This is a genomic window from Kitasatospora sp. NPDC043949 (assembly GCF_056435365.1).
Genome location: NZ_JBWKEQ010000031.1, coordinates 1 through 56475, shown reverse-complemented (window position 1 = coordinate 56475; position 56475 = coordinate 1). Strand labels below are relative to the sequence as shown.

General features: G+C 72.4%; 52 protein-coding genes and 1 tRNA gene (1 of these 53 only partly in view). 17 read left to right on the top strand and 36 right to left on the bottom strand.

The features are described from left to right. The 13 genes from AC07AL_RS24315 to arc all read right to left on the bottom strand — a co-directional run. Nucleotides 1-90, bottom strand: the 5' portion of a protein-coding gene (locus tag AC07AL_RS24315; protein WP_360230298.1) for a hypothetical protein. 87 nt of this gene lie to the left of the window's left edge; 90 of the gene's 177 nt are visible here — the first part of the coding sequence; the start codon lies at nt 88-90; the stop codon falls past the left edge of the window. A gap of 54 nt (nt 91-144) precedes the next feature. Further along, nucleotides 145-375, bottom strand: coding sequence for a hypothetical protein (locus tag AC07AL_RS24310; protein ID WP_063346907.1), 231 nt, complete (start codon nt 373-375; stop codon nt 145-147). Nucleotides 376-378: 3 nt separating this feature from the next. Then, nucleotides 379-1326 carry a helix-turn-helix transcriptional regulator gene (locus AC07AL_RS24305; protein WP_363618486.1) on the bottom strand — a complete coding sequence of 316 codons (948 nt, stop codon included), beginning with the start codon at nt 1324-1326 and terminating at the stop codon, nt 379-381. 26 nt (nt 1327-1352) lie between these two features. Then, a complete protein-coding gene (locus AC07AL_RS24300) occupies nt 1353-2345 on the bottom strand; it encodes a helix-turn-helix transcriptional regulator (protein WP_350877984.1) in 993 nt (330 codons plus the stop codon). A gap of 165 nt (nt 2346-2510) precedes the next feature. Continuing rightward, complete coding sequence (locus AC07AL_RS24295) at nt 2511-2918, bottom strand: FKBP-type peptidyl-prolyl cis-trans isomerase (protein ID WP_400329704.1); 408 nt, start codon at nt 2916-2918, stop codon at nt 2511-2513. A 278-nt stretch (nt 2919-3196) separates the two neighbouring features. Beyond that, entirely contained in the window at nt 3197-4507 is a 1311-nt protein-coding gene (locus AC07AL_RS24290; protein WP_363583894.1) for an FKBP-type peptidyl-prolyl cis-trans isomerase, read from the bottom strand. Nucleotides 4508-4753: 246 nt separating this feature from the next. After that, nucleotides 4754-5740, bottom strand: a complete 987-nt coding sequence (locus AC07AL_RS24285; protein ID WP_363583896.1) for an FKBP-type peptidyl-prolyl cis-trans isomerase — start codon at nt 5738-5740, stop codon at nt 4754-4756. A gap of 136 nt (nt 5741-5876) precedes the next feature. Then, entirely contained in the window at nt 5877-7238 is a 1362-nt protein-coding gene (gene pafA / locus AC07AL_RS24280; protein ID WP_363583898.1) for a Pup--protein ligase, read from the bottom strand. A gap of 121 nt (nt 7239-7359) precedes the next feature. After that, nucleotides 7360-8115, bottom strand: coding sequence for a proteasome subunit alpha (gene prcA / locus AC07AL_RS24275; protein WP_363583900.1), 756 nt, complete (start codon nt 8113-8115; stop codon nt 7360-7362). Between the two features lie 31 nt (nt 8116-8146). Beyond that, nucleotides 8147-8989 (bottom strand): proteasome subunit beta, encoded by an 843-nt coding sequence (prcB, locus tag AC07AL_RS24270; protein ID WP_363583902.1) that lies wholly within the window; start codon nt 8987-8989, stop codon nt 8147-8149. A gap of 163 nt (nt 8990-9152) precedes the next feature. Further along, a complete protein-coding gene (locus tag AC07AL_RS24265; RefSeq protein ID WP_031069167.1) occupies nt 9153-9371 on the bottom strand; it encodes a ubiquitin-like protein Pup in 219 nt (72 codons plus the stop codon). Nucleotides 9372-9545: 174 nt separating this feature from the next. Then, nucleotides 9546-11057 carry a depupylase/deamidase Dop gene (gene dop / locus AC07AL_RS24260; protein WP_208869055.1) on the bottom strand — a complete coding sequence of 504 codons (1512 nt, stop codon included), beginning with the start codon at nt 11055-11057 and terminating at the stop codon, nt 9546-9548. 230 nt (nt 11058-11287) lie between these two features. Further along, nucleotides 11288-13054 carry a proteasome ATPase gene (gene arc, locus AC07AL_RS24255; protein ID WP_363583904.1) on the bottom strand — a complete coding sequence of 589 codons (1767 nt, stop codon included), beginning with the start codon at nt 13052-13054 and terminating at the stop codon, nt 11288-11290. Between the two features lie 283 nt (nt 13055-13337). Here arc and AC07AL_RS24250 point away from each other — a divergent pair, with 283 nt between their 5' ends. Then, nucleotides 13338-13643 (top strand): ferredoxin, encoded by a 306-nt coding sequence (locus AC07AL_RS24250; protein WP_363583906.1) that lies wholly within the window; start codon nt 13338-13340, stop codon nt 13641-13643. Nucleotides 13644-13656: 13 nt separating this feature from the next. On the opposite strand, the gene AC07AL_RS24245 is transcribed toward AC07AL_RS24250, so the two are convergent. The 3 genes from AC07AL_RS24245 to AC07AL_RS24235 form a co-directional block, all read right to left on the bottom strand. After that, complete coding sequence (locus tag AC07AL_RS24245; RefSeq protein WP_478318145.1) at nt 13657-14262, bottom strand: hypothetical protein; 606 nt, start codon at nt 14260-14262, stop codon at nt 13657-13659. A 125-nt stretch (nt 14263-14387) separates the two neighbouring features. Then, entirely contained in the window at nt 14388-15347 is a 960-nt protein-coding gene (locus AC07AL_RS24240; protein WP_350877994.1) for a tRNA (adenine-N1)-methyltransferase, read from the bottom strand. A gap of 45 nt (nt 15348-15392) precedes the next feature. Continuing rightward, entirely contained in the window at nt 15393-16613 is a 1221-nt protein-coding gene (locus tag AC07AL_RS24235) for a site-2 protease family protein (protein ID WP_363583910.1), read from the bottom strand. A 168-nt stretch (nt 16614-16781) separates the two neighbouring features. Between AC07AL_RS24235 and AC07AL_RS24230 the strand changes: the two genes are divergently transcribed. Further along, nucleotides 16782-17690 (top strand): RecB family exonuclease, encoded by a 909-nt coding sequence (locus AC07AL_RS24230; protein WP_363583912.1) that lies wholly within the window; start codon nt 16782-16784, stop codon nt 17688-17690. Further along, the gene (locus tag AC07AL_RS24225; protein ID WP_063346919.1) at nt 17690-18361 is read left to right on the top strand and encodes a response regulator; all 672 of its coding nucleotides are present in this window, start codon (nt 17690-17692) and stop codon (nt 18359-18361) included. The genes AC07AL_RS24230 and AC07AL_RS24225 overlap by 1 nt, the downstream gene beginning before the upstream one ends. 88 nt (nt 18362-18449) lie before the next feature. Here the strand turns inward: AC07AL_RS24225 and AC07AL_RS24220 are convergent, their stop codons facing one another. The 3 genes from AC07AL_RS24220 to metH form a co-directional block, all read right to left on the bottom strand. Continuing rightward, entirely contained in the window at nt 18450-20069 is a 1620-nt protein-coding gene (locus tag AC07AL_RS24220) for an ABC transporter substrate-binding protein (RefSeq protein ID WP_363583914.1), read from the bottom strand. A 353-nt stretch (nt 20070-20422) separates the two neighbouring features. Beyond that, entirely contained in the window at nt 20423-21124 is a 702-nt protein-coding gene (locus AC07AL_RS24215; protein WP_363583916.1) for an HAD family hydrolase, read from the bottom strand. Nucleotides 21125-21277: 153 nt separating this feature from the next. Then, nucleotides 21278-24784 carry a methionine synthase gene (metH, locus tag AC07AL_RS24210; protein ID WP_363583918.1) on the bottom strand — a complete coding sequence of 1169 codons (3507 nt, stop codon included), beginning with the start codon at nt 24782-24784 and terminating at the stop codon, nt 21278-21280. Nucleotides 24785-24927: 143 nt separating this feature from the next. Here metH and AC07AL_RS24205 point away from each other — a divergent pair, with 143 nt between their 5' ends. Both AC07AL_RS24205 and AC07AL_RS24200 read left to right on the top strand, forming a co-directional pair. Next, nucleotides 24928-26019 (top strand): hypothetical protein, encoded by a 1092-nt coding sequence (locus tag AC07AL_RS24205; protein WP_478318143.1) that lies wholly within the window; start codon nt 24928-24930, stop codon nt 26017-26019. 371 nt (nt 26020-26390) lie between these two features. After that, nucleotides 26391-27341 (top strand): PAC2 family protein, encoded by a 951-nt coding sequence (locus AC07AL_RS24200; protein WP_363583922.1) that lies wholly within the window; start codon nt 26391-26393, stop codon nt 27339-27341. Nucleotides 27342-27432: 91 nt separating this feature from the next. Here AC07AL_RS24200 and mshC read toward each other — a convergent pair whose 3' ends face one another. From mshC to AC07AL_RS24170, 6 genes are all read right to left on the bottom strand, one after another. Beyond that, nucleotides 27433-28662, bottom strand: a complete 1230-nt coding sequence (gene mshC, locus AC07AL_RS24195; RefSeq protein ID WP_363618102.1) for a cysteine--1-D-myo-inosityl 2-amino-2-deoxy-alpha-D-glucopyranoside ligase — start codon at nt 28660-28662, stop codon at nt 27433-27435. 317 nt (nt 28663-28979) lie between these two features. Next, nucleotides 28980-29909 (bottom strand): dioxygenase family protein, encoded by a 930-nt coding sequence (locus AC07AL_RS24190; RefSeq protein ID WP_478318140.1) that lies wholly within the window; start codon nt 29907-29909, stop codon nt 28980-28982. A gap of 65 nt (nt 29910-29974) precedes the next feature. Then, a complete protein-coding gene (locus tag AC07AL_RS24185; RefSeq protein WP_363618098.1) occupies nt 29975-30904 on the bottom strand; it encodes an AraC family transcriptional regulator in 930 nt (309 codons plus the stop codon). Nucleotides 30905-30972: 68 nt separating this feature from the next. Then, nucleotides 30973-31758: an SCO1664 family protein gene (locus AC07AL_RS24180; RefSeq protein WP_363583970.1), complete on the bottom strand. Its 786-nt coding sequence runs from the start codon at nt 31756-31758 to the stop codon at nt 30973-30975. A gap of 56 nt (nt 31759-31814) precedes the next feature. Next, nucleotides 31815-32390 (bottom strand): DUF3090 domain-containing protein, encoded by a 576-nt coding sequence (locus AC07AL_RS24175; RefSeq protein WP_350878006.1) that lies wholly within the window; start codon nt 32388-32390, stop codon nt 31815-31817. A 337-nt stretch (nt 32391-32727) separates the two neighbouring features. After that, a complete protein-coding gene (locus tag AC07AL_RS24170; RefSeq protein ID WP_478318138.1) occupies nt 32728-33420 on the bottom strand; it encodes a histidine phosphatase family protein in 693 nt (230 codons plus the stop codon). 196 nt (nt 33421-33616) lie between these two features. Here AC07AL_RS24170 and AC07AL_RS24165 point away from each other — a divergent pair, with 196 nt between their 5' ends. After that, nucleotides 33617-34600, top strand: coding sequence for a magnesium and cobalt transport protein CorA (locus tag AC07AL_RS24165; RefSeq protein ID WP_363583930.1), 984 nt, complete (start codon nt 33617-33619; stop codon nt 34598-34600). Between the two features lie 23 nt (nt 34601-34623). Here the strand turns inward: AC07AL_RS24165 and AC07AL_RS24160 are convergent, their stop codons facing one another. Beyond that, entirely contained in the window at nt 34624-35670 is a 1047-nt protein-coding gene (locus tag AC07AL_RS24160; protein WP_363583931.1) for an LLM class F420-dependent oxidoreductase, read from the bottom strand. Between the two features lie 251 nt (nt 35671-35921). Between AC07AL_RS24160 and AC07AL_RS24155 the strand changes: the two genes are divergently transcribed. Further along, nucleotides 35922-36902, top strand: coding sequence for an aldo/keto reductase (locus AC07AL_RS24155; protein WP_350878016.1), 981 nt, complete (start codon nt 35922-35924; stop codon nt 36900-36902). 49 nt (nt 36903-36951) lie between these two features. After that, nucleotides 36952-39156, top strand: coding sequence for a helix-hairpin-helix domain-containing protein (locus AC07AL_RS24150; protein ID WP_478318136.1), 2205 nt, complete (start codon nt 36952-36954; stop codon nt 39154-39156). Nucleotides 39157-39242: 86 nt separating this feature from the next. On the opposite strand, the gene AC07AL_RS24145 is transcribed toward AC07AL_RS24150, so the two are convergent. Next, entirely contained in the window at nt 39243-39848 is a 606-nt protein-coding gene (locus AC07AL_RS24145) for a hypothetical protein (protein ID WP_063346931.1), read from the bottom strand. 366 nt (nt 39849-40214) lie between these two features. Between AC07AL_RS24145 and AC07AL_RS24140 the strand changes: the two genes are divergently transcribed. Next, nucleotides 40215-40424 carry a DUF5703 family protein gene (locus AC07AL_RS24140; RefSeq protein ID WP_280681853.1) on the top strand — a complete coding sequence of 70 codons (210 nt, stop codon included), beginning with the start codon at nt 40215-40217 and terminating at the stop codon, nt 40422-40424. A 333-nt stretch (nt 40425-40757) separates the two neighbouring features. On the opposite strand, the gene AC07AL_RS24135 is transcribed toward AC07AL_RS24140, so the two are convergent. The 3 genes from AC07AL_RS24135 to AC07AL_RS24125 form a co-directional block, all read right to left on the bottom strand. After that, nucleotides 40758-41633, bottom strand: coding sequence for a chaplin (locus AC07AL_RS24135; RefSeq protein ID WP_478318134.1), 876 nt, complete (start codon nt 41631-41633; stop codon nt 40758-40760). Between the two features lie 313 nt (nt 41634-41946). Next, nucleotides 41947-42189 carry a chaplin gene (locus AC07AL_RS24130; protein WP_400329642.1) on the bottom strand — a complete coding sequence of 81 codons (243 nt, stop codon included), beginning with the start codon at nt 42187-42189 and terminating at the stop codon, nt 41947-41949. Nucleotides 42190-42438: 249 nt separating this feature from the next. Next, nucleotides 42439-43770 carry a M20/M25/M40 family metallo-hydrolase gene (locus AC07AL_RS24125; protein WP_063346934.1) on the bottom strand — a complete coding sequence of 444 codons (1332 nt, stop codon included), beginning with the start codon at nt 43768-43770 and terminating at the stop codon, nt 42439-42441. A gap of 291 nt (nt 43771-44061) precedes the next feature. Between AC07AL_RS24125 and AC07AL_RS24120 the strand changes: the two genes are divergently transcribed. Beyond that, nucleotides 44062-44149 (top strand) — tRNA-Leu (locus tag AC07AL_RS24120). 208 nt (nt 44150-44357) lie between these two features. On the opposite strand, the gene AC07AL_RS24115 is transcribed toward AC07AL_RS24120, so the two are convergent. Together AC07AL_RS24115 and AC07AL_RS24110 are read right to left on the bottom strand one after the other, a co-directional pair. Beyond that, nucleotides 44358-46034: a DUF6297 family protein gene (locus AC07AL_RS24115; RefSeq protein WP_478318133.1), complete on the bottom strand. Its 1677-nt coding sequence runs from the start codon at nt 46032-46034 to the stop codon at nt 44358-44360. A 5-nt stretch (nt 46035-46039) separates the two neighbouring features. Then, entirely contained in the window at nt 46040-46738 is a 699-nt protein-coding gene (locus AC07AL_RS24110) for an ABC transporter ATP-binding protein (protein ID WP_478318131.1), read from the bottom strand. A 505-nt stretch (nt 46739-47243) separates the two neighbouring features. On the opposite strand from AC07AL_RS24110, the gene AC07AL_RS24105 reads away from it, so the two are divergent. From AC07AL_RS24105 to AC07AL_RS24075, 7 genes are all read left to right on the top strand, one after another. After that, nucleotides 47244-47417 carry a cypemycin family RiPP gene (locus AC07AL_RS24105; RefSeq protein WP_350878031.1) on the top strand — a complete coding sequence of 58 codons (174 nt, stop codon included), beginning with the start codon at nt 47244-47246 and terminating at the stop codon, nt 47415-47417. 106 nt (nt 47418-47523) lie between these two features. Continuing rightward, entirely contained in the window at nt 47524-48372 is an 849-nt protein-coding gene (locus AC07AL_RS24100; RefSeq protein ID WP_363627436.1) for a hypothetical protein, read from the top strand. After that, nucleotides 48369-49280 carry an alpha/beta fold hydrolase gene (locus tag AC07AL_RS24095; RefSeq protein ID WP_478318130.1) on the top strand — a complete coding sequence of 304 codons (912 nt, stop codon included), beginning with the start codon at nt 48369-48371 and terminating at the stop codon, nt 49278-49280. The genes AC07AL_RS24100 and AC07AL_RS24095 overlap by 4 nt, the downstream gene beginning before the upstream one ends. Next, entirely contained in the window at nt 49277-49807 is a 531-nt protein-coding gene (locus tag AC07AL_RS24090; RefSeq protein WP_478318129.1) for a hypothetical protein, read from the top strand. The genes AC07AL_RS24095 and AC07AL_RS24090 overlap by 4 nt, the downstream gene beginning before the upstream one ends. A gap of 17 nt (nt 49808-49824) precedes the next feature. Beyond that, nucleotides 49825-50469 (top strand): flavoprotein, encoded by a 645-nt coding sequence (locus AC07AL_RS24085; RefSeq protein WP_478318128.1) that lies wholly within the window; start codon nt 49825-49827, stop codon nt 50467-50469. 77 nt (nt 50470-50546) lie between these two features. Next, the gene (locus tag AC07AL_RS24080; RefSeq protein WP_478318127.1) at nt 50547-52028 is read left to right on the top strand and encodes a phytoene desaturase family protein; all 1482 of its coding nucleotides are present in this window, start codon (nt 50547-50549) and stop codon (nt 52026-52028) included. 90 nt (nt 52029-52118) lie between these two features. Then, nucleotides 52119-52790 carry a carboxylesterase family protein gene (locus AC07AL_RS24075; protein ID WP_363627434.1) on the top strand — a complete coding sequence of 224 codons (672 nt, stop codon included), beginning with the start codon at nt 52119-52121 and terminating at the stop codon, nt 52788-52790. 25 nt (nt 52791-52815) lie between these two features. On the opposite strand, the gene AC07AL_RS24070 is transcribed toward AC07AL_RS24075, so the two are convergent. The 4 genes from AC07AL_RS24070 to AC07AL_RS24055 form a co-directional block, all read right to left on the bottom strand. Beyond that, nucleotides 52816-53538: a DUF2278 family protein gene (locus tag AC07AL_RS24070; protein WP_478318125.1), complete on the bottom strand. Its 723-nt coding sequence runs from the start codon at nt 53536-53538 to the stop codon at nt 52816-52818. A 247-nt stretch (nt 53539-53785) separates the two neighbouring features. After that, nucleotides 53786-55171 carry a chloride channel protein gene (locus tag AC07AL_RS24065; protein WP_363583957.1) on the bottom strand — a complete coding sequence of 462 codons (1386 nt, stop codon included), beginning with the start codon at nt 55169-55171 and terminating at the stop codon, nt 53786-53788. Between the two features lie 204 nt (nt 55172-55375). Then, the gene (locus AC07AL_RS24060; RefSeq protein WP_363583972.1) at nt 55376-56074 is read right to left on the bottom strand and encodes a TetR family transcriptional regulator; all 699 of its coding nucleotides are present in this window, start codon (nt 56072-56074) and stop codon (nt 55376-55378) included. A gap of 133 nt (nt 56075-56207) precedes the next feature. Next, the coding region (locus AC07AL_RS24055) for an acyl-CoA dehydrogenase family protein (protein ID WP_400986291.1) at nt 56208-56475 on the bottom strand (268 nt) is incomplete at its 5' end.

Sequence of the window (56475 nt, the reverse complement as noted above, 5' to 3'; positions counted from 1 at the left end):
CACGTCCAGCCAGAGCCGGATCGCGAGCACCCCGAGGACCAGCAGGCCCGCGGTGGCGAGCAGGACGGCGGCGACGAGCATCCAGGACATGCGCCCCACTCTATCGGGCCCGGCCCCCCGGCCTGGTCCGGAGGAGAGCGCCCGCTACCCCTCGGCCGGGACGAGCCGCATGGTGCGCACCCCGGCCCCGACGAGCGCCGCGACGATCTTCTCCCCGGCCGGCTTGCGCACCGCCGCCCCGCAGAGCGGGCAGCCGAAGCTGTAGTGCGCCTGGGCCGGGGTGCGACCGAGGGTCAGCCGGAACTCCTCCGCCGGGAGCTCGACCTTCTCCCGGCACTCGGAGCAGTACACCTTGAATCTGGTCCCGGGCTCCACCGATCAGACCCGCCCCTCCCCGTCGGCGACGGTCTGCTCCCCGTAAGCGGCCAGCGCCTCCAGGGCGGCCGCGCGGGCCTGCCCGGCCAGCCCGGGCGGCGAGACGATCCGGCCGTCCCGGCCCAGCCGCAGCGCCAGCGGGCGCAGCTGGGAGGGATCGGCGCTGCGCAGGGTGATCCGCAGCCCGCCGTCGGGCAGTTCCTCGGCCCGGTCGTGGGTGTAGTACTCGGCCACCCAGCGTCCGCCGGAGGTGACCTCGACGACCACCTCGGGGTCGTCCGCGGACGGGTTGACCAGCCCGCCGCTCAGGTCGCGCGGCTCGCGCCGCGGCGGGTCGGCGGGGACGTCCAGCACCCGGATCTCGGCGACCCGGTCCAGCCGGAACATCCGGTGGTCCTCGGAGGTGCGGCACCAGGCCTCGAGGTAGGTGTGGCCCTCGGTGAGCAGCCGGATCGGGTCGACCTCGCGCTCGGTCATCCCGCCGCGCCCGTGCGAGTAGTAGCGCAGCCACAGGCGGCGCCCCTCGCTGAGCGCGCGGTCGATGTCGGCGAACACGTGGCCCTCCGCCTCGAAGGTCACGCCGACCCGGGCGCTGCCGGCGGCGCTCTCGCCCGCCGCGTTCTCGATCTTGACGACGGCCCGGGTGAGCGCCTCCCGGTCGCCGGCCCGCAGGCCGGGCAGCCCGGCCACCGCACGGGCGGCGACCAGCAGCGCGGTGGCCTCGTCGGCGGCGAGGCGCAGCGGCTGGGCCACGTCGTCGACGTTGTGCCACCAGATCCGCTCGCCGTCGGTGTCGATGTCGAGCAGGTCGCCGCCGCGGAAGCTGGTGCCGCACATCGGCAGCACGTTGAGGTCCCCGATCAGCTCGCGCTCGGAGATCCCGAACGCGCGGGCCACCTCGGCCACCTCGGCGCCGGGGCGCTCGCGCAGGTAGGTGACCAGCGACAGCATCCGCCGCGTCTGGTCGATCGCGTTGCTCACGCCTGAACCCCTCCGCTTCCGTTCACCACGTCCAGCCCGGCCACGGCCCGCAGCCGGTCGATCACGTCGGCCCGCAGCTCCTCGGGCCCGAGCACCAGCACGTCCGGCCCGAACTCGGCGAGGTCGGCGCCCAGCCCGTTGCCGTACGGGATCTCCAGCTCGTCCCAGCCGTCGTCCACCCGCGCGCTGCTCAGCGCCTTGGTGCGCAGCGGGAAGCCCGCTCCCCGGCGGACCCGGACGGTGGCGGTGGCGGTGGCGCCCTCGCCCGCGAACTTGGCGACGGTCGCGCGGACGTCGACGTGCTCGGGCACGGTGCCGAGGAAGGCGCCGGTCCTGGCCCGGACCTTGCCGGTGATCCGGCTGAGCCGGAACACCCGGGCGTCGCCGCGGTCGCGGTCCCACCCGGCCAGGTACCAGTGCCCGCGCCAGCACTCCAGCGCCCACGGCTCGACGGTGCGCAGCTCGCCGGCGGCGGCGCCGGCCTTGCGGTACTCGAAGCCGACCGGACGGCGGTCCCGGGCGGCGGTGAGCAGCGGCTCGAACGCGGCCTCCCGGGCGGGGATGCGCGGCTCCAGGGCGGTCCGGCCCTCGGGCTCGGCGAACGGCACCCCGGCGGCGCGCAGCTTCTGCAGCGCGCCGCTGGCCGCGCCGGACATCTTGGCCTGCTGCCAGACCCGGGCGGCCAGGGTCAGCGCGGCCGCCTCCTCGGCGTCCAGCGCGATCTCGGGCAGCCGGTTGCGGTCGGCGCGGGCCAGGTAGCCGAGCTCGCCGTCCAGGGCGCTCTCGTCGACGTCGATCACCAGGCCGAGTTCGCGCAGGTCGTCCTTGTCCCGCTCGAACATCCGGTTGAAGGCGTCCTCGCTGCTGTTCTGCCAGGCCTCGCGGTACGCCTCGATGGATTCCCGCAGCTCCTTCTTGGAGAGCGGACGTCTGGTGTTCATCAGGCACAGGGCGAGATTCATCAGCCGCTCTGCCTTGGCGATCGCCATCGCTGACCCTTCCGGTGTGCCGCGCCGTGCGCGGGGTGCGCCAACCGGGCGATCACCACCCGGCGGGACCGACCGTACCGGTAGCGGTACGCACGGCAAAAGCGGCCTCCCGAAACGCCCGTGGGCCGGGCCCCCGGAGGGGTCCGGCCCACGGCCGCGGCAGGCTCAGACGCCCAGCAGGTCGACCACGAAGATCAGGGTCGAGCCCGCCGGGATCAGCGGGGTCGGCGACTGGTTGCCGTACGCCAGGTGCGACGGGATGGTCAGCTCGCGGCGACCGCCGACCTTCATGCCGACGACGCCCTGGTCCCAGCCCTTGATGACGCGGCCGCCGCCCAGCGGGAAGCGGAACTCGTTCGGGGTCCGGTTCCAGCTCGCATCGAACTCCTCGCCGGTCTCGAAGGTCACGCCGACGTAGCGGACCTTGACGTTGTGGCCCGGCTTGGCCTCCTCGCCGTCACCGACGACGATGTCGCGGATCTGCAGGTCCGCCGGGGCGTCGCCGATCGGGAAGTCGATCTCGGGCTTCTCGTTGAGGTTGACGCTCACAGTCCCTCTTCTCACGTTTCGCATTGCAGTCACGACCAAGCGGCGGGGGGCCCCCCCCCCCCCCCCCTCCCCCCCCCCCCCCCCCGCGCCCCCCCCCCCGGGTTGGGTCGTGACGCCCGCCGAACCCACAATGCCCCCCCCCCCCCCCTTCCCCCCAAACCGCGCCCACCCCCCCCGGCCCGCCCCCCCCCCCCCCCCCTCCCCTCTCCTCCCCCCCCCCCCCCCCCCCCACCGCCCGGGGTGGTCCGGCCACGCGGCCGGACCTGAAGGTCACACGCACACCATTGTCACCCGAAAGTGGATCAGCCCTGACCGGCGTCCAGGATGTCCACCACGAAGACCAGCGGCGCGCCAGGCGGGATGTCGCCCTGGCCCTTGTCGCCGTAGGCCAGCGCGGCCGGGATCACCAGCTCCACCCGGCTGCCGACGGTCTGGCCCACCAGCCCCTGGTCCCAGCCCTGGATGACCTGGCCACCGCCGACCGGGAAGGAGAACGCCTGGCCCTTGCTGAGCGAGGAGTCGAACATCTTGCCGTCCTTGAACAGCGCGCCGGTGTACTGGACGACGACCTTCTCGCCCTTCTCCACCGCCGGCCCGGTGCCCTTGATCAGGACGTGCGACTTCAGCTCGGTCGGGTCCTTCGCGCCGGCCACCGGGGTGATCTCGGCCGGCTTCTTGCCGTTGTCCTTGACCTGCGGGAAGTCCGCGGGCGGCGGCGTGACGGTGCCGCTCACCACGGCGTCGGGCGCGTTGGCGTTGCGGATGTCGATCACGAAGATCAGGTCGTCCTTCGCCCCGATCGACATGTCGGCCTTGCCCTGGGAGCCGAACGCGGCGGCCGGCGGGGCCACCACGAGGACCCGGCTGCCGGCCTTCTTCCCGACCACGGCCTGGTCCAGCGCCGGGATCAGCGCGTCGGTGCCGGCCTGGAAGATCTGCGGCTTGCCGTTGTTGTCGTACGAGCTCGGGATGTCCTTGCCGGTGGTCCAGTCCTTGGCGGTGTAGTCCACCGAGGTCCAGGAGTTCTTGTCCACCTTGGGGCCGGTGCCCTCGGTCAGCACCTTCACCACGAAGGAGCCGTCGGAGGCCTCGCCCGGCACCTGGATCTCGGCCTTCTTGCCGAAGTCACCGGTGACGGTGGGCAGCACCTTGGCGCTGTCCTTGATCGGCGGCACCGGGTCGGCGGTCGGCGTGGGCGGCGCGCTCTTGGCGGCGTCCGGCTTGGCGGCGGTGTCCGACTTGCCGTCCTTGTTCACCAGGTACAGCGTCACGGCACTGCCGGCCAGCAGCACGGCCAGCACCGTGCCGAGGATCACGCCCAGCCGGCCCACCCCGGGCGGGTTCTCGTCGTACCCGGCCTCCGAGGTGTCGCCCCGACGCACGGTGGAGGCGAAGATCTGCGGGGTGTCGTCCGTCTTGGTCCCGCCCGAGGCGCGCGGCTGCTCGCCGGGCTGCGCCCAGCCGGCCTGCTGCTTCAGGATCGACGGCGGGACGACGATCGACTCGCCGTCCCCCGGGAGCGGGCCGCCGGGACGCGAGGCGGCCGGGTCACCCGCAGAGCTGTCGTTCGCCGCGGTGCCGGCCCCGCCCGGGCTCGGCGTCTTCTCAGTCATGACTCCCCATCCATCTCGCCACGAGGTCTTCCAGGTCTGCGACCGGCGTGCTGACTGCCGGTCTGCCGTCGCACCGTCCGCCCCGGACCTCGACGCCGGGCGGCGCCTGCCACAGTGCGAGGGCAGTATGACAGCTCAGGATGAGGGCGGACGCTTCGTTGTACGAGCGTCCGCCCAAGCGTACGGAATCCCAGGGGGGACTTCCTAGAGCGTGTCCGCCCTAAACCGCTTCCCTGAGCCGCTTCCCTAAACCGCTTCCAGAACGTCGATCACGAAGACCAGCGTCGAGTTGGGCGGCACCGAGCCCTGCGCCTGGTCCTTGTAGCCGAGCCCGGGCGGCACCACGAGCAGGATCCGGCTGCCGACGGTCTGGCCGACCAGCGCCTTGTCCCAGCCCTCGATCACGCTGCCGGTGCCGATCTGCACCGCCTGCGCGCCCCCGTGCGTCCAGGAGGAGTCGAACTGCTGGCCGTTGTTCCAGAGCACCCCGGTGTACTGCACCACCAGGGTCTGCCCGCTCTTGACCTGCTTGCCCTCGCCCTTGATCAGCACCGCCTGCTCCAGGTCGGTGGGCGCGGCCTGCCCGGTCGGCACGGTGATCGTCACCGGGGCCTTGCCGTTGTCCTTGACCTGCGGCATCGTCGCCGGCGGCGGGGTCATGGCGCCGGTCAGCGTGGAGTCCTGCGGCAGGCTCTCCATGATGTCCAGGACGAACACCACCGTGTCGCCCTTGTTAACGCCGAGCTGGGTGCTGCCCTGCTCGCCGAAGGCCGCCGCCGGCGGGGCGACCACCAGCAGCCGGCTGCCGACCTTCTTGCCGATCACGCTCTGGTCCAGCGCCGGCACGAGCTGTCCGCTGCCGGCCTGGTAGAGCTGCGGCTTCCCGCTCGGGTCGTACGAGCTGGGCAGGTCCTTGCCGGTGGTCCAGTCCTTCGCCGTGTAGTTGACCGTCACCCAGTCGCCCTTGTTGACCGTCGACCGCTCGCCCTCGCTGACGGTGTTCACCACGAACTGGCCGCCGGGCTGGCCCTCCGGGAGGGTGATGGTGGCCTTGCTGCCGAAACCGCCCTCCGAGAGCGTGGGCATCGGCGACGCCTCGCCGACCGGTGCGGGCACCGTCGGAGGCGCGCTCGCCGCGGACGGAGTCGCCGGGCCGGCCGCCTTGGGCGAACTGCTGCAGGCGACCGCCAGCAGCAGGGGCAGGGTGAGTAGCAAACCGGCGGTGCGGCGCACGGTGGTCCTAACTGTCGATCGAGGTCGGCTCTCCTGACTTCGACGGACAGCGTATGCCCGGACGGCGTCCGGCCCCGGTAGACACCACCGGGGCCGGACACCGCCTTGATCACAAACCTGGGATCCCCTGCGGGGCTCACATCCCGGCGATCAGCTTCTCCACCCGCTCGTCCACCGAGCGGAACGGGTCCTTGCAGAGCACCGTGCGCTGCGCCTGGTCGTTCAGCTTCAGGTGCACCCAGTCCACCGTGAAGTCCCGGCGCTGCTCCTGCGCCCGGCGGATGAAGTCCCCGCGCAGCCGGGCCCGGGTGGTCTGCGGCGGGATGGACTTGGCCTCGAAGGTCTTGAGGTCGGTGGTCACCCGCTTCGCCTGGCCCTTGCCCTGGAGCAGGTAGAACAGGCCGCGCCGGCGGTGGATGTCGTGGTACGCCAGGTCGATCTGGGCCACCCGCGGGTTGGACATGCTCATCTGGTGCTTCTCGCGGTAGCGCTCGATGAGCTTGTACTTCATGATCCAGTCGATCTCGGTGGCCACCTCGTCCAGGTTCTCGGTGCGGACGGCCTCCAGGGTCCGGCCCCACAGTTCGAGCACCTGGCCGATGGTGCCGGTGTTGATGCCCTTGCGGTCGGCGAACTCCAGCGCCTTGGTGTAGTACTCCTCCTGGATGTCCAGCGCGCTGGCCTCGCGCCCGTTGGCGAGCCGCACCTGGTGGGTGCCGGTGAGGTCGTGGCTGACCTCGCGGATCGCCCGGATCGGGTTCTCCAGGGTGAGGTCGCGCATCACCACGCCGGCCTCGATCAGCCGCAGCACCAGGTCGGTGGCGCCGACCTTGAGCAGCGTCGTGGTCTCCGACATGTTGGAGTCGCCGACGATCACGTGCAGCCGGCGGTAGCGCTCGGCGTCCGCGTGCGGCTCGTCGCGGGTGTTGATGATCGGGCGGGAGCGGGTGGTGGCGGAGCTGACGCCCTCCCAGATGTGCTCGGCGCGCTGGCTGACGCAGTAGACCGCGCCGCGCGGGGTCTGCAGCACCTTGCCGGCGCCGCAGATCAGCTGGCGGGTCACCAGGAAGGGGATCAGCACGTCGGCCAGCCGGGAGAACTCGCCGTGCCGGGCCACCAGGTAGTTCTCGTGGCAGCCGTAGGAGTTGCCGGCCGAGTCGGTGTTGTTCTTGAACAGGTAGACGTCCCCCGCGATGCCCTCCTCGTGCAGCCGCCGCTCGGCGTCGACCAGGAGCCCTTCGAGGATCCGCTCGCCCGCCTTGTCGTGCGTCACCAGCTCGACCACGTCGTCGCACTCGGGGGTGGCGTACTCGGGGTGGGAGCCGACGTCGAGGTACAGCCGGGCGCCGTTGCGCAGGAAGACGTTGCTGCTGCGGCCCCAGGAGACGACCCGGCGGAACAAGTACCGCGCCACCTCGTCCGGCGACAGCCTGCGCTGCCCGCGGAACGTGCAGGTCACGCCGTACTCGTTCTCCAGCCCGAAAATCCGGCGGTCCATGAGCACTCCATTCTGTGTCGGAGCTGTCCGAAACCGCCTCCACGACGACTGGGCCGCCGCAGGGGCACCGGAGTCCCGTACGGCCTCCGTCCGGCCGCCGTACGGGACTCCGCAGGCACTGCTACTCCGGCGCGGTGTCCGCCGGGTCGTCCTCGTCGTCCGACTCGGCGGACTGGTCGCCGTCGAGCAGCCGGGCGAGCTGGTTGCCCAGGATGCGCTTGAACTTGCGCTGCTGGAACCGCTGGCGGTCGAGGACGGCCACCTCCAGCTGCTCCGGGGTGAGGGCGCGCGGGCTGCCGCCGTTGGGGTCGCGGGCGAGCGAGTCCACGGCGGCCCGGACCACCTCGGTGAGGCTCATCCCGGCCCGGTGGCGCTGGCCCAGGTAGTTGCCGATCGAGTCGGCGTTGCCGCCGACCACGACGTAGTTCTTCTCGTCGACGATCGAGCCGTCCGGGGTGAGGCGGTAGATCTGGTCCTCGTCCGCGGTGCGGCCGACCTCGGCCACGATCAGCTCGACCTCGTAGGGCTTCTCGCCGACCGAGGAGAAGATGGTACCGAGCGTCTGGGCGTAGACGTTGGCCAGGCCCCGGGCGGTGACGTCGGCCCGGTCGTAGGAGTAGCCGCGCAGGTCGGCGTAGCGGACGCCGCCGATGCGCAGGTTCTCGAACTCGTTGTAGCGGCCGACCGCCGCGAAGGCGATCTTGTCGTAGATCTCGGAGACCTTGTGAAGCGCTCTGGAGGTGTTCTCCGCGACGAAGACGATGCCGTCGGCGTAGGTGAGCACGACCACGCTGCGGCCGCGCGCGATGCCCTTGCGGGCGTACTCCGCGCGGTCCGCCATGGCCTGCTGGGGCGAGACGTAGAACGGTGTCGACACCGGCGGTCGTCCCTTTCCTGAGAGGTGATGGCTAGAGCAGCGGGGCCTGCGGGCCGTTGGGGTGCGAGCGGCGCTCGTCGGTGATCGCGACCGCGATCTCGGTGACCTCCGCGTCGGTGAGCCGGCGGAAGCCGTCCTCGGTGATCAGCGAGACGATCGGGAAGATCTTGCGGGCGAGGTCGGGGCCGCCGGTGGCGGAGTCGTCGTCGGCCGCGTCGTACAGCGCCTGGACGACGAGCATGGCGGCCTGGTCGGCCGTCAGGCCGTCGCGGTAGAGCTTCTTCATCGAGCCGCGGGCGAAGACCGAGCCCGAGCCGGTGGCGGCGAAGCCGCGCTCCTCGGAACGCCCGCCGGTGACGTCGTAGTTGAAGATCCGGCCGCGGCCGAGGTCCAGGTCGTAGCCGGCGAACAGCGGGACGACCGCCAGGCCCTGCATCGCCATGCCCAGGTTGCCCCGGATCATCGCGGTGAGCCGGTTGGCCTTGCCCTCCAGCGAGAGCACCGCGCCCTCGATCTTCTCGTAGTGCTCCAGCTCCAGTTGGAACAGCCGGACCATCTCGATGGCGAGGCCGGCGGTGCCGGCGATGCCGACCGCGCTGTACTCGTCGGCCGGGAACACCTTCTCCATGTCGCGCTGGGCGATCACGTTGCCCATCGTCGCCCGGCGGTCACCGGCGATCACCACGCCGCCGTCGAACACCGCGGCCACGATGGTGGTCCCGTGCGGGGCGTCGACCACGGCCCCCGCGGGGAGCCCGCGGTGGCCGGGGATCAGCTCCGGCCGGTGCTCGGCGAGGAAGTCCACGAAGGAGGAGGACCCCGGGGTCAGGAAGGCAGCCGGTAGACGCCCGGTGCCACGAGTGTTGGCTTCCACACGATTCCTTCCAGGTAGCTTGAAGCTCGCGTTGCCCGCACCCTACCCGCCCGACGATCACTGTCCACGCGCGCAGGGGGCCGGTGCCGGACGGCCGGGCGGCCCTCGCCGCCCGACCGCCCTCGACGGTCACGACCGTGAATTCCCGAATACCGGGGACGGGCTATTGCCCGCCCTTCTGCACGAATCCGCGGACGAAATCTTCCGCATTCGACTCCAGGACCTCGTCGATTTCGTCCAGCACCGCGTCGACGTCGTCGCTCAGCTTTTCCTGGCGTTCCTTGAGGTCGTCGGAATTCTGGGTTTCCGCGGCCTGCTCCTCGACCTCCTCGGAGGAGCGGTTCGCCCGCTGCTGGCCGCCGCCGGTGTCCTTGCTCGCCATTTCCCTCACCCCGCTCGATTCTTCTGGCACGGTTTGGTCGTTGCTTGCTGCACCGACCCTATACACAAGGTGCGACTGCCGCTCCCGGTTTGCCGGTGGCGCTTCCTGTCCAACACCCGCTGCCACCCCGGATGATTCCCATTCGGCGGACGTTCACCCATGGTGATCGAAAAGTTACCCGCCGGAGAGGACCCGTAGCAGGTCCTCCGCGGTGCGACAGCGGTCCAGCAGCTCCTTGACGTGGTTGCGGGTGCCCCGCAGCGGCTCCAGCGTGGGCACCCGCTGCAACGAGTCCCGGCCCGGCAGGTCGAAGATCACCGAGTCCCAGGAGGCCGCGGCGACGTGGTCGGCGTACTGCTCCAGGCAGCGCCCGCGGAAGTACGCCCGGGTGTCCTCCGGGGGCTTGGAGACGGCCCGCTCGACCTCCGCCTCGGTCACCAGCCGCTCGAACCGGCCGCGGGCCACCAGCCGGTTGTAGAGGCCCTTGTCGGGCCGCACGTCGCTGTACTGGAGGTCGACCAGGTGCAGCCGCGGGTTCTCCCACCCCAGGGCGTCCCGGCTGCGGTAGCCCTCCAGGATCTCCCGCTTGGCGATCCAGTCCAGTTGCCTGGAGAGCGACATCGGATCGCGCTCCAGCCGCCCGAGGACGTCCTCCCAGCGGGCCAGCACGTCCAGTGTCTGCTCGTCCGCGTCGGTGCCGAAGCGGTCCTCGACGTACTTGCGGGCCAGCTCGAAGTACTCCAGCTGGAGCTGGACGGCGGTGAGTTTGCGCCCGTTGCGCAGGGTGATCAGGTGCTTGAGCGTGGGGTCGTGGGAGACCCGGTGCAGGGTGCGCACCGGCTGGTCGACGGCGAGGTCGGAGGCGATGAAGGAGTCCTCGATCATCGACAGGACCAGTGAGGTGGTGCCCAGCTTGAGGTAGGTGGAGATCTCGGAGAGGTTGGCGTCCCCGATGATCACGTGCAGCCGGCGGTACTTCTCCGCGTCGGCGTGCGGTTCGTCCCGGGTGTTGATGATCGGGCGCTTGAGCGTGGTCTCCAGGCCGACCTCGACCTCGAAGTAGTCGGCCCGCTGGCTGATCTGGAAGCCGTGCGTCGAGCCGTCCTGGCCGATGCCGACCCGGCCGGCACCGGTGACCACCTGGCGGGAGACGAAGAACGGGGTGAGGTGGCGGACGATGTCGGCGAACGGCGTCGCCCGCTTCATCAGGTAGTTCTCGTGGGTGCCGTAGGAGGCGCCCTTGTTGTCGGTGTTGTTCTTGTACAGGTGGATGTTCTGCCCGTTGGGCAGTTCCAGCGCGCGCTGCGCGGCGGCGGCCATGATCCGCTCGCCGGCCTTGTCCCAGAGCACGGCGTCGCGCGGGTTGGTGACCTCGGGCGAGCTGTACTCGGGGTGCGCGTGGTCCACGTAGAACCGGGCCCCGTTGGTGAGGATGACGTTGGCCAGGCCGATGTCCTCGTCGGTCAGCTGGCTGGCGTCCGCCACCTCGCGCGCCAGGTCGAAGCCCCGGGCGTCACGCAGCGGGTTCTCCTCCTCGAAGTCCCAGCGGGCCCGCCGCGCCCGGTGCATCGCCGCCGCGTACGCGTTGACGATCTGGGACGAGGTGAGCATGGCGTTGGCGTTGGGGTGCCCGGGCACGGAGATCCCGTACTCGGTCTCGATGCCCATCACGCGCCGTACGGTCATGCGGCCCTCCTTGCCCGGTGCGCCGCCCCCCACGGGCGGAGCACGCCGACGTACCGCTGAACAACACCGGCGCCGGCGTTCTGCCCGCGATCGGTGGGTCGAGCCTAGAACCCGGCGCCGACGGGCGGACCCCGAGACGCGCCGTCCGGCTGCGGGGCCGCGAGGCGCCACAGCCGGACGGGGTGCGTGCTGTTCCGGGGACCGCCGGGCGGCCCGGTCTCACCGCGTGCTTACAGGTACTGCCCCGTGTTGGCGACAGTGTCGATCGAGCGGCCGGACTCGGCGCCCTGCTTGCCGGTGACCAGCGTGCGGATGAAGACGATCCGCTCGCCCTTCTTGCCGGAGATGCGGGCCCAGTCGTCCGGGTTGGTGGTGTTCGGCAGGTCCTCGTTCTCCTTGAACTCGTCCACGCAGGCGGCGAGCAGGTGGGAGACGCGCAGACCGCGCTGACCGTGGTCGAGGAAGTCCTTGATGGCCATCTTCTTCGCGCGGTCGACGATGTTCTGGATCATGGCGCCGGAGTTGAAGTCCTTGAAGTACAGGACCTCCTTGTCACCGTTGGCGTAGGTGACCTCCAGGAAGCGGTTCTCCTCGGTCTCGGAGTACATCCGCTCCACGACCGACTGGATCATCGCGGCCACCGTGGTGCCCAGGGAGCCGTCGTGCTCCTTGAGGTCGTCCGGGTGGAACGGCAGCGACTCCTTGAGGTACTTGGAGAAGATGTCCTTCGCGGCCTCGGCGTCCGGGCGCTCGATCTTGATCTTGACGTCCAGGCGGCCGGGCCGCAGGATCGCCGGGTCGATCATGTCCTCGCGGTTCGAGGCGCCGATGACGATGACGTTCTCCAGGCCCTCCACACCGTCGATCTCGGCGAGCAGCTGCGGGACGATGGTGTTCTCCACGTCCGAGCTGACGCCGGAACCGCGGGTGCGGAACAGCGACTCCATCTCGTCGAAGAAGACGATGACGGGCGTGCCCTCGCTCGCCTTCTCCCGGGCCCGCTGGAAGACCAGGCGGATCTGCCGCTCGGTCTCGCCCACGTACTTGTTGAGCAGTTCGGGGCCCTTGATGTTGAGGAAGTAGCTCTTCCCCTGGGGGCGTCCGGTGACCTCGGCGACCTTCTTGGCCAGCGAGTTGGCGACCGCCTTGGCGATCAGCGTCTTGCCGCAGCCGGGCGGGCCGTAGAGCAGCACGCCCTTGGGCGGACGCAGCTCGTACTCCTTGAAGAGGTCGGCGTGCAGGTAGGGCAGCTCGACCGCGTCCCGGATCAGCTCGATCTGGTTGCTCAGTCCGCCGATCTGGCGGTAGTCGATGTCCGGGACCTCTTCGAGGACCAGCTCCTCGACCTCGGACTTCGGCACGACCTCGTACACGTAGCCGGAGCGGGGCTCCAGCAGCAGGGCGTCCCCCGCCCGGACGGTGAGCTCGCGCAGCGGTTCGGCGAGGCGCACCACCCGCTCCTCGTCGGTGTGGCCGACGACCAGGGCGCGTTCGCCGTCCTCGAGGATCTCCTTGAGGGTGACGATCTCGCCGATGCGCTCGAAGGCCATCGCGTCCACGATGTTGAGGGCCTCGTTGAGCATCACTTCCTGGCCGCGCCGCAGTTCGTCGAGGGCGACGTTGGGGCTGACGTTCACGCGGAGCTTGCGCCCCCCGGTGAAGATGTCGGCGGTGCCGTCCTCGTTGGCCTCGAGGAAGGTGCCGAACCCGGCCGGGGGCTGTGCCAGCCGGTCCACTTCCTCCTTGAGGGCCACGATCTGGTCGCGGGCCTCTCGCAGGGTGGAGGCGAGCCGTTCGTTCTGGGCGGACACTCCGGCCAGGTTGGTCTGGAGCTCGACGATCCGCTCTTCGAGGATCCTCGAATTGCGCGGCGAGTCGGCGAGCTTGCGGCGCAGCACAGCGATTTCCTGCTCAAGGAACGAGACCTGAGCGGCCTCGTCGGAACCACGAGCGGGCCTGCCGGTGCTGCGGTTGTAGTCGTCATCGTGGGCTGCCACGGTCCTCACCTCCTCCGGGGAGCTGGACGCTTCCAGACCCTACCTGGGACCAGGGGTCCGTAAACCCCTAGATCAAGAAAGATGGAACGGGCGTGTCCGATCTTCGCCCCAGCGTGCTTCCCCTCTGCTAAGGGGATACCCACCGCTCACCACCCAAAGCGGGCCAGATGTATCGTCGAGCGAAGTGATATCCGATCGCGACCGGGCGCCTGGGTCCGATCGTTGTACGAATGGCGGGATTGCCCCGGAAAAGGGCGACCCGGGACAGAAACGGCAGGGGACCATGTCGGTAACCGAGCAGACGGCCGCGGCGGCCGAACAGCTGGAGGTGTGGATCGACCAGGATCTGTGCACCGGCGACGGCATCTGCGTGCAGTACGCACCCGAGGTCTTCGAGCTGGACATCGACGGCCTCGCCTACGTGAAGGGGCCGGACGACGAGCTGCGCCAGCAGCCCGGGGAGACCGCCCCGGTGCCGCTGACGATCCTTCAGGACGTGGTGGACTCGGCGAAGGAGTGCCCCGGCGACTGCATCCACGTGCGCCGGGTCACCGACCGGGTCGAGGTGTACGGGCCGGACGCGGACTGACGCGTCCTCCCCCTCAGGTCTGGCTGGCCGGGGCGGCGGTCTGGGAACGTTCCCAGCCGCCGCCCTTGCGCATCCAGGTGAGGTCGAGTGAGATGTCGGGACGGAAGCGCGGCACCTCGTCGCTCGAATACCCCTGCGCGTGGCCGGTGATGGCGCCGTCGGAACGCAGCGCGAGCCGGCCGAGGGTGAGGTTCTCGCGCTCGGAGAGGAGCGTGGCCAGCACCACCGGGCGGTCGCCGGGGCCGAAACCGAGCAGGTAGACGGCGTCCGGCGGGGTGCCGTTCTCGGCCGCGCAGTGCGCGGCGACGACCGTGCCGGGCCGTCCGTCGCCCAGGTCGGCCGGCATGCTGATGGCCGTCGCGACCGGGAACGGGCCGCAGTCGAGCGGAAGTTGGGCCTTGGCCGGGTCGGGGGCGGCACTCGCCCCGAGGGCCTTGGGAGTGCCGTGGACGGGCACCGGGGTGCCGGTGGCGGGGCTGGCGGCGAGGGCCGCGGCCACCACCGCGCCGCAGCCGGCCAGGGCCAGGGCCCAGTGCCAGGGGGCGGTGCGCGCGTGCCCGGGCCCGGTGCGGCCCCGCGGTGTCTGCTGTCCAGCCGTCGTCCCGACCGCGGTCTCCACCAGGCGTCCCCTCCAGTGCTCCCAGGAGCTGGTCTGCGTGCGCGAGCATCGTCCCACACGCCGGCGGCCGGAATGCCGAGGGGTGGCACGAGCAGGCTCGTACCACCCCTGGGAAGCGATCCCGGTCAGCCCAGGTCGGGCTGCTCGGTCTCGACGGCGCGGGCGGCGGCACGGGCCGCGGCGCGCTCCTGGAGGCTCGGCTCCGAGCCCCCGTTGTCGTAGTCCTCGCCGTACGCGCCCTTGGCCGGGCGGCGGCGGCGCAGCGGCGGCTCGACGCCGTCGGCGAGGCGGCGGGCGGTGAGCAGGAAGCCGGTGTGGCCGATCATCCGGTGGTCCGGGCGGACGGCCAGGCCCTCCAGGTGCCAGGTGCGGACCATGGTCTCCCAGGCCTGCGGCTCGGTGAAGGTGCCGTGGTCGCGCAGTGCCTCGACGGTCTTGGACATCTGCGTGGTGGTGGCCACGTAGCAGCAGATCAGGCCGCCGGGGACCAGCGCCTTGGAGGCGACGTCCAGGCACTCCCAGGGGGCGAGCATGTCGAGGATGACGCGGTCGACGTCGGCCTCGACCAGGTTGTCCTGGAGGTCTCCGACGGTGAGCTTCCACGCCGGGTGCGGCCCGCCGAAGTAGCGCTCGACGTTGCCCTTGGCGATGTCGGCGAAGTCCTGCCGGCGCTCGTACGAGGCCAGCATGCCGGTGTCGCCGACGGCGCGCAGCAGGTAGGTGGAGAGCGCGCCCGAGCCGACACCGGCCTCGACGACGCGGGCGCCGGCGAAGATGTCGGCCATGGCCAGGATCTGCCCCGCGTCCTTGGGGTAGATCACGGCGGCGCCGCGCGGCATGGACAGGACGTAGTCGGGGAGCAGGGGGCGCAGCGCGAGGTACGGGACGTTCCCCGTGGTGCGCACGACCGTGCCCTCGGGGGCGCCGATCAGCTCGTCGTGCGGGAACGCACCCTTGTGGGTGTGGAACTGGTTCCCGGCCTGGAGCGTGAACGTGTAGTGGCGGCCCTTGGGGTCGGTCAGCTGGACCTGGTCCCCGACCTGGAAGGGCCCGCGTCGGCGGGTGGCACCGGTCGGTTCGGACATGCGGTCAATCCTAAGGGAAGCGGACGGTCCGCCCGACCAGAGTGATCACCGGCCGGCGACGGCGGCGGTGAGGCGCTGCTCGATGTCGGTGAGCGCGGCCACGCCGAACACCCGGCCGTCCGCCTCGACCACCAGGTACTCCCCGGCCGGGGTGGCCTGGACGGCGCGCAGCAGGTCCTCGCCGCCGAGGTCGGCGTCCAGCCGAAGGCCGGGTTCGAGGTCGCGGGCGAGCGGGCCGACGGCGACCCACGGGCGGCGGTGCTCGGGCACCGCGCGGACGGCGGACTCGCGGACGATGCCGATCGGGTCGCCCCGACCGTCCACCACCACGACCGCGCCGGCCTGGGCCTCGCGGGCCCGGCGCAGCGCCTCGCCGAGCGGGGTGTCGGCGGTGACCTCGACGGTCCGGCGGGCGAACTCGCGCAGCCGCAGGCCGGGCAGCACCTCCTTGAGCCGGGCGTTGCGCAGGCTCCCGGTGGCGCCGTTCCAGATGATCGCGGCGAGGACGGCGGCCAGCACCGCGTCCACCAGGGTGTCGGTCGTGGTGCGTTCGATCCCGCGGGCGGCGCTGAACAGCGGCAGGCCGACCAGCACCGCGACGGCCAGCGCCCGGCCGACCCAGGCGGCGGCGACCGTGCCGGTCATCGCCTTGCCGCTGATCGCCCAGACGACCGCGCGCAGCATCCGGCCGCCGTCCAGCGGCAGGCCGGGCAGCAGGTTGAACGCGGCGACCACCAGGTTGGAGACCATCAGCCCGGTGAGCAGCACCCCGGGCACCGTGGAGAGCTCCACGGCCTGCATCGCGAGGTAGAACACGCCGCCGAGCACCAGCGAGAGCAGCGGGCCGACGAAGGCCAGCCAGAACTCGCGCCACGGGCTCTCGGCCTCGTTCTCGATCTCCGAGACGCCGCCGAAGAACTGGAGCTGGATCCGCCGTACACCGAGCCTGTAGCGCAGCGCGACCAGGGTGTGAGCGAGCTCGTGCACCAGGACGGAGGCGTAGAAGGCGACCGCGAAGAAGAACGCGAGCAGGTAGCGGGCGGCGCCGAGGTCCGGCAGGACGTCGCCGAGCTGGCCGCCGAACACCCAGGTGATCAGCGCGGCGATGACGAACCAGGAGGGGGTCACGTAGATGGGCACGCCGAAGGGGCGGCCCACCAGGAGGCCGCTGCCGCGCTCGGGCGGCCGGGGCGGTCGCCCTGCCGGGCGGCCGCCGTCGTCCTGCGGTGGCTGGTCGGAGGTCTGCTGCCCCCTGCTGTCGCTCACCGTGATCCCTTCGGTCGTCTGCCCCGTCGTGCCCCGGTGCGCCCACGCTACGTGATCGCGGCCCTCCGGTGGCGTGCGGCCCTCTGTCAGGCTTCATACCCACTGTGCCGCGCGGTGTGGCAGCACCGTGGCAGCAGGATGACAGCGAAGGGCAATAGGGTCGGAGGCATGCAGCAGACCGACACCACCAGCGCCGCCGGGGCCCCGGCGCGCCCGGCGGCGCCCCCGACCGGCCTGTCCCCGTCCCGGGCGGGGGACTTCCTGACCTGTCCCCTGCTGTACCGGCTGCGGGTGATCGACCGGCTGCCCGAGCCGCCGAGCGCGGCGGCGACCAGGGGCACGCTGGTGCACGCGGTGCTGGAGCGGCTCTTCGACAGCCCCGCGACCGATCGGACGCCGGAGCGGGCGCTGGGCCTGCTGCGCCCGCAGTGGGAGCGGCTGCTGGGCGAGCGCCCGGAGCTGGGCTCGCTGTTCCCGGACGATCCGGACGGCGCGGCGCTCGCCCGCTGGCTGGCGGACGCCGAGAAGCTGGTCGGCCAGTGGTTCCGGCTGGAGGACCCGACCCGGCTGCACCCGGTGGAGCGCGAGCTGTACGTGGAGACGGCCCTGGAGTCGGGGCTGCTGCTGCGCGGCTACATCGACCGGGTGGACGTCGCCCCGAGCGGTGAGGTCCGGCTGGTGGACTACAAGACCGGCCGGGCGCCCTCGCGGGACTTCGAGGGCAAGGCGATGTTCCAGATGAAGTTCTACGCGCTCGTGGTGTGGCGCTGGAAGGGTGTCGTCCCCAAGCGGCTCCAGCTGGTCTACCTCGGCGGGGGCGGGGACGTGGTCAGCTACGACCCGGACGAGGCCGACCTGCTCGCGGTGGAGCGCAAGCTGCGGGCGCTCTGGGAGCGGATCACCCACGCGGTGGCCACCGGGGAGTTCCCGGCGACCCGCAACCGCCTCTGCGACTGGTGCGACCACCAGGCCAGTTGCCCGGAGTTCGGCGGCACTCCCCCGCCGTACCCGCTGCCGCTGTCGCGTACGTCTGACGAAGACGATCCCACGGGGGATCAGATGAGCAAGGAGTCCTAGTGACGATCCGAGTGCTGCTGGTCGACGACCAGCCGCTGCTGCGCACCGGTTTCCGGATGATCCTGGAGGCCGAGTCCGACCTGGTCGTGGTCGGCGAGGCCGGCGACGGTCAGCAGGCGCTGGACCAGGTGCGGGCGCTGCAGCCCGACGTGGTGCTGATGGACATCCGGATGCCCAGGATGGACGGCGTCGAGGCGACCCGCAGGATCGCCGGCCCCGGGCGGGACGGCCCGGCCAAGGTGCTGGTGCTGACCACCTTCGACCTGGACGAGTACGTGGTGGAGGCGCTGCGCGCGGGCGCCAGCGGCTTCCTGCTGAAGGACGTCCCGGCGGAGGAACTGGTGCAGGCGATCCGGGTGGTGGCGGACGGCGCGGCGATGCTGGCGCCGAGCATCACCCGCCGGCTGCTGGACATGTACGCCACCAAGCTGCCCTCGGGCGAGGAGGCGCCGCCGCAGGCGCTGAGCGCGCTGACCGAGCGCGAGCTGGAGGTGCTGAAGCTGGTGGCGCGCGGGCTCTCGAACGCGGAGATCGCGGCCGAACTGTTCGTCAGCGAGACCACCGTGAAGACGCACGTCGGCCATGTGCTGACCAAGCTCCAGCTGCGCGACCGGGTGCAGGCGGCGGTGTACGCGTACGAGAGCGGGCTGGTGCGCCCGGGCGCCCTGTAGACCCTGCAGCCGACGGCCCGCCCGCCTTCCCCGTGCACCCTGGGGGAAGGCGGGCGGGCCGCCGTGTTGAGGGGTGTCGTCCGGTCGTCTACTTGCCGGCGCTGCGGCTGATCTCCCAGAAGCGGAACACGCCGGTGGTGTCGATGGTCGACTCGACGCCGATGATGTACGAACGCGACGCGAAGAAGCCCTTGTTCTGGTACAGCGGGATGAGCGGCGCGTTCTCGGCGACGATCTGCTGGATCTGGGCGTAGCCGGCCACCGCGGCGCTGCGGTCGGCCTGCTTGAGGCCGTCCGGCACCAGCTTCTGGCTGATCCTCGGGTCGTCCCAGCCGTGGTGGTAGGCGCCGCCGTCGATGAGCAGCGGGGCGATGTAGTTGTCCGGGTCCGGGTAGTCGGCGAACCAGCCGATGAGGTACGCCTGGTAGCGGCCCTCGGACCAGCCGGCCCGGTACTTGTCCCAGTCCGGCTCCGTCTGGACGGTCACCTGGAACAGGCCGCCGGCCTCCAGTTGCTTCTTCAGGGTCTCGGGCTCGGCGCTGCCGGCCCGCGAGCGCGACCAGGTGAGGGTGAGCTTGACCGGGAGCTGGACCTTGGCGTCGGTGAGGATCTTCTTGGCCTTGCCGCTGTCCTGGTCGCCGTAGCGGTCGAAGAAGGCCGTGGTGTGGCCGGTGACGCCGGCCGGGACCATCGCGTACAGCGGCTGGACGGTCCGGGCGAAGACGTCGCGGGCGAGCGACTTGCGGTCGAGCAGCTGGGCGGCGGCCTGGCGGACGGCGACGTTGCCGGCGACCGGGTCCTTGGTGTTGAAGACCAGCGAGCGGGTGTCGTTGCTGTCGCCCTCGACGACCTGGAGGTCGGTCTTGCCGCCCTGCTGGTCGGAGTGCATCTGGGCGGCGGTGTTCGGGTCCAGGCTGTTGTCGGTGAGGTCGACGTCGCCCTTGTCCAGCGCGGCCTTCAGGTCGGCGGGCTTGTCGAAGTACCGGACGGTGAACTTGCTGTTCCGGAGCTTGGCCTCGCCGTTGTACTTGTCGTTGGGCACCAGGACGACCTTGCCCAGCTGCTTGGCCGTGTCGCCGTTGCCGCCCATGACCTCGACCGTCTCGAAGCGGTACGGGCCGGAGCCGATCAGCTTGTCGTTGGGGACGACCTTGTCGGCCGGGTAGGCCTGGTGGTCGAGGATGGCGCCGGCCGGGCCGGCCAGCTTGGCCGGCAGGGTGGCGTCGGGCGTGGAGAGGTGGAAGATCACCTCGGTGTCGCCCTTGGCCTCGACGCTCCTGATCGAGGAGAGCAGGGGGGCCGCGCCGTTCTGGTCGTTGATCTTCTTGGTGCGCTCGATCGAGAACACCACGTCGGCCGCGGTCAGCGGGTGGCCGTTGGAGAACTTCAGGCCGGTCCGCATGGTGCAGTGGTACTGGGTGGCGTCGCCCGCGGTGAACTCGCAGGACTGCGCGGCGTCCGGGGAGGGGGCGCTGGAGGCGGCCGGGAAGGTGAGCAGCGACTGGAAGGTGTTGCGCAGCAGCAGCCAGGACCCGGAGTCGTAGGCGGCGGCCGGGTCCAGCACGCCGGTGAGCTGGGTGGTACCCATGACGATCGCCTTGCCGCCGTCCCCCTTGACGGCGTCGGTGACCGATCCGCAGCCTGCCGCCGTCACGGCGACAAGACCGGCGCAGCCGAGTGCTGCCAGGCGTTCAGCTGAAGTCTTCACGGGGCGCGTCCTTCTGGGTGCGGTCCGACCGGGGCCGGCGGCCCGCGTCGAGGGCGCTCCGGGTGCGGAAGGCGTGCGCGGGCCTGGCGCCCGTACGACCGCGGGCGGGACGGGGTTGCCCGTCGTCGGCGGTGGCAGGGCGCGAGGGAGGGGAACGAACTGGAGTAGCGTGCCATATCGAACACGCACGACCGATACCCGTGCAGATGACGTTTGGGACACGGTGGTTGAGGGCATCGCGAAACACCCGACGAGTTGTCAGGCAATGCCCTTTTTCTCCCCGGGCGGCCGTCGGCGGTGGCTGGATCCGGCTGCTTACCGGCGAGTAGACCACCCTCGCAATGAGATGACAATCACACCCGCGAAGCGACCAGCGAGCGCAGCAGTTCAAGATCGACCTGCTCCAGCGAGGAGCGCACCAGCCGCCCCGGGGCCGGCTCGATCGGTGCCACCGAGGGCACCGCGACGACCGGGCAGCCCGCCGCCTCGGCCGCCCGCACCCCGGTCGGCGCGTCCTCGACCACCACGCAGCGGGCCGGGTCCGCGCCCAGCCGCCGGGCCGCCTCCAGGTACGGGTCCGGGTGCGGCTTGGTGCGCGGCACCTCGTCCCCGGCAACCGTGAAGGCGAAGTGGTGGGAGCCCAGCGAGCGCAGCACGATGTCCACCACGTGCCGGTGCGAGGCGGTCACCAGAACGGCCGGAATCCCGTGTGCGGCCAGGGTGTTGAGGAGACGTTCGGCGCCCGGCATGAGCGGCACGCCGCCCGCCAGCAGGTCGACGAAGCGCTGGTTGATCAGCACCGTCAGGTCCGCCGGGGCGAGGTCCACCCCGGTGGTGCCGACCAGGTAGTCGATCACCCGTGTCATCGGACCGCCGACCACCTGGGCCCGGTCCTCGTCGGTCAGCGCGTGGCCCAGCTCGGCGAACAGGGTGACCTCGGCCTGCCACCAGAAGTCCTCGGTGTCCACCAGCGTCCCGTCCATGTCCAGCAGCACCGCCTGCAGGCCGCGGCCGTCCCCGTGGTCGAGGATCCGGGCGGCGGTGGAGGTGGTCATGGCGGGAGTCCTTCCGTCGGTACCCCCGGGTGCGTTCGAGCGCCCCCCGGGGATGGCGCGGGCCGGCCCGCTGGTGAGCGGACCGGCCCGTTCAGGATCATCCAGGATACGCCCGGTTCGCCCGAAAAGAGCGAACGGAACGAGGCGCCGGGGTTACCGGGCGTTGAAGTACTTCGCCTCCGGGTGGTGGATGACGATCGCGTCGGTGGACTGCTCCGGGTGTAGCTGGAACTCCTCGGAGAGCACCACGCCGATCCGCTCGGGCTTCAGCAGCTCGGCGATCTTGGCGCGGTCCTCCAGCTCCGGGCAGGCCCCGTAGCCGAGCGAGAAGCGGGCGCCCCGGTACTTGAGCGCGAACATGTCCTTGACGTCCTGCGGGTCCTCGCCGGAGAAGCCCAGCTCGTAGCGGACCCGGGCGTGCCAGAACTCGGCCAGCGCCTCGGCCAGTTGCACCGACAGGCCGTGCAGCTCCAGGTAGTCGCGGTAGGAGTTGTCGGCGAACAGCTCGTTCGCCGCCTCCGAGATCCGGTTGCCCATGGTGACCACCTGGAGGCCGATCACGTCCCGCACGCCGGACTCCTCCGGGCGGAAGAAGTCGGCCAGGCAGAGCCGGCGCCCGCGCCGCTGGCGGGGGAAGGTGAAGCGGGTCCGCTCGGTGCCGTCCTCGTGGAAGACGATCAGGTCGTCGCCCTTGGAGTTGGCCGGGTAGTAGCCGTAGACCACGGCCGCCTCCAGCCAGCCCTCGGTCTGCAGCCGGTCCAGCCACATCCGCAGCCGCGGCCGGCCCTCGGTCTCCACCAGCTCCTCGTACGAGGGCCCCTCGCCGCTGCGGGCCGCCTTCAGGCCCCACTGGCCCTTGAACAGCGCGTCCTCGTCCAGCCAGGAGGCGTAGTCGGCGAACGGGATGCCCTTGACGATCCGGTCGCCCCAGAACGGCGGGGTCGGCACGGTGTTGTCGACGGTGACGTCCGAGCGGATCTGGCCGAGGTTGACCTCCGGCTCCTCCACCACCTCGACCCGGGCGTGCCGGCGCTGCTTGAGCTCCGGCAGGCTCGCGCCGGGCACGCCGCGCTTGACCGCGATCAGCGCGTCCATCAGCCGCAGGCCCTCGAAGGCGTCCCGGGCGTAGCGGACCTCGCCCTCGTAGATCTCGTGCAGGTCCTGCTCGACGTAGGCCCGGGTGAGCGCGGCGCCGCCCAGGATCACCGGGTAACTCGCGGCCAGCTTGCGCTGGTTGAGCTCCTCCAGGTTCTCCTTCATGATCACGGTGGACTTCACCAGCAGGCCGGACATCCCGATCACGTCCGCCTTGTGCTCCTGCGCGGCGTCCAGGATCGCCGAGACCGGCTGCTTGATGCCCAGGTTGACCACGTTGTAGCCGTTGTTGGACAGGATGATGTCCACCAGGTTCTTGCCGATGTCGTGGACGTCGCCCTTGACGGTGGCCAGCACGATGGTGCCCTTGCCCTCGCTGTCGGACTTCTCCATGTACGGCTCCAGGTGGGCCACCGCGGTCTTCATCACCTCGGCGGACTGGAGCACGAAGGGCAGCTGCATCTGGCCGGAGCCGAACAGCTCGCCGACCACCTTCATGCCGGCCAGCAGGGTGTCGTTGATGATCTCCAGCGCGGGCCGCCCGGCCAGCGCCTCGTCCAGGTCGGCCTCCAGGCCGTTGCGCTCGCCGTCGATGATCCGGCGCTGCAGGCGCTCGTCCAGCGGCAGCGCGGCCAGCTCCTCCGCCTTGGACGCCTTGACCGAGGCCGAGGAGACGCCGTCGAACAGCTCCAGCAGGTGCTGGAGCGGGTCGTAGCCGTCCCGGCGGCGGTCGTAGACCAGGTCGAGGGCGGCCTCGCGCTGGTCCTCGGGGATCCGGGAGATCGGCAGGATCTTGGAGGCGTGCACGATCGCCGAGTCCAGGCCGGCCTCCACGCACTCGTGCAGGAAGACCGAGTTCAGCACCACCCGGGCGGCCGGGTTGAGGCCGAAGGAGATGTTGGACAGGCCCAGCGTGGTCTGCACGGCCGGGTGGCGGCGCTTGAGCTCGCGGATCGCCTCGATGGTCTCGATGCCGTCCCGGCGGGACTCCTCCTGGCCGGTGGCCAGGGTGAAGGTGAGGCAGTCCACCAGGATCGAGCCCTCGTCGACGCCGTAGTCGGCGGTCAGCTCGGCGATCAGCCGCTCGGCGATCTCGACCTTCTTGCCGGCGGTGCGGGCCTGGCCCTCCTCGTCGATGGTCAGCGCGATCAGGCCGGCGCCGTGCTCGCGGGCCAGCGAGGCGATCCGGCCGAAGCGCGAATCCGGGGCGTTGCCGTCCTCATAGTTGACCGAGTTGAGCACCGCACGGCCGCCGAGCGCCTCCAGGCCGGCCCGCAGCACCTGCGGCTCGGTGGAGTCCAGCACGATCGGCAGGGTGGAGGCGGTGGCCAGCCGGCCGGCGATCTCCTTCATGTCGGCGACGCCGTCGCGGCCGACGTAGTCCACGCACAGGTCCAGCAGGTGGGAGCCGTCCCGGATCTGCTCGCGGGCGATCTCCACGCAGGCCTGCCAGTCGCCGGCCAGCATCGCCTCGCGGAACTTCTTCGAACCGTTGGCGTTGGTGCGCTCGCCGATCGCCAGGTACGAGGTGTCCTGGCGGAACGGCACCGCCTGGTACAGCGAGGACGCCGAGGACTCCGGCTGCGGGGTGCGCGGGGTGACCGGCCGGCCCTGCACCCGCTCGACCACCTGGCGCAGGTGCTCGGGCGTGGTGCCGCAGCAGCCGCCGACCAGCGAGAGGCCGTACTCGCGGGTGAACACGTCGTGCGCGTCGGCCAGTTCGGACGGGGAGAGCGGGTAGTGGGCGCCGTCCTTGCCGAGCACCGGCAGGCCCGCGTTCGGCATGCAGGACAGGCCGATCCGCGCGTTCTTGGCCAGGTAGCGCAGGTGCTCGCTCATCTCGGCCGGGCCGGTGGCGCAGTTGAGGCCGATGTAGTCGACGCCGAGCGGCTCCAGGGCCGTCAGCGCGGCGCCGATCTCGGAGCCGAGCAGCATGGTGCCGGTGGTCTCCACGGTCACCTGCACCAGCACCGGCAGGTCCAGCCCGGCCTCGGCGAGGGCGCGCTTGCAGCCCAGGATGGCGGCCTTGGTCTGCAGCAGGTCCTGGCTGGTCTCGACCAGCAGCGCGTCGGCGCCGCCGGCGATCAGGCCGGCCGCGTTCTGCTGGAAGCCGTCGCGCAGCGTCTCGTACGGCGCGTGGCCGAGGGTGGGCAGCTTGGTGCCGGGGCCGATCGAGCCGAGCACCCAGCGGGTGCGGCCGTCGGCGGCGTGGGCGTCGGCCACCTCGCGGGCGATCCGGGCGCCCGACTCGGACAGCTCGAAGATGCGATCCGCGATCTCGTACTCGCCGAGTGCGGAGAAGTTGGCGCCGAAGGTGTTGGTCTCGACGCAGTCCACGCCGACCCCGAAGTAGGCCTCGTGGACGGAGCGCACGATGTCGGGCCGGGTGGCGTTGAGGACCTCGTTGCAGCCCTCCAGGTTCTGGAAGTCCTCCAGCGTCGGATCCTGTGCCTGGAGCATGGTGCCCATTGCACCGTCGGCGACCACCACCCGGGTGGCGAGCGCTTCACGCAGCGCGTTCGCGCGGCTCTGCTGAGTGATGGACGGATTGGCTGCAGTGGCCATGGGGCTTCTCCCTGGTGCGACGGCTGTCGGCTTTGCGGGCCCGCTTACTCGGGCCCGCACGTGGCCAGGGTATCCGGCCCGCGCCCCGGCCTGCGGTCGCATTCCGTATCCTGAGCGTTCGACCGCAAGGGGGGAGCAACCGCGTGGGCCGATTCCCGACCGTCGCGCGACGCGTCACGGGGGCCCTGGCGGCCCCGTTCCGGGCGTTGCGCAAGCGCTGGCAGAGCTGGTCCCGGTGGCGCCGGGCGCTGCTGGCACTGGGCCTCGCGGCGGCCGTGCCGACGGCCGCGCTCGGCTCGGCCTTCGTCGCGATCCGCTTGCACTACACCGGCGACCCGTCCGCCGAGGCCCGCACCCGCGGCCGGGACGCGCTCTGGCTCGGCCACGCCTGGGTGGACGGCCGCAAGGGCGAGGCCGACGTCGCCGCGCTGGTGCGGCAGCTGGCCGGCACCGGCGTCCGCGACCTGTACGTGCACACCGGCCCGCTGGAACACGACGGCTCGCTGCCGCCCGCCGTCCACCCCCGGGCCCGCTGGTTCACCGACGCGGTGCACCGGGCGCTGCCGGACGTCCGGGTGCAGAGCTGGCTGGGCGACGAGGTCAAGCCGGAGAAGGACGCCCTGGACCTGGAGGACGCCCCCACCCGGGACCGGGTCACCGCCTCCGCCCGGCAGGTCCTGGACCTCGGCTTCGACGGCGTGCACTTCGACATGGAACCGATCCGGCCCGGCAGCGCCGGCTGGCTGGCCCTGCTCGACCAGGTCCGCCCGGTCACGGCCGAGCACGGCGCCGCGCTCTCGGTGGCGGCCCCGCAGCTCGACCCGGTGCCCGGCCTGCACACCGCCGGGATCCTGCTCACCGACCACGGCAAGTGGTGGGACCAGGCGTACTTCACCGAGACCGCCCGCCGGGTCGACCAGGTCGCCGTGATGGCGTACGACACCAGCATGCCGACCGAGCCGCTGTTCGGCGGCTACGTCGCCCTGCAGACCGAACTGGCGCTGGAGGCCACCCCGGCCGGGGTGGACCTGCTGATCGGCCTGCCGTTCTTCTGGGACGACCGGCACGGCCATCGGGGTGACGCCGAGACCGTGCCGGCCGCCGTCCGGGGCGTCCGGCTGGGCCTGGGCCGCCAGGACCCGGGGCGACGGAACTTCGGCGTCGCGCTCTACGTGGACTTCGCCGCCACCCCGGAGCACTGGGCGGCGTACCGGCGCGGGTGGGTGGACGCCTGAGGGGTTCCGGCGGCGCGTGCGGGAACGGCGCGCGCGGCAAAGAGTGCGTGCGGGAACGGCGCGTGCGGGAAGGGTGCGTCGTCGCGCCGCGTCGCCGCTCGGACACCGTCCGCGCCCGCCCCGGAGGAGCTGACGACCCGTCAGCCCGGACCGTCCGGATATCCGCTGGATCGGGGCGGCACGCTCCCCCAGACTGTCCCGGTGCCCGGCCGCGGTGCGCATCAAAGCCCGTAGGCTGGGCAGGTAGGGACCATGGGGCGAGGCGTTCCATGGGTGACGAGAGGTTCGACAGTCGGCAGCCGACCCGTCGGCGCCCCGGCAGGCCAGCCGAGGCGGCGCAGGTTCGACCGCCGACCGGAGGGAGACGCTGGGTGATCGAGCTGGAAGATGTTCCCGAGTTGATCGACCCGGTGATGGTCTGCGCTTTCGAGGGCTGGAACGACGCGGGCGACGCCGCCTCCGCGGCCCTGGCACATCTGGACGACACCTGGGGCGGCAAGGTGATCGCCGCCCTGGACGCGGAGGACTACTACGACTTCCAGGTCAACCGGCCCACGGTCTGGCTGGACGGCGGCATCCGCCGGATCACCTGGCCGACCACCAGGCTCTCGGTGATCCGGGTGACCGAGCCGACCACCCGGGACGTCGTCCTGGTGCGCGGCATCGAGCCGAGCATGCGCTGGCGCTCGTTCTGCAACGAGCTGCTCGGCTTCGCGCACGAACTCGGCATCGAGCTGGTGGTGATCCTGGGCGCGCTGCTCGGCGACACCCCGCACAGCCGCCCGGTGCCGGTCAGCGGGGTCACCTCCGACCCGGAGCTGGCCCGCCGGCTGGACCTGGAGGAGAGCCGCTACGAGGGCCCGACCGGCATCGTCGGGGTGCTCCAGGAGGCCTGCACGCACGCCGGGGTCCCGGCCGTGACACTCTGGGCGGCCGTGCCGCACTACGTCGCGCAGCCGCCGAACCCCAAGGCGACGCTGGCCCTGGTCAACAAGCTGGAGGACCTGCTGGACCTGCGCATCCCGCCGGGCGAGCTCGGCGAGGACGCCAGGGCCTGGCAGCTGGGCGTGGACCAGCTGGCCGCCGAGGACAGCGAGGTGGCCGAGTACGTCCAGCAGTTGGAGGAGGCGCAGGACACCGCGGAGCTGCCGGAGGCCTCCGGCGACGCGATCGCCCGCGAGTTCGAGCGCTACCTGCGCCGCCGGGAGAACGTCGGGCCGACCGGCGAGAAGCCGGTGGCCGGGCACGCCACGGCGGAGCGGCCGGCCGAGCCGGAGTCCCCGGGCTCGGCCCGGGAGAGCCAGGACGGCGACGAGGAGTAGCCGCCGCCCCGGGCCCGCCCCGGACAACGCCGAAGGGGCGTCAGGACGCGTGGTCCGGACGCCCCTTCGGCGTGTTGAGAGGAGGCAGGTCCTACAGCGCGACGCCGAGCAGGGCGTCCACGGTGCGGCTGACCAGGCCGGGCGCACCCATGTCGGTGCCGCCCCCGGCCTCCTGCCGCTCGGCCCAGCGGTCGACGGCGGCCAGCGCGGCGGGCGCGTCCAGGTCGTCCGCGAGCGCCGTACGGACCTCGTCGAGCAGCTGCTCGGCGGCCGGGCCGTCCGGCCGGGAGACCGCGGCCCGCCAGCGGGCGAGGCGCTCGACGGCCTCGTCCAGGGTCGCCTTGGTCCACTCCCAGTCCTCGCGGTAGTGGTGCGAGAGCAGCGCCAGGCGGATCGCCGCCGGGTCGACGCCCTCGCGGCGCAGCGCCGAGACGAAGACCAGGTTGCCGCGGGACTTGGACATCTTGTGGCCGTCCAGGCCGACCATGCCGGCGTGCACGTACGCCTTGGCGTACGGGTGGGCGCCGGTGGCGACCTGGGCGTGCGAGGCGCCCATCTCGTGGTGCGGGAAGGAGAGGTCGCTGCCGCCGCCCTGGATGTCGAAGGACATGCCGAGGTACTGCAGCGCGATGGCGACGCACTCGATGTGCCAGCCGGGGCGGCCGTGGCCGAGTTCGGTCTCCCAGGCGGGCTCGCCCGGGCGGGCGGCGAGCCAGAGCAGGGCGTCCAGCGGGTGGCGCTTGCCCGGGCGGTCCGGGTCTCCGCCGCGCTCGGCGAAGACCGGGCGCATGGCCTCCCGGTCGAGGCCGGAGACCTGGCCGAAGCGGGGGTCGGAGTCGACCGAGAAGTAGATGTCGCCGTCCACCTGGTAGGCGGCGCCGCTGGCGAGCAGCTTCTGGACCAGCGGGACGATCCACGGGATCGACTCGACGGCGCCGATGTAGTGGGCCGGCGGAAGCAGCCGCAGGGCGGTCATGTCCTCGCGGAACAGGGCCGTCTCGCGCTCGGCGAGGGCCACCCAGTCCTGACCGGTCTCGACCGCCCGGGCCAGCAGCGGGTCGTCCACGTCGGTGACGTTCTGGACGTACAGGACGTCGTGGCCGGCGTCCTTCCACACGCGCTGCACCAGGTCGAAGGCGTTGTAGGTGGCGGCGTGGCCCATGTGGGTCGCGTCGTAGGGGGTGATGCCGCAGACGTAGATCCGGGCGGTGCCGTCCTGCGGCACGACCTCACGGACCGTGCCCGCTGCGGTGTCGAAGATACGGAGGGGGAGCCCCTGACCAGGCAGGGCGGGAACCTCGGAGGCGGGCCAGGCATGCATGGAACCGACTTTAACCTTGCGAACATTTGAAAGCCTAACCAGTACACAAGATCGACTGGATTCGCTTCCTGTCATTGCCGGACCGCTTCCCGACTGATAAGGAACGGACCTTGACGGGACCGGCGTTGTTTCCGGCAGGCATGCGGCAGGCTTCGGGCGGGCGTCGGGCGGGCTTCGGGCAGGCGTTGGGCGGGCGTTGGGCGGGCTTCGAGCAGGCTTCGGGCAGGCTTCGGGCAGGCTTTCGGACACGGTTGAGCGCCCGGTCGACCCTGCCGCCGACCGGGCGCCCGGCACCCCGGGGGACGCGGCCGGAGCCGCTACGACCGCTGCCAGAGGGCCGGCACGTTCGGCGGCTCCCAGCCCACCATGGCGGTGTGCGCCTGGAGGCAGAGGTAGGAGGCGCCGGAGTAGGTGACGCGGTCGCCCGCGTTGTACGAGGCCCCGGGCTTCCAACTGCCGCTCGGCGGCGTGGGCGTTCCGGTGGGCGTTCCGGTGGGCGTTCCGGTCGGGGTTCCGGTCGGGGTGGCGGTGGGGGTCGGGCTCGGCGTGCCCGGGGTCTGCGGCACGTCCAGGACGAAGTCGTAGCTGCCCTCACGGCCCGGGCCGTTCTGGCGGACGTTCATCAGCAGCCGGGCGTCGTAGATGGTGTCCGTGCTGTTGCGCGGCTCGCCGGGGAAGTAGAGCTGGGTGGTGAGCACCGGGCGGCCGGGCGCCTGGAGCTTGACGTGGAGGTGCCGGGTGCGGCCCGGGTAGAGGCCGGGGACGATCGTGTCCAGCTTGAAGGCGCCGTTCGCGTCGGTGAACTGGTGGCCGCGGAAGGTGAACCCGGTGTTGTCGTAGGCGCCGTTGTCGTCGGCCTGCCAGAAGTCCAGCAGGACGCCGGAGATCGGTCGGCAGGCGCGGCCGAAGACGTAGCCGCTGACGGTCAGCCGGGTGCCGGGGCCGTCGTTGACCATGGAGCTGCGCAGTGGGGAGTTGGGCTTGAAGTAGGGGCCCTCGGTCTGCTCGATGGTGGGGTCGTCGCCGTCGTGGCACTCGGGGGTGAGGCCGGGGGGCCGACCGGTGCCGGCCTGCTCGCGGGCCAGCGCGACGCCGCCGCCGACCAGCAGCGGGGCGGCGCCGAGCGCGGCGGCGGCCTTCAGGACGGTCTTGCGGCTGATCATGCCGTCGGGCGTGGGCATGCGCCCTCTCCTTCGGGTGGGGGGTGGGGTGGATGTGGGGGGCGGCCCTTGCCATGGTGGGGGCATGACAAGGGCCGAACCGGCCGCCCGTCCGCGCGCGCCGGACCGGCCACCGGTGGCCACCAGCAAAGTTACGGGCAGTCCGGGGCCGCCGCGATGGACGCGATCCGGGGATCGTGGTGATTTCCGTCGACCCGGGCCCGGAACTCCCCCGGCGTCATCCCGGTCTCCCGCCGGAAGAAACGGCAGAAGTAGGCCGGGTCGGCGAAGCCCGCCTCCTTCGAGACCTGACGAATCGTCAGATCCGTGCAGGCCAGTAGCCGTTTGGCCTCCAGGGTCTGCTGGCGCCGGATCAGCCCGCCCGGGGTGCGGCCGGTGGCCTGCTTGACCAGGGTCTGCAAGTGGCCCGGCGAGACGCCGAGTTCCTGCGCACTGGACGCCACCGAGTGCCGCACCCCGCCCGGGCCGGCGATCAACCGGGTGAAGGCGGAGGCCAGTTCGGTCGGCCGGCCGGGCGGCGACGGCCGCTCCCCCGGCCGGCCGGCGCGCAGCGCCCGGACGATCAGGATGTGCAGACTGGCCCGCAGCACGCCCTGGTAGCCGGGCTGCCTGGAGCGGTACTCGTGTTCCATGTCGGCGAGCAACGCGCCGACCGGCCCGGCCTGTTCGCCGAGCCCGAGCGCGGGGCGGGTGGCCAGGGTGCGCAGCGCGGCGAGGTCCTGCGGGTTCCGGAGCAGGAAGTCCTCGTTGAACAGGACGACCTGGCCGGTGAGTTCGTCCGCGTCCGACCAGTAGTGCACCTGGCCGGGCGTGATCACGCACAACTGCGGTGGCGCCAGCGGCCGGTGGACCAGGTCCAGGACGTGGGCGCCGCGGCCGCCGGTGACGTGGACGATCTCGTAGAACGAGTGCCGGTGCGGGAAGCCCGCCCGGGACAGCGGGCCGATCGTGTCGAAGCTCCCGATGGCGAACGGGAGCAGGTGCGGCAGCGGGACCTGTAGCCGGTGCAGCGGCAGGTCCGGCGTGGTACGGGGGGTGGGGGTGGTCCGTAACGCGTCCATCGGAGCAGTGTGCTGCCGGTTCGCGGACAGGTCCAGACCATCAGCCGGCCCGAACCGGTCCGCAGGCCCTAGACCGGCGGCCAGGGGATCGGGGGCCAGTCCTCGGAGGGCAGCGGGTGCCGGCCGGTGCGGCGCAGCCCGGCCACCCGGGCGCGGGTCGCCTCCAGTTCGGCGGCGGTCAGGTGCGGGGCGAGGCGCGCGGCCAGCTCGCCGTCCAGGCGCTCGGCGAGCCGGGTCAGCACCTCCAGCGCCTCGGCGGGCAGCGGCTCGCCGGCCCAGCCCCAGAGCAGGGTGCGCAGCTTGCCCTCGGTGTTGAAGGTGACGCCGTGGTCGATGCCGTAGACCCGGCCGTCGGCGGCCGGGATCAGGTGGCCGCCCTTGCGGTCGGCGTTGTTGAGCACCGCGTCCAGCACGGCGAGCCGGCGCAGCCGCTGGTCGTCGTGGTGCACCAGCAGCGCGGTGCGTCCCCCGCCGACCTCGGCCCGCACGATCGGCAGCCAGCCGTGCTCCGGGCCGCGCGGGTCCTGGAGGGCCAGCAGCGGCTCGGCCTGCGGATCCGGCTCGACCCACAGCTGCACCATCCCGGGCCCGTGCGGCCCGTCGCGCAGCACGGTCGGCGGCACCAGCGCCCAGCCGGTCGCGGCCGACACCTCGTACGCGGCGACCTCGCGGCCGGCCAGCGTGCCGTCCGGGAAGTCCCACAGCGGGCGCTCCCCGGCGACCGGCTTGTAGACGGCCTGCGCGCTCAGCGAACCGTGTGTGGCGGTGCAGTACAGCGCGGCGTTGGACGCCTCGGTGAGGCGCCCGTGCACCGTCAACTCGCCCTCGCGCAGCAGCTCCAGCGCGGTGGGCACGTCGGCGGCGAGGGCGGCGGCGGCCGCCGGATCCGCCTGGGGCGGGGTCTCGGTGTTCAGCGCCGGTAGCCGTTCGCGCGCGGGCACAGGTGGCCCTCCGGGTCGAGCGGCAGGTTGCAGAACGGGCAGGGCTTGCGGCCGGCCGAGACCAGGTCCAGCGCCCGCTTGGCGAACACCCGGGCCATCGCGCCGGACAGCCGCACCCGCAGCATGTCCGGACCGTTGTCGTCGTCCTCGAAGACCGCCGCGGCGCTGTCCTCGTCCTCGTCCTCCTCCACCTCGATCAGCGCCTGCGCCTCGACCACCAGGCAGCCGTCCACGCTGTCCCAGGCCAGGGCCATGGTGCCGACCCGGAACTCCTGCTCCAGCGGCAGGTCCAGCGGTGCGGTGTCGAGCAGGTCCTGCGGGGCGGCGGCCGGGATGGAGACGTCGCCGCCGCTGCGCCGCAGCGCCTCGTCCAGGACCTCGTCGATCCGCTCGGCGAGCGCCGCCACCTGGGTCTTCTCCAGCAGGACGCTGGTGATCCGGCCCCGGGCGCTGGCTTGCAGGTAGAACGCCCGGGCGCCGGGCTGGCCGACGGTGCCGGCCACGAACCGTTCGGGCTGGTCGTAGAAGAAGACCTGACGGGGCACGCTCTCGCTCCGGATCGTGTCGGTCGTGGGGATCACAGGGATCGTTCGGACGTCATGGCTCGGGCTGCCGTACGGCGGCCCGGGCGCGGGCTCGCCACGCGGCGGGGCTCGTTAGTCACCCTACGACCTCCGGGCCCCCGCAGGGGAGCCGAGCCGCAGTGGCACCGGCCAGCTCAGGTGGTGCCGCCGGCCGCTGCGGAGCGGCGTGCGGCGGCGCTCCCGCCCACGTGATGCGGCTCCGGGCCGGGCGGCTCCGGTCAGGTCGGATGGCGCCGGTCGGACCAGGGTCGTACCAGGCGGGTCAGGCGGGTCAGGCGGGTCAGGCGGGGCGACCGTCTCAGGTGGTGCCGCCGACCACCGCGTCGCCCGCCGGGGCGGCCGGGGCCGCGCCGGGCCTGGGCGCGAGCGAGCCGAGGTCGCCGGTGTCGCCCATCCTCAGGACGAAGGGCCGCTGCGGGGTGTAGCGGATCGCGGTGACCGAGCAGGGCTCGACGCTGATCCGCTGGAAGTGGTCCAGGTGCAGGCCGAGGGCGTCGGCCACCACCGCCTTGATCACGTCCCCGTGCGAGCAGGCGAGCCAGACCGCGTCCGCGCCGTGCTCGGCGGCGACCTTCTCGTTCCACTCCCGGACCGCACCGACCGTCCGGTGGCTCAGCTCGCGCAACGACTCCCCGCCGGGGAAGGCCGCGGCAGCCGCGTGGTCCTGCACGGTGCGCCAGAGCGGCTCCTTGGCCAGCTCGGCCAGCGGCCGACCGGTCCACTCGCCGTAGTGGCACTCGCCCAGCCGCTCGTCCTCGGCGGGCGGGCCCAGCTCGGGCCGGGCCGCCAGCAACGGCTCCAGGGTCTGCCGACAGCGCTCCAGCGGGCTGCTGACGGCCTGCACCAGCGGGATCCCCGCGAGCCGGCCGGCCAGCACGGCGGCCTGCGCGCGCCCGGTGTCGTCGAGGTCCACGCCGGGCGTCCAACCGGCCAGGATTCCGGCGGTGTTCGCGGTCGAGCGGCCGTGGCGGACGAGCAGCAGGGTGGGCATGGGGCTCAGCCTACGGCCTCCGGGCGCGGGCGTGGAGTGTCGGTGCGAGGTGCGGCCGTCGGGTGCCGGCGCGGGGTGCGGGCGCGCAACGCGGGGGCAGGGTACGGGTCCTCCTGGGCCGCCGCCGGCACCGGCCCGCGAGGCCGTCCTGGCCCGGCTCCGCCCCGGGCACCCCTCGCCGGGCCACAATGGCCCGATGATCGTCCACTGCGCCAGCTACCACGACGGCCACCGGATCGAGGCCCCCGACGACCTCGCCGGCGCGCTCGCCGCCGCCCGCGCCGCCGGGCCCGGCGGCTTCGTCTGGATAGGCCTGTTCGAGCCCACCGCCGAGGAACTCAACCACGTCGGAAGGGAGTTCGCCCTGCACCCGCTGGCCGTCGAGGACGCCGTCAGCGCCCACCAGCGCCCCAAGATCGAGCCGTACCAGGGCTCCCTGTTCGTCGCCCTCAAGACGCTCGGCTACCACCCCGGTGCCCACGCGGTGACCATCGGCGAGGTGATGGTCTTCCTCGGCGCGGACTTCGTGATGACCGTCCGGCACGGCGCCGACGCCCCGCTCTCCGGCCTGCGGGCCCGGCTGGAGAAGCAGCCCGAACTGCTGCGCTACGGGCCCAGCTCGGTGCTGCACTCGGTGTGCGACACCATCGTCGACGGCTACATGGAGGTAGCCACCGGGCTCCAGACCGACCTGGACGAACTGGAGGCGGACGTCTTCGCCCCCAACCGGGTCGGCCGCGACACCGCCGGCCGGATCTACGGCTACAAGCGCCAGGTGATGACCGTCCGCCGCGCCACCGGCCCGCTGCTGGAACCGACGCTGCGCCTGGCCCGCGGCGGCGAACCGTACATCCGCCCGGAGACCCTGCCCTACCTGCGGGACGTCGCCGACCACCTGGCCCGGGTGACCGACCAGGTCGACGGCATGGACCGGCTGCTGTCCGACATCCTCAACGCCAACCTGGCGCAGGTCAGCGTGCAGCAGAACAACGACATGCGGAAGATCTCGGCCTGGGCGGCGCTGGCCGCCGTGCCGACGATGATCGCGGGCGTCTACGGGATGAACTTCGAGGACATGCCCGAACTGCACCAGCCCTGGGGGTACCCGGCGGTGCTGTCGCTGATGGTGGCGGTCTGCATAGTGCTGCACCGGGTGTTCAAGCGGCACGACTGGCTGTAGTGCCGCCCGACGGCCCCGGACCGCTACGCCAGGCCGGCGCGCTCCAGGGCCTCGACGCCGGTGCGCAGCGCCTGGATCCGCTCGTCCAGGGTGAAGCCGGACGGGGCCAGGGTGAGCGTGGTGACGCCCGCGTCGGCGTAGGCCTGCATCCGGTCGGCGATCCGGGCGGTGTCGCCGATCAGCGAGGTGGCGTCGATCAGGTCGTGCGGGACGGCGGCCGCGGCGCCCGCGTAGTCCTTGGCCAGGTACTTCTCCTGGATCTCGTCGGCGGCCTGCTCGTAGCCCATCCGCCGGGCGAGCTGGTTGTAGAAGTTCTTCTCCTTGCTGCCCATGCCGCCGATGTACAGCGCGGCGTAGGAGCGCTGGGAGTCGACGCCGGCCGTGATGTCCTCGCCGACCGCGATGGTGACGGTCGGGCAGAGGTCGAAGCCGTCCAGGCCCTGCCCCGCCTTGGCGCGGCCGGCCTTCAGCGGGTCGAGGGAGAGCGCGGCGTGCTCGGGCGAGAAGAAGATGCCGAGCCAGCCGTCGGCGATCTCGCCGGTCTGCTCCAGGTTCTTCGGGCCGATCGCGGCGATGTACAGCGGGATGTGCTCGCGCACCGGGTGCACGGTGAGCTTGATCGGCTTGCCGGGGCCGCCGGGCAGCGGCAGCGTCCAGTGCGCGCCCTCGTGGACCAGCCGCTCGCGGGACATCGCCTTGCGGATGATCTCCACGTACTCGCGGGTGCGGGCGAGCGGCTTGTCGAACTTCACCCCGTACCAGCCCTCGGAGACCTGCGGGCCGGAGACGCCGAGGCCGAGCCGGAAGCGGCCGCCGGACAGCGTGTCCAGGGTCGCCGCGGTCATCGCGGTCATCGCCGGGGTCCGGGCGGGGATCTGGAAGATGGCCGAACCGACGTCGATCCGCTCGGTCTTCGCGGCGACGAAGCTCAGCACCGTCGCGGCGTCCGAGCCGTACGCCTCGGCCGCCCAGCACACCGAGTAGCCGAGCCGGTCCGCCTCCTGGGCCACGGCGATGTTGTCGGCGTCCATGCCGAGACCCCAGTAGCCGAGGTTGATTCCGAGTCGCATGTGCCGAACCTTCCAGTCGGTGAGGGTTGGTGGCGAGGGTAGCCGCGCACTCACCGGTCATGCTACTGACCGGTAGTGGTGGTCTGGGTCACACCCGCCGCCGCCCGGGCCCGGTGATCGTTCTGCGGGTCGCCACCCCTGCCCGGACACCGGCCGCTACGCTCAGCCGACGTGGGGAGCGCTCTCCCCACCTGCGCGTTCTCAGGGCTACCGGGGCGCCCGGTGCCACCGGCCAGTGGAGGGCCCGTCCGATGGAAAAGCGTCACCTCGGCCGTACCGGTCTCCAGGTCTCCCGGCTCGGCCTCGGCACCATGACCTGGGGCCGCGACACCGACGAACACGAGGCCGCCGAGCAGCTCAAGGAGTTCGTCGACGCCGGCGGGACCCTGCTCGACACCGCCGACGTGTACGCCGACGGCGGCGCCGAGTACCTGATCTCCCGGCTCACCGACAGCCTCATCCCCCGCTCCGAACTCGTCATCGCCACCAAGGCCGGCAGCGTGCCGGAGTCCGCCCGCCGCTTCGACGGCTCCCGCGGCCACCTCCTCGCCGCCCTCGACGCCTCGCTGCGCCGGCTCGGCACCGACTACGTCGACCTGTGGCAGGTGCACTCCTTCGACCCCATGACGCCCGTCGAGGAGACGCTCAGCGCCCTCGACATCGCCGTCTCCTCCGGGCGCGCCCGGTACGTCGGGGTCTGCGACTTCAGCGGCTGGCAGCTCGCCAAGGCCGCCACCTGGCAGCGCGCCCACCACGGGCGCACGCCGCTGGCCGGGGCCCAGCTGGAGTACTCACTGCTCCAGCGCGGCATCGAGCGCGAGGCGCTGCCCGCCGCGGCGGACGCCGGAGTCGGGCTGCTCGCCTCCTCGCCGCTCGGGCGCGGGGTGCTCACCGGCAAGTACCGGCACGGCGTCCCGCAGGACTCGCGCGGCGCCTCGCCGTACCTGTCCGGGTTCGTCCAGCCGTACCTCGGGGAGCGCTCGCGGCGGATCGTCGACGCCGTCGCCACGGCCGCCGACGGCCTCGCCAGCAGCCCGCTCGCGGTCGCCCTCGCCTGGGTCCGGGACCGGCCCGGAGTGGCGAGCGCGCTGGTCGGGGCCCGTACGGTGGCACAGCTGCAGGCGGCGCTGTCGGTGGAGGCGCTTACGCTTCCGGGTGAGATCCGTGGTGCGCTGGACGACATCTCGTCGCCGGTGCACCGCTACCCGGACCAGGGGTGGAGCGAGCTGTAGCCCCCCTCGTTCAGCTGAACACGCAGTGGAGTGACCCTTGGAGCGGACGATGAGTGACACGGAGAACGGCGCTCCGGAGGAGACCTCGGCAGTCTCGGTGAGCCCGACGGAGTCGGTCGGCCCGGCCGAGACGGCGAGCCCCGCGGAGACGGCGAGCCCGGCGGAGAAGGCGGCGGCGATCGCCGAGCTGGCGCAGCGGATCCGCAGTGTCGGCCCGCAGGCCGCACCGCCGGAGGGCGAGGGCCGGCCTACGGCTCCCGAGGACGCCAAGGACGTTAAGGACGCCAAGGCCCCAGCCCCGGCCCCGGCCTCCGCGCAGCCCGACCAGCAGCGCGCGCAGGCCCTCAAGGACACCGCCGAGGTGCTGACCGCCGGGGGCGCCCCGGCCGATCTCGCGGCCGCCGCGGTGGCCGAGTTCGGCGACGGCGCCGCCGAACAGCTGCGCTCCGACCCGTGGGCCGTGCTGTCCCTGCCCGGCGTCCGCCCCGAGCACGCGGACGGCTTCGCCCGCGGCCTGCTCGGCCCCGCCGCCGGCCCCGGCGACCCGCGCCGCGCCCAGGCGCTGGTGCCGTGGCTGCTGGAGCAGGCGGCGCTGCGCGGCCACTCCGCCGTCGAGGTCGCCGAGATCGCGGCCGGGCTCGACCGCCACGGGCTGCCGGACTCGGCCGCGGCGATCCAGGCCGCCGTCCTGGACGGGCGCGCGATGCCGTTCCAGGAGGAGCTGACCGGTCCCGAGGCGCACGCGGCGGGCGGCGACGAGGACGAGGAGCCGCCGACCCGGACGCTGCTCGCCCTGGAGCGGCTCGCGCTGGCCGAGGAGAGCCTCGCGGACGGGCTGGTCCGGCTGATGTCGACCTTCGTGCCGGGCGAGGACCCGGAGCCGGGCGAGGAGGATCCGGAGGAGGACACGGCGGAGGACGCCGGGACGACGGAGGACGCCGAGTCCGCGGCCGACTCCTCGCCGGCCTCCGACTCCGAGGCGGGCTCCGAGCCGACCTCCGGCTCCGACTCGGGCGTGGCCCCCGCGGAGGCCACGGCGGAGGACGCTCCGCAGGCCCCCGCCGCGCCCGGCCCGACGGCGTGGGCGGCTGCCGGCGAGGCCGCGCTGTCCTCCTCCGCGACCGCCCTGATCCAGGCCGTCGCCGACAGCGCCCTGGTGCTGCACACCGGCGGCGAGGCCGCCCGCGCCGAACCCGCCGCGCTGCTGGCCGCTGCCGGCGGCCTCGGGCTGCGGGCCTGGGCCGCCACCTGGACCGACCAGGGCCGGGAGTCCTTCGCCGCGCTCACCGACACCCCGGCCGCCGTGATCACCCTCGCCGACCTGCTCTCCGGCGCCGCCGGGCCGGGCCGCGCCTCCGACGGCACGCTCGCCCTGGACGTCCTGGTCGTCCTCGACGCCCCGCTGCTGGACGTCGAACTGGCCGCCACCGTCCTGGAGTCGCTCGCCGACGGCACCCGGCTGGTGCTCAGCGGCGACCCCGGCCAGCTCTGGTCGGCCGGCCCCGGCCGGTTCTTCGCCGACCTGCTGGCCGCCAAGGTCTGCCCGGCGGTCGCCTCCCGCACCCCGGACTTCGGCCCGATCGGCGAGCTGGTTTCCGGCGTCGGCATCGGCGAGCTCCAGCCCGTCGAGGCGCCGGACAAGGAGGTGGTCATCCTGACCGCGAAGGACGGCGGCGAAGCCGTCCACCGCGCCCTCCAGCTGCTCACCGACTCCATCCCCCGCGCCCTCGGCATCCCCGCCGAGCAGGTGGTGCTGCTCACCCCCGGCCACGGCGGCCCGGCGGGCACCCGGGCGCTGAACGCCGCCGCGAAGGCCCGGCTCAACCCGGGGCCCGGCCGGTTCGGCGGCTTCGACCCGGGCGACCGGGTGGTCGACTCCCCGGCCCCCGGCGTCACCCGCCCGGCCCGGGTGCTGGACGGCGACGCCACCGGCCTGCACCTGGCGTACGCGGACGGCTCGCGCCGGACCGTCCCGCCCGCCCAGGTGGGCCGGCTGCGGCACGGCTGGGCGCTGACCGTCCACCAGGCACTCGGCCGCCGCTGGCCGGGCGCGGTCGTGGTGCTCCCGGAGGACGCCGGCCCGGCGCTCACCCGGCAGTGGGTCTACACCGCCTTCGGCCGCGGCGAGCGGCACCTGTCCGTGGTGCACGCGGCGGGCCCGGCGCTCGCCCAGGCCGTCACCGAGCGCCCGGCGCAGCCGCGCACCACCCGGCTGCGGGCGATCCTCGCCGAGAACGCCGCCTCGGCGTACTAGGTCCTGCGCGCCGGTCGGCGGAACGCGCGGAGGGCGGGCCCCCTACAGGTGGGGCCCGCCCTCCGGGTGTCCGCACGACGAACGGTTCAGTCGTCGGGGTCCTCGTCGTCGTAGACCTCGCTCACGTCGAACCGGCAGATCAGCATCTGCGGGTCGGCGTGCTCGAAGGGCTCCGGCAGCCACTCCCCCGGCTCGGTCGGCTCCGCCGCCGCGACCCAGAGCGTCGAGTCCGCCTCCTCCAGGCCGAACTCCTCGCTGCGGGCGGCGATCTCGTCCGGCTCGTACTCGCCGAACAGCACACCGATCGCGGCGTTCACCCCGCTGGTGCCGCCCCCGCCGGGGGTCAGCGACTCGTCGAGCCGCTCGGCTTGGGCGCGCAGCCGCTTGGGGTCGGCGACGTGGTAGTCGCGGCGGATCAGCACGCTGATCGCCTCCGGCTGTTCGGGGCCGTGGTAGCCGCCCGGACCCTCGTCCCCGGGGATCTCGAAGGGGGTGACCTCGTCGTAGACCTCGTAGAGGATCTGGTCGTAGGCGATGGCCGCCGTCGCGAGCTGCTCGTAGGCGGCGGACACAGCGGGATCATCCGCTGCGCTGGGGCTTGACACCGCTTCCAGATGACGGTCGATGGCGGCCTTGACCGCCTCGGCGGCGGCGCGTACCTCGGCAATGGTTGGCTGCGCGGCATCAGACATGGTGCAGACGCTATCTCCCCGCGGTGTCGGTACGCACAGCGGTTGTCACCTACACCCGCGATTTCACCGCAACTTCCCCCCTGATGTCCGATCCGCGTGGTTCTGTCCCCGCGCATGCCCGGCGCGAAGGGCGTGCGGCCGGGCCGCGCGGGGCCGATCGGGTGCCGCTTCGCGCGCCGGGATCGGGGTATCCCGTCCGGAGGAACAACGGGACTGATGCACTGTCAGTCGGGCTGGCGTGCCCCGGCCGGTCCGGGGCGTCCCATCGGGTCGGACGGACGGCCGGGAGGACGTCCGGAAATACCCGGGCCGACTGTCCGAGGCAGGTCGTAGGCTTGCGCGCAGGTGATCCTCAGGAGGAGCGTTTTGACCCCACCGAAGCCGGTCCGGCAACCGGAGTACGAGTACCAGTCGCTGCGCATGCCGCGTGGCACCACGCGCAACGCGGCACGCCAACTGCTCACCGAGCACGCCGAGTACGGGCACTGGGAGCTCGACCGGCTGAGGCTGTTCCCCGACGGGAGCCGGACGGTCCGGCTGCGGCGGCGGATCATCCGGCAGGTCCGGAGCTGGTGACGGGCGAGCGCGCCTGAACCCACCCGCCGCCGCGGGGATAGACGGGCGGGGCGCCTGGGTGGGGAAGGCCCAGGCGGGAGGCGGCCGGGTCGGGGAGCTCCGGATCGGCGAGCTCCGGGCCCGGGAACGCGCCCGTCGCGGTGGGGATCTCACGCCGGGCTTTCGAGCCGGGGCTTCACGTCATGTCAGGCCTTGATGCGGGTTCTCACACCGGACCTCCGCCCGCCCGCGGCCGCCCGTACCTCCAGGCAGCCGCGGGCGCGTCACGCTCCGGCCTCGTGCTCCGGCGGCGCCGCGGGGGTGTGGCGCCGCGGGATGTGGCCTACCGGCGGCTCAGCGGGCCCCGGCGCGGGCGCGGCGGTAGAGCACGCCGCCACCGAGCAGCAGGGCGAGACCGGCGGCGCCGAGCAGTTCGACGTCACCGGCGCCGGTGGAGGCCAGCTGGCTGCCGACGGCGCCGCTCGGCGAGGAGGCGACGACCGGGGCTGCGGCGCGGGCCGCGACCGGGGCGACCTGGCCGCTCGCGACCGGCGCGACGGCGGGGGCCGAGTGTGCGCCGGCCTCGGGGGCGGTGGACGGGCCGCCGTTGCGCGGGTTGCCCGGGACCTCCCCGCCGGCCTGCGGCGGGATGGACGGGCTGTGCTTCTCGGGGCAGTCGTCGACCGGCTTCGGGGCCGGGGCGGGCTGCGCGACGTTGGCGCAGTCGTTGCCGAAGGCCGGGTTCCCGACGCCGACCACGTCGACGGAGTTGCCGCAGGCGTTGACCGGGACGTGCACGGGGGCCTGGATGCTGTTGCCGGAGACCACGCCGGGCGAGTTGGCGGCGACGCCGGAGGCGGACGTGCCCGAGGCGGAGGAGCCCCGGCCGGAGCCGGTGTTGGCCCCGGGGCCGGTGTGGGAGCCGGAGCCGGTGTGGGAACCGGAGCCCGCGTGGGAGCCGCCCGGCTTGGCGGCCTCGGGGTGGCCGCTGACGTTCGCGCAGCGGTTGCCGTAGGACGGGTTCAGCACGCCGATCACGTCGACGGTGTTGCCGCAGGCGTTGATCGGCACCTCGACCGGCACCTGCACCGAGTTCCCGGAGGCGACGCCCGCCGATCCGGCGGCACCTCCCTGGGCCTCGGCACCCGCGTAGGCGTAGCCGGCGGTCGAGGCCAGGACACTGCCGGTGGCCACGACCGTGAGGATCCCCTTCTTGGCTACATTCCTCATCTTTTCCCCTGACGTATCGAGAACGACGTGACGACCTTGACGTAAATACCTTCCGAAAGTCGGAATTTCCGTATATCCGGATATCCGGCAAGGTCTTCGACTGCACAGGAGTTAACGAGAGAGCGGCGGAGAGGTTGAGCCGAACGAACCAACTTCACCCGATCGAGCGATTGCCCTCTTGTTTGCCCCTCCGCACCCAGCTCCCCTCACTCCGCACTCCGTACTCCGCATGCAAGCGGCCCCCGGGCGGCGCGTCCGCCGCCCGGGGGCCGAATGAGTCGGCTCAACGAGCCTCAGCAGCTCGGAGCGTGACTCAGAAGTTGGCGCAGTGGTTGCCGAACGCCGGGTTCAGCACGCCGATCACGCTGATGGTGTTGCCGCACAGGTTGACCGGGACGTGCACCGGGATCTGCACCTGGTTGCCGGAGACGACACCCGGGGAGCCAGCGGCCACACCCTCGGCGCCGGCACCGCCGTGAGCGGACGCGACACCGGCGGCGGCGATCACCAGGCCACCGGTGGCGGCGGCAACAGCGGCGATCTTCTTGACCTTCATCATTCCTCCTGTATGGACAACGCAACCCGTTCGGCGGGTTGCACAGGGATGAACGAGGGTGTGGCAAACGGGGTACGGAACAGATTTGCCATTCACTCGCAACGGTGACGGTCCGCACACACGGTCGATCCGCATTTCCTTGCAGGATCGTTTCTGTTGATCTCCTTCGCTCTGTCCCAAATCATTAGCTCGGACAATGCGGACGGCCCGCCCCCGGCACTCCGGGAACGGGCCGTCCACCCAAGGTGCTCAGCAGGCGTCGAGGAACCGGTCCAGCACCCGGACGCCGAACTTCAGCCCGTCCACCGGCACCCGCTCGTCCACACCGTGGAACATCCCGGCGAAGTCCAGCTCCGGCGGCAGCTGCAGCGGCGCGAAGCCGAAGCAGCGGATCCCGAGGTCCTGGAACGACTTGGCGTCCGTCCCGCCCGACAGGCAGTACGGCACCGCGCGGGCGATCGGGTCCTCCGCCCGCAGCGCCGTCTGCATCGCCTCCACCAGCGCGCCGTCGAAGGTGGTCTCGATCGCCTTGTCCGAGTGCAGGCTCTCCCGCTTCACGCGCGGGCCCAGCACGCTGTCCAGCTCCGCCAGGAACTCCTCCTCGTAGCCGGGCAGGAAGCGCCCGTCCACGTGTGCGGTGGCCTGGCCGGGGATCACGTTCACCTTGTAGCCGGCGCCGAGCATGGTCGGCTGGGCGGTGTTGCGCAGCGTGGTGCCGATCATCTTGGCGATGCCGCCGAGCACCCGCAGGGTCTCGTCCATGTTCTCCGGGTCGAGCTCGACCCCGAGCGCGTCCGACAGCTCGTTCAGGAACGCCCGTACGGTCTTGGTGATCCGCAGCGGGAACTTGTGCCGGCCGAGCCGGGCGACCGCCTCGCACAGCTCGGTGATCGCGTTGTCGTCGTTCTCCATCGAGCCGTGCCCGGCGCGGCCCTCGACCGTCAGGCGCATCCAGTGCATGCCCTTCTCGGCCGTCTCCACCAGGTAAAGCCGCACCTGGTCGTTGACCGTGAAGGAGAAGCCGCCGACCTCGCCGATGCCCTCGGTCACGCCCTCGAACAGCTCCGGGTGCTTGTCCACCAGGAACCGCGCCCCGTACGTGCCGCCGGCCTCCTCGTCCGCGACGAACGCCAGCACCAGGTCGCGCGGGGGCTTGCGGCCGGTGCGCAGCCGGTCGCGGACCACCGCGAGGGTCATCGCGTCCATGTCCTTCATGTCGACCGCGCCGCGCCCCCACACGCAGCCGTCCGCGATCTCGCCCCCGAACGGGTCGTACGTCCAGTCCGCGGCGTTGGCCGGCACCACGTCGGTGTGGCCGTGGATCAGCAGGCCCGGGCGGGAACGGTCCTCGCCCTCGATCCGCACCACCGTCGAGGCCCGCCCCTTGGCCGACTCGAAGATCTGCGGCTCCACCCCGAACTCCGCGAGCTGCTCGGCGACGTACTCCGCCGCCTTGCGCTCCCCCGGGCCGGAGCCGTCCCCGTAGTTGCTGGTGTCGATCCGGATCAGATCGCGACAGATCCCGGCGACCTCCGACTCAGCCGTCGCCCTCGGCCCCGCCGACTCGCTCCGCTCGCTCACGGTCACTCCTCGTCTTTGGCCCGCACCGACGCACCAGCGCGCCACCCCCAGGACCTGCACCCGGGCCGTACGAGCACGTACGCCCATCCTCCCCCAGCCCCCGACCCGGATCCACCCCCTGCGCGCCCCCGAAACCCCCTGGTCACGCCCCCGCCACACACTCCCCCTTGCCCCCGCCACCACCTCCATTCCCCCGCCCCGAACCGTTTTGGGACCCCAAGCCGATCTTTGCTACAGTTACATCTGTCAGCGCGGCCGACGAGAGAACGAAAGCCGCGAAGACAACACCCGGTCCGGGTGGCGGAATGGCAGACGCGCTAGCTTGAGGTGCTAGTGCCCTTTATCGGGCGTGGGGGTTCAAGTCCCCCCTCGGACACCAGCAAGACCCCTGTTAATTCAGGGGTCTTTTGCTTTTCCCGGCCGTCGTGTGACCAACCGCGGGGCCGGTGACCCTGCGAGTGGTGTCGGGTGGTGGTGGAGGTCTCCGCCGGGGAGTCGTGGCTTCGGGCATGGTGGTCGGCCGACCTCGTGGGGCCGGTCGATCCGACGTGACGGCGGGTCGGCCGGCCCTTGGCGTGGGGTCGGGGCTACCGGGTGTGGAGGCGGTGGGCGGTGCGCCGGACCCACCAGAGGGCGGCCGCGGTGACGGCCAGGGTCCAGGCGAGTTGTGCCGCGGCGTACGGGTGGCCCTGGGCTGCGGAGCGGGCGAGCGGGAACAGGAGGGTGCCGACCGCCAGCGGGCCGCGCAGGTACCAGAGCGCCACCTGGCCGGGGCCGGTGTTGCCCATGGGGGTGTTGACACCGATCGTCAGGTGCATGGGCACGACGCCCCGGTAGGAGCTGACCAGCGCGGCCGCGGTGAGTGCGGGTACGGAGGCGAGGAGCGGGAGGAGTCCTGCGGCGCCCCGGCCGCCGAGCGCGCACGCCAGTGCGCCGGCTCCGGTGAGCGCGAGGAGGAGGCCGCCGGGCACCGCCGAGTGCTGGAGGGCGAGCGACTTGAACGTCCAGGGCAGGTTGGTGGAGCGCCGCGGGTCGTCGCTCTCCAGCCGGGCCGGCTCGGTGAGTTGAGCGGCCGCCAGGTATTCGGCGACCAGGGACAGCACGACGACGATCTGCTGTGCGGTCGAGGTGAAGGAGGGGGCGGCCTCGGTCAGTCCGACGGCGAGCCCGCTCCAGACGGCGGCCCACCCCAGGCGGCGGGGGTTGCGCAGCAGGCAGGTGAGGTCGCGCCACGGGACCAGCAGCAGCCGGTGCCGCGGCACGGGGAGGCGGAGCCGGGGGGTGCTGCGCCGCTCCTTGAGCCGCGGTACTCCGGAGCGGGCCTGGCGGAGGTCGAGCATGAGGACGGACGTGCTGATCTGGGCGGCGACCGTCGCGCGCAGCCTGAGGGCGGCCTGCGGGATCGCGGGCAGTTCCCGCCAGGCGAGGACGAGGGCGACCACCGGGGTGCCGACCGACAGCACCGTGCCGACGGCGCCCGCCGTACCCACGAGGCCGAGCGCCCACAGGAGCGGTTGGGACGCCCACCCCCACGGGCCCGACCAGAGCAGGAGGTCCTGCAGCCAGCCCGTCCGCCCCTGCGTCCATGCCGTCCACACGCCGGCGGCGGCGACCGCGGCGAGGAGCCACCCCGCGGCGAAGACCCCGCGGCCGTAGCGGGACATCCACTGGTCGTTCCGCTCGACCAGGACGCCGACCGCGCTCGTGGTGAGCGCCACCGAGACGCCCGTCCAGGAGCCCGCGAGGGTCAGCAGGATCCACGACTGCGGGGCCAGGCCCTGCAGCAGGAAACCCGCGACCGCGCCGGCGACGCCGCTCACCACGGAGGCCAGCGCCACCGAGGAGCGCAGCCCCGGCGCGAGCAGGGCTCGCCGGTCGACGGCCGAGGGCAGCAGGAAGCCGGTCGTGGCCCGGTCCAGCAGAACCGGGCCGCGCCACATCGCTCCCCGGGCGGTGAGCAGCAGGGCGAGGACCAGCACCGCCGGGATCAGCGCCAGGAGCGTCGCGGACGCCTGTTCCCCGATCTGCACGGGTGGCCGGTCGGCCGCCCGGGTCGAACTCGTCCACTGGAGCAGGGCGGGGACGCCCCAGCAGCCGCCCACCAGGAGGACCGTGTAGGCGATGAACCACGCGCTCCTGCGCTTCTCCTGGCGCGTGCCACTCCGGGCTTCGCGCAGGAACAGCAGGGTGTCCGCGGTGCAGTCCCCCGACCTGTCGGGCACCCGCGCCCTCGTCCCGGTCGCGGGTGCCACGCTGTCGCTCAAACCGCTCATCCTTCCCCCCGCACCGCCCCGGACGGGCCCGAGTGCCCCGCACGCGAGCCGACTTCGACGATCTGGTCCGCGACCTCGTTCAGGGCCCGGTGGTGGGTGGCCATGAGGACGGCCGCTCCGCGGTCGCGGTGCTCCGCGATCAGGCGGGCGAGGGCGGTCCGGGCGTGGGAGTCGAGCCGCTGTTCCGGCTCGTCGAGGATGAGGAGGTCGTGCGGCCGGATGAAGGCGGCGGCGAGGAGCAGCGCCTGGGTCTGCCCGGAGGACAGGGCCGAGGGGAACTGTTCGGACTGCACCGTGAGGCGGTGCGACTCCAGCGCCCCGTCGACCGCGGCATCGGCTCCGGCGCCCATGCCGTGCGACAGCGCCACGAGCCGCAGGTGCTCCCGCACGGTGAGGTCCGGATAGAACGCACCGGGATCCATCACCGACGCGACCCGCTTGCGCACGTCCAGGGAATCCTCGTGGATCTCCTCCCCGTCGAAGACGACCGACCCCGCGGAGGGTCTCTCCCGGCCGGCCGCCACGCGGAGCAGCGTGCTCTTGCCGGATCCGTTCTCCCCGACCAGGGAAACGCACTCACCACGGTGAATGCGGAGGGAGACCCGGTCTAGCACGGTGCTGTCACCGTAGGCGTGTGTGACGTCGACGAGTTGCAGCAGCGGTGCGTCCGCCGCCTTGCCGGTTTTCTTTTTCAATCGACGAGCCGTCTTCTCTCGGATGATCGAAACGTTCATTTTCACACTTTTCTGAACATTGGGCCGATCATAGCAAGGCGTCCCAATCCTGCAAAGCCGACCCAAATACACCCTCCGGACGGCCCGGCACGCATCCTCCGGTCGGCCCCGAGGCCGTCAAGTCAAATGGGGCGATTTGAGGCCATACGGACTGTTCGGCGGAATCCGCCGCCCGCCCGGATTCTCGATCAAGGCCTGACCTGCGATATCAATGATCAAATACAGGAGCATCCGGTGACTCCACAACAAAAGGGGCATTGCACAGAATTCGAAGAATGTCCACCTACAATGGAATTGGTCAATTTCTTCGAAATTATCCGCCACCGATTCGCATTGTGCACACCATGAACACATCAAGGGTCTTCCCGTGGTTACCGGAACGACATATGGTCGAACGGCAGCGGCCGGCAGCGGGCGTCGGTCCTCTGCGGGTTGGCCGCTGTCTCCACCATCAAAAGGAGAAAGAGTGAACGCCACCGAATCGCGTGTCGAGTTCGTGACCGATGCCGTCAACGCTTCGTTCGCGGAGGCGCAGGAGGGTTTCGTGAACGCACACAACGCTCCCGCGATGACCACCCCCACCATCGTCGCCATATGCGAGGTCGTCGTGACGGGCAGCACGATCTGCCTCGGCTGCTGAACCACTGACCCACCGGTGACACCACCCATGTGAGCAGACGGGCCGGAAAGGGGGACGAGCGGTTCCCCTTTCCGGCCCCGCTCGACTGGAGCACGAGGACGCGTGAATGCCATTCACCAAGATCGTCAACGAGCCTTCCCACCCCATATCGCGCGAGGACGCGCATTACTGGACGCTGGCCCCGGCCGCGGTGGGCGAGATCATCAGCGGCCTCGAAGCCTTGACCAGGACGGCCGCCTACGGACCCAACGGCCTTTTGCAGGGCCTGAGTTCGAAACGTGATCGCAGCGTGGTCCCGCAGGCCCTCCGCAAGGCGATCGACAGCCGCGGCGGTGCCGTCGCCATCAAGGCTATGGGCGTCGTCGGCGGAGCGCTGACCCTGACCGGCCGCAGGAGCCGGGCGCAGCAGATCACCGGAGCCGGCCTGATGCTGGCCTCCAGCGGCCTGAGCAAGTACCGCACCTCGTTCGGCAGGGACGGGGCGGACCACATGGCCGCCCTGATCTGCGGCTACCGCCTGCTCACCGCCCTGGTCCCCGAGGCCGAGAAGTCCGACGACCTCTTCCTGCGCGCGGTCAACGCCCAGACCTTCATCGCCTACGTGACCGCCGGCGCGGCGAAGGCGATCTCCAGCACCTGGCGGTCGGGCGAGGCGCTGGAACAGGTCCTGCAGACCCAGCAGTACGGGGACAGCGCGGTCGCCAAGTGGCTGAAGAAGAGCCCGCTGCTGTGCAGTTCGATGACGTGGTTCACCATCGTCTGGGAGACCGGATTCCCGGTCGTCTACCTGCTGGCGCCGACGGACGCCCGCAAGGCCCTGGCCGGCGTCAAGCTCTTCCACCTGGGCATCGCCGTGACGATGGGCCTGCCGCGGTTCTTCTGGGGATTCAGCTCGGCCCACGCGGCGGTCCTCTACGCCGTGGACCGCCTGCCCAGGAACGGGGGCCGGGGATGAGGTTCGAACGCCAGGTGGTCGCCACCTTCAGCGCCGCCGCCGCGGTCAGCGCCTACCTCTCGTACATCCACCTGGAGGAGGAGTACACCCGGCGCAGCGGACTCAAGGGGACCTCCCTGATCCAGGGCCCGGACGGCCTCGCGATCGAGTACGCGCTCGATGCCGGGGAGCTCGGTCCCACCGCCCCCGTCGCGGTCCTCGAAAGCGGCCTGGGCGCGCCGCTGGAGTCCTGGGACTGGGTGGCCGGGCTGCTCAGCCGGCGCTTCCGGGTCCTGCGCTACCACCGCAGCGGGTACTGGCGCTCGAAGAGCGGACTGCGGCCGGCCCAGTCGGTCGAGTTCCTCCTGCAACAGCTCGCGCCGGAGGGCGACGTCGTCCTGTGCGGCCACTCGATCGGCGCCCTCACCGCCATGAACGTCGCGGCGGAGTCCGCCTACGTGCGCGAGCGCGCCACCGTCCTGCACATCGTCGACGGGACGGACGCCGTACTCCTCGGTGAGGATCGCGGGTCGAAGCGGCGGGTGGCGCGCTACAACCAGGACACCGCGCGACGGCTGCTCGGCTCGGCCCTGGGCACCACCCGCTGGCTGACGAGCCCCACCGAGCGGGAACTCGAGTACCGCCCGGACATCCAACGGGCGTACCTGGCCTCGATCTCCAGCCCCCAGGTGCTGCTGGCGGCGCGCCAGGAGTACCTCCACGAGCCCCTCGCCGGCCAGGACTTCGTGGCCGCCGGCCCGCTGCGGCGCGTCGTCATCTCGGCCGCAAACAACACCGAGCAGCAGCGCAAGCTCAGCGAGCGGGTCGCCGCGGACTTCCACGTCGTCCCGGCGAGCAGCCACCGGTCCATCATCGCCAAGCCCGCCCTGGCGCAGCAGACGGCGGCGATCATCCTGGAGAACTCATGAGCGCGTGGCGCAGGACCGTCACGTCCCTGGTCAAGGCCGCCCTGGTGACGCACGTCGTGCTGACGGTCTTCGAGAACCTGCCCGACGACAAGCTGCCGATCAAGATGCGCCTGCCGTTCTTCCCCGACCTGCCGCAGTGGCGCTTCTTCGCTCCGAACCCCGGCATCGAGGACCTGTACGTCTTCTACCGCACGCGCGCGACGCCCGCGGACGGGTGGACCACGTGGGCCGACCTGGCCATGCGGAACGAGGCGAAGCCGCTCGCCGTGCTGTGGAACCCGGGGAGCCGGGTTCCGAAGGCGCTGTTCGACATGGCGTCGCAGGTGCGCACGCTCGCCTCGAACGGGGCCATGTTCGAGTGGATGCTGAACAGCGACGGGTACAACCTGATGGCCGGGGCCGTGCGGGACGCGTGCAGGAGGAGCAGCGAGTCGGGGGACTACCAGTTCATGATCGTGGCGTCCGTCCCGACCGAGGGTGCCGACGGGATCAAGCCCATCATGATCTCGCCCGAACTCGCCCTGTGAACCGGGGGAACACCGAGATGCCCGAAACCGAAAGCACCGGAAACTCCGGAAGCGCTGCGAATACCGGAAACGCCGCAAGCGCCGGAATTCAGGCGATCCCCGATCTGGGCGAGAAGCGGATCCTGTTCATCGTGACCGGATCCATCAATGCCGCGCTCACACCGTACTGGCTGCACTGGCTGCGCCAGTCGTTTCCCCGGATCACGAGCGATCTCCTGGTGACCAGGTCCGCACAGCGTTTCGTGACGCTGGACGCCCTGCGCCGACTGGTGGGCGGCGACGTGTGGACCGACGACTACACCGACCCCTCCCTCCCGGAATCCGCGCACGTGGAGATCGGCGAACGCGTCGACGCCTTCGCCGTCTTCCCCGCGACGCTCGATTTCGCGATGCGGCTCGCCTCGGGAAACTGCGACACCCCCGCCACCATGGCGTTGCAGATCACCGAAAAGCCGATCGTGCTCGCCACCGCCTTTCCGGCCGGAAATGCCGTCGTCGAACACAACATGGAGCTCCTGCTGCGGCGCCCGAACGTCTCGGTCAGCCAGACCGTGGCGGCGTACAGCGTCGGGAAGCGAAAATGGGAGGGCGAGACCGGCTTCTACCTGCCGTCGGTCCTGAAGGAGCTGGAAGGAATGTTCGATGCAAAGGGCCGCCGGTAGCACCAGCTCGCGGTGAGCGGCCGCCCCGCCCGTGGAATCCCGCGCGGCGGACCGACCATGAACGAGGCGGACCGACCATGAAGTGGAACAGGGACGTCGCGGTCGTGGGCAGCGGGCCGAACGGCCTGGCGGCGGCCGTCACCTTCGCCCGCGCCGGGCTGCACGTGGACGTCTACGAGAGCCAGGACGAGATCGGCGGCGGCCTGCGCACGCACGCCCTCTTCGACAGCGACGTACGGCACGACATCTGCTCCGCCGTCCATCCGATGGCCGCCGTGTCTCCGTTCTTCCGCCGGTTCGACCTGTCGGCCCGCGGCGTCGACCTGCTCCGGCCGGAAGCGTCCTACGCCCATCCGCTGGCGGACGGGCGGGCCGCCGTGGCGTACCAGGACCTCGACCGGACCTGCGACGCGCTGGGCCGCGACGGCGCCGGCTGGCGGCGGCTGATGGCACCGCTCATCGGCCGCAGCACCGAGATCGGGGAGCTCTTCCTCTCCGACTTCCGTTCCGTCCCCACGTCCATGCGGACTCCGGCGATGCTCGCGTGGCGGTCCCTGGTCCACGGGACGGCGCTCGCCACGCACCGGTTCGCGACCGACGAGGCGGCCGCCCTCCTCGCCGGGGTGGCCGCGCACGCCGTCGGTAGGCTCCCCAGCATCGTCGGCGGAGCCGTGTCGGTCTTCCTCGGCCACCTGGCGCACAGTTCGGGGTGGCCGGTGCCGCGCGGCGGGAGCTCGGAGATCGCGGCCGGCCTGGCCGAGGACATCCGGCGCCACGGCGGGCAGATCCACACCGGTGCGCGCATCACCGACCTGGCGCAGGTGCGCGGTTCGCGCGTCGTCATGTTCGACACCGGGCCGAAGGAGTTCTCGGCCGTGGCGGGCGACCGGCTGCCCGCCGCCTACCGGCGACGGCTCCGCAGGTTCCGGTACGGGCCCGCGGCGGCCAAGGTCGACTTCCTGGTGTCCGAGGCGATCCCGTGGCGGAACACCGAGGTGGCCAGGGCCGCCACCGTGCACCTCGGAGGGTCGCAGGCGCAGATCTACCGCCGGGAGTCCGGGGTCGCCCGCGGTGTCGACGCGGGCGACCCGTTCGTGCTGCTGGTGGATCCCGGCGTCGCCGATCCCGACCGGGTCCGCGCCGGGAAGCGGCCCGTCTGGGCGTACGCGCACGTGCCCAACGGGTACGCGGCGGACCCCACCGGCTCCGTCACGGCACAGATCGAGAAGTACGCGCCCGGGTTCGCCGAGACGGTCGTCGCCGCCCGGAGCACCAACGGCGTCCAGTACGAGGCGTACAACCCGAACTACGTCGGCGGGGACATCGGGGCCGGGGCCCTGACCCTCGGCCAGCTGCTCATGCGCCCGACCCCCCGGTGGAACCCGTACGCGACCCCGTTGCCCGGCGTCTACCTGTGCTCCGCGTCCACGCCGCCCGGTCCGGGCGTCCACGGCATGAGCGGCTACCTCGCCGCCGTCTCCGCGCTCCGCCGGGAGTTCGGCATCGCCGCGCCGCCCGCGCTCGGGCCCTGTCCGGCGTCTTTGCGACGTGAACCGTGACGGCGGCGTCATCAATCGGAGAGGCTGCTCGGTAAGGGTGGTGGCGGCGGGTCCGCCCCGTGGAACCCCTGACGTTTTTGGAGGAGACCGATGTCCGCACCTGTTCAGCACCACCGCTTCGCCGTCGACGAGGACGGCAACGACCTGGGGTACGCCCTGTCGCTGCCGGACGGGTACGACGAGGGCCCCGGGCCGTGGCCGCTGCTGCTGTTCCTGCACGGCGCCATGGAGCGTGGCGAGGATCTGGCGGCGCTCGCCGTGCACGGGCCGGTGCGGCAGATCACCGCCGGGGCGAAGCTGCCGTTCGTGGTGGTGGCCCCGCAGTGCCCGGCGCACAGCTCGTGGGTCGCGGAGGTGAGCGCGCTGGCGGCCCTGGTCGAGGACGTGGCGCGGACGTACCGGATCGACCCGGACCGGCGGTACGTCACCGGGCTGAGCATGGGCGGCACCGGCACGTGGGCGCTCGCCGCCCGGTACCCGCGCCGGTTCGCCGCCGCAGTACCGATCTGCGGGTCCGGGCTGAGCGAGGCGGCGCCGCGCCTCGTCGACCTCCCGGTGTGGGCCTTCCACGGCGGGGAGGACGACGTCGTCCCGGTCGCCCACACCGAGCGGGTGGTCGAGGCGCTGCGGGAGGCGGGCGGTCCGGTGCGGTTCACCCGCTACCCGGGGATCGGCCACGACTCCTGGACGCGGACGTACGACGACCCCGAGGTCTACGCCTGGCTGCTCGCCCAGTCCCGCCGGTCCCACAGCGCGGGCTGATCCGCCAGGATCGGCCGGACAGGACCTACTGCTGGGGTCCGGCCGCCTGACGGGGCCCGGTCCGGGGGCGGGTGGGGTGCGGGACGGACGCGGGCAGGGCGTGTCCGGTGCGGTCGTCGGTGTGCCAGGACTGCGACTGGAAGGCCAGGAACACCGCCGCCCACCGGCTCTCCGCCGGCAGGTGGACGAGCAGCGCGCCGTCCTGGTAGACGCCGTCGTCCGTCCGGAACCGCCCGCTGTTGCCCTGGTTCATGTGCACGTCGTGCACGCCGTTGCCGGGCAGGAAGCCGAACACCTGGTCCGGGACGCCGGGTTCGGGCCCGAAGCGCTGCCCGAAGACGTACACCGCGGCCGCCGGGTCGGCGATCGCCCGTTGGACGTGCTGGTCGAGCACGTCGGCGAGGTCGTTGTCCGGGCCCGGGAGGTCGGGCGGCAGGACGCGCATCGCCGCGGGGTCGAACAGGCGCCCGCGGACGAAGTCCAGGCTCGCCGTGCCCGGCCGGGACGGCAGCGGGTTCCAGCCGCTGCCGGCCGGCGGGAGGAGGCCGGTGACGGGGTGCCGGAAGTCCCCGACCGCGAGGTAGCGCAGGTCGGCGGGGGCCTGCTGGGAGAGGACGTTGACCGCCGCGCGGTAGTCGGTGCCCCCGGCGTCGCGCAGGTGGATCTGGTAGTGCGGGGTGTCGGTGGCGCCCTCGCGGCGCCGGTCGACGGCGGTGGCGGCGAGCACGCCGTAGTCGCTGATCGGCATGGGTGTCGTTCCTCGGTTCCCTGGCTGCTGGTCATGGTGCCCCGCCGGCCGGTCGGCCGGGGTGCCTCCGTTATCGCGCACCCCGCCGACCGGGGACCGTGGAATCCGCAGTTGTTCATCTGCCGTCCCCCGAAGGGATTTTCGCGCCGCAGAACGTTGACGTCGGGGCGCCGGCGCCTGGGGGCCGGGCGAGGGCTGGACGGGGACCGGACGAGGGCTGGACCGGGACCGGACGAGGGCTGGACGGTCAGTCGGCCGGTGCCGGCCTGCCCCCGCCGGGCGGGGCGTGGACGCGTCTCGACCGCCCCCGGACCAGCTCGCCGGTGACGAAGGCCGTCACCGCGGCGACGATCAGCAGCGGCATCGCATCGGCGGCCTGACCACCCAGCAACGCCGCCGCCAGCACCGTGCTGGTGACCGGAAGCCGGGTGACGGCCGCGCCGGAGGCGGCCAGTCCGGCGGCCAGCGCGGGCGCGGTGCCGAGGCCGGGCAGCGGCGCGCAGGCCGCCCCGAGCGCGGCACCGATCAGGATCGCCGGGAAGATCGGGCCGCCGCGCAGGCTGCCCAGGGCGATCCCCCAGCCGACCGTCTTGCACAGCACCAGGGCGAGCAGCGCGCCGATCGGCCAGGCCGCCGGGTCGGCCGCCAGCGCGCCCAGGGTGGCCTGCCCGGAGAGCGCGGCCTCCTCCGGTGAGCGACCGGTGAGCAGGGCGTACGCCGCGAGGCAGGCTCCGACGGCGATCGCACACAGCACCGTCCGGACGGCGGTCCGACGAGCGGTCGGCACCGGCCGGGGGCCGTCCGGATCGCCCGTGGTGAAGGCCTTGACCCGCCGGCCGAGGGCCTGCCCGGCCACGCAGACCACGGCGATCACCACCGCCAGCGGGACGCCCCAGAGGAAGTCACCCGGGTCCGGGACGCCGCTCTCGGGCACCCGCGGCAGCGAGAGCGCGCCGATCGACAGCCCGGTCCAGTGGCCGAAGCCGGTGAAGACCAGCGCACCGACCCCGCTGGCCAGCAGGCAGGGCAGGACCAGAGCGATCAGCCGCGGGCCGCCCAGCCCGGCCGCCTCGATCATCATCACGCCCGCCACCAGCGGGCTGCCGAAGATGGTGGAGATCGCGGCCGCCGCCCCGGCCGTGCCCAACACCGGTACCAGTTCCGGGTGTTGGGACCGCCTGGCGGACCGGACGGAGAGCAGCGCGAGGCCGCCGCCGATTGCCATCAGCGGCGCCTCCGGGCCGAGCACCGCGCCGAGCGGCAGGCAGGCGAGCGCGGCCAGCACCACGCCGGGGACGGCGCCCGGCGGGGTGGGCGGGCCGCCCAGCCCGTCCACCGGCACGTGGCCGCCGTGCCCGGGCAGCCGGGTGACCACGGGGGCGAGCAGCAGGCCGGCCAGCAGCAGCGCGGGCAGCGGCCACCACCAGGGGGCGCGGTCGAAGCCGGCGGTGACCGGCAGGCTCTCCCAGACCCAGTGCTGGAGTTGGTGCTCCAGGCCGACGAAGCCGAAGGCGACCAGCGAGACCGGGGCGCCGATCAGGGCGGCGACCAGCAGCAGGCCGAGGTAGCCCTTGCCGAGCAGCACCTGGCGCAGGGTGGGGCCACCGTTCTCCTGCTGGGGCGTCCCCGGCATCGCCGCTCCTTCGCGCTCCCGGGGCGCGCGGCCCCCGTCCTGCGACCGAGTCTCGCCCGGGGCCGGGCGGCCCGCACGGCGTGCGGCCCGTCAGCCGGGCGCCGGACGAGCGGAGTTGCGCCGTTCGGGTGGGAGCGCCCTCCGCAGCGGGTCGGCGTCGGCAGGAGCGGTTCGGCGTCGGCGGACAGAGCCAGCGGCCGGCGGTCAGAGCCGGTGGGCGTCGCCGAGTGCGCTCTCGATGCCCTGGACCATCCGCCACAGCGGCGCCCGGCGGCTGGCGACCAGCACCACCACATCGTCCGCCCCGGACTCCCCGGACTCCCCGCCCGCGCCGTTCTCGCCGCCCGGGCGGTCGTTCCAGGTGCCGGTGACGAAGGCCATCGCCGCGTCGACCTCGGCCACCCAGTCGCTCTCGCCGCCCGAGCGCAGCCAGGTGCGCAGGGCGTGGTTGTGCGCGGCGACGACGGCGGCGGCGGTCACGTCGGCGCGCAGCGGGCCGTCCGGCCGGTCGGCGAACCGGCCGCGCAGGTAGGCCGCGAGCGTGTGCTCGTAGCGCCAGACCACGGAGAGCTCGTACGCCCGCAGGCCGGGGACCTTGCGGGTGAGGCGGTAGCGCTGGACGGAGAAGGAGGGCTGTTCGGCGTACATCCGCAGGACGAGCCGGGCCGCGTCGCAGGCGTGCTTGACCGGGTCCTCCTCGCCGGTGCCGGACTCCAGGAACTCCGTCATCTCGGCGAGGCTGCGCTCGTGGTCCGGGAAGACCACGTCCTCCTTGGCCGGGAAGTAGCGGAAGAAGGAGCGCCGGCCGACCCCGGCGAGCGAGACGATGTCGTCGATGGTGGTCTGCTCGAAGCCGCGTTCCAGGAAGAGCTCGAAGGCCGCGGCGACGAGCGCCTCGCGCATCGCCGGCTTGGTGGGCCCGTCGTTCATGGGCAGGTCCTGCTCTTCCTTCTCGCTCATTCCCGGAACATAGCATCGGCCCCGAACGGCCGGACCGGGTGCTCGGCCCGGCCGTCGGTGCACCTCGGAGGCGCTGTTACGGCAGGTTGCGGGCCATGACGATGCGCTGGACCTGGTTGGTCCCCTCGTAGATCTGGGTGATCTTCGCGTCCCGCATCATCCGCTCCACCGGATAGTCCCGCGTGTACCCGTACCCACCCAGCAACTGCACCGCGTCCGTCGTGATCTCCATCGCCGCATCCGACGCGAAGCACTTCGCCGCCGCCCCGAAGAACGTCAGATCCCCGTCCCCACGCTGCGACTTCGCCGCCGCCGCATACGTCAGCTGCCGCGCCGCCTCCAGC

Excerpts from the sequence above, each read along its gene's own strand:
- AC07AL_RS24165 (WP_363583930.1), top strand. The coding sequence starts at position 33,617 with ATGATCGTCCACTGCGCCAGCTACCACGACGGCCACCGGATCGAGGCC.
- AC07AL_RS24215 (WP_363583916.1), bottom strand. The coding sequence starts at position 21,124 with ATGACCACCTCCACCGCCGCCCGGATCCTCGACCACGGGGACGGCCGC.
- AC07AL_RS24075 (WP_363627434.1), top strand. The coding sequence starts at position 52,119 with ATGTCCGCACCTGTTCAGCACCACCGCTTCGCCGTCGACGAGGACGGC.
- AC07AL_RS24240 (WP_350877994.1), bottom strand. The coding sequence starts at position 15,347 with ATGTCCGAACCGACCGGTGCCACCCGCCGACGCGGGCCCTTCCAGGTC.
- AC07AL_RS24150 (WP_478318136.1), top strand. The coding sequence starts at position 36,952 with ATGAGTGACACGGAGAACGGCGCTCCGGAGGAGACCTCGGCAGTCTCG.
- AC07AL_RS24230 (WP_363583912.1), top strand. The coding sequence starts at position 16,782 with ATGCAGCAGACCGACACCACCAGCGCCGCCGGGGCCCCGGCGCGCCCG.
- AC07AL_RS24100 (WP_363627436.1), top strand. The coding sequence starts at position 47,524 with ATGCCATTCACCAAGATCGTCAACGAGCCTTCCCACCCCATATCGCGC.
- AC07AL_RS24295 (WP_400329704.1), bottom strand. The coding sequence starts at position 2,918 with ATGCGAAACGTGAGAAGAGGGACTGTGAGCGTCAACCTCAACGAGAAG.
- AC07AL_RS24190 (WP_478318140.1), bottom strand. The coding sequence starts at position 29,909 with ATGCCCCCACCATGGCAAGGGCCGCCCCCCACATCCACCCCACCCCCC.
- AC07AL_RS24065 (WP_363583957.1), bottom strand. The coding sequence starts at position 55,171 with ATGCCGGGGACGCCCCAGCAGGAGAACGGTGGCCCCACCCTGCGCCAG.
- AC07AL_RS24265 (WP_031069167.1), bottom strand. The coding sequence starts at position 9,371 with ATGGCGAGCAAGGACACCGGCGGCGGCCAGCAGCGGGCGAACCGCTCC.
- AC07AL_RS24185 (WP_363618098.1), bottom strand. The coding sequence starts at position 30,904 with ATGGACGCGTTACGGACCACCCCCACCCCCCGTACCACGCCGGACCTG.
- AC07AL_RS24290 (WP_363583894.1), bottom strand. The coding sequence starts at position 4,507 with ATGACTGAGAAGACGCCGAGCCCGGGCGGGGCCGGCACCGCGGCGAAC.
- dop (WP_208869055.1), bottom strand. The coding sequence starts at position 11,057 with ATGACCGTACGGCGCGTGATGGGCATCGAGACCGAGTACGGGATCTCC.
- AC07AL_RS24250 (WP_363583906.1), top strand. The coding sequence starts at position 13,338 with ATGTCGGTAACCGAGCAGACGGCCGCGGCGGCCGAACAGCTGGAGGTG.
- AC07AL_RS24155 (WP_350878016.1), top strand. The coding sequence starts at position 35,922 with ATGGAAAAGCGTCACCTCGGCCGTACCGGTCTCCAGGTCTCCCGGCTC.
- AC07AL_RS24070 (WP_478318125.1), bottom strand. The coding sequence starts at position 53,538 with ATGCCGATCAGCGACTACGGCGTGCTCGCCGCCACCGCCGTCGACCGG.
- AC07AL_RS24080 (WP_478318127.1), top strand. The coding sequence starts at position 50,547 with ATGAAGTGGAACAGGGACGTCGCGGTCGTGGGCAGCGGGCCGAACGGC.
- AC07AL_RS24300 (WP_350877984.1), bottom strand. The coding sequence starts at position 2,345 with ATGGCGATCGCCAAGGCAGAGCGGCTGATGAATCTCGCCCTGTGCCTG.
- AC07AL_RS24145 (WP_063346931.1), bottom strand. The coding sequence starts at position 39,848 with ATGTCTGATGCCGCGCAGCCAACCATTGCCGAGGTACGCGCCGCCGCC.
- pafA (WP_363583898.1), bottom strand. The coding sequence starts at position 7,238 with ATGGACCGCCGGATTTTCGGGCTGGAGAACGAGTACGGCGTGACCTGC.
- AC07AL_RS24130 (WP_400329642.1), bottom strand. The coding sequence starts at position 42,189 with ATGAAGGTCAAGAAGATCGCCGCTGTTGCCGCCGCCACCGGTGGCCTG.
- AC07AL_RS24090 (WP_478318129.1), top strand. The coding sequence starts at position 49,277 with ATGAGCGCGTGGCGCAGGACCGTCACGTCCCTGGTCAAGGCCGCCCTG.
- AC07AL_RS24160 (WP_363583931.1), bottom strand. The coding sequence starts at position 35,670 with ATGCGACTCGGAATCAACCTCGGCTACTGGGGTCTCGGCATGGACGCC.
- AC07AL_RS24170 (WP_478318138.1), bottom strand. The coding sequence starts at position 33,420 with ATGCCCACCCTGCTGCTCGTCCGCCACGGCCGCTCGACCGCGAACACC.
- AC07AL_RS24095 (WP_478318130.1), top strand. The coding sequence starts at position 48,369 with ATGAGGTTCGAACGCCAGGTGGTCGCCACCTTCAGCGCCGCCGCCGCG.
- AC07AL_RS24060 (WP_363583972.1), bottom strand. The coding sequence starts at position 56,074 with ATGCGCGAGGCGCTCGTCGCCGCGGCCTTCGAGCTCTTCCTGGAACGC.
- AC07AL_RS24135 (WP_478318134.1), bottom strand. The coding sequence starts at position 41,633 with ATGAGGAATGTAGCCAAGAAGGGGATCCTCACGGTCGTGGCCACCGGC.
- AC07AL_RS24085 (WP_478318128.1), top strand. The coding sequence starts at position 49,825 with ATGCCCGAAACCGAAAGCACCGGAAACTCCGGAAGCGCTGCGAATACC.
- AC07AL_RS24305 (WP_363618486.1), bottom strand. The coding sequence starts at position 1,326 with ATGCTGTCGCTGGTCACCTACCTGCGCGAGCGCCCCGGCGCCGAGGTG.
- metH (WP_363583918.1), bottom strand. The coding sequence starts at position 24,784 with ATGGCCACTGCAGCCAATCCGTCCATCACTCAGCAGAGCCGCGCGAAC.
- mshC (WP_363618102.1), bottom strand. The coding sequence starts at position 28,662 with ATGCATGCCTGGCCCGCCTCCGAGGTTCCCGCCCTGCCTGGTCAGGGG.